The organism is Rhodococcus sp. Q1 (assembly GCF_004153645.1).
GTDB lineage: Bacteria > Actinomycetota > Actinomycetes > Mycobacteriales > Mycobacteriaceae > Rhodococcus > Rhodococcus gordoniae.
Window position 1 is genome coordinate 341,751 of the sequence record NZ_SDMJ01000005.1, and the last position, 56,733, is coordinate 398,483.

The window sequence follows — 56,733 nt, forward strand, 5'->3', positions numbered from 1 at the left end:
GGCGTTTCGCCTGTGCGCCTTCACCGGGATCGTTGACGAGGAACGGATAGATCAGCGGCAGATTGCCGATGGCCGCGTCGGTCGCGCACGCCGCGGACAGGCCCGCGTTCTTCCCGGGCAACCATTCCATCGAACCGTGTTTGCCCAGGTGAACCACGGCATCGGCACCGAAGCCGTGCTCGACCCACTTGTACGCGGCGAGGTAATGATGAGACGGCGCCATGTCGGGATCGTGGTAGATCGCCACCGGGTTCTCGCCGAAACCGCGCGGAGGCTGGATCATCAGCACCACGTTGCCGGCCTGCAGGGTCGCCAGCACGATTGCCGTGTCGTCACCGCTGCCGTCGACGAACAGCGACCCGGGGGCCGGCCCCCACGTCTCGGCCATGGCGTCGGTGAGCTCGGCCGGAAGATCGCCGGTCCACGTGAGATAGTCGGATGTGGTCACACGCACCGGGTTTCCGGCCAGCTGGTCGGCGGTGAGCCATTCCTCGTCCTGCCCACCGGCATCGATCAGGGCGTGGATGAGGGTGTTGCCGGCCTCGGTGTCGTCCTCGAGGTCCATACCGGGAAATCCGTCGCCGAGGTCGTATCCGGCATCGCGTAGAGCGCGCAGCATGTGGATCGCCGACACCGGGGTGTCGAGACCGACGGCGTTGCCGACCCGGGAATGTTTGGTCGGGTAGGCGGACAGCATGATCGCTATCCGGCGCTGCGGCGGCGGTACGTGTCGCAGTCGTGCGTGCGCCACCGCGATACCGGCGACGCGACGGCACCGTTCCGGGTCGGTGACGTAGCGGGGCAATCCGTCGGCGTCGAGTTCCTTGAACGAGAACGGCACCGTGATGATGCGGCCGTCGAACTCGGGGACCGCGATCTGCGTTGCCGAATCCAGCGGCGACACACCGTCGTCCGACTCCGCCCAATCCTCGCGACTCCAGGTCAGGCACAGGGCCTGCAGGATCGGGATGTCGAGCGCGGCGAGAGCCCCGACGTCCCATGCCTCGTCCTCACCGCCGGCACTCACCGTGGCGGGTTTGGTTCCACCGGCTGCCAGCACCGTCACGACGAGCGCGTCGAGGGTACCGAGTTCGGCGAGGAGATCGGTGGGCGCGCCGCGCAGCGACGCGCAGTGGATCACGACGCCGCGGGCCGTGCCGGTGGCGTCGACAGCGTCGGCGAGATCGTGCGCGAACTGGACGTTTCCGCTGGTGTGGTGCGCGCGGTAGAACAACACGCCCACGCGGGGCAACTCTTCGCCGGCCGGCCTCGCAGGCCGGTCGAGTACGCCCCATTCGGGCAGTTCGGCAGGCGGTTCGAAGCCTTCACCGCCGAGCAGCACGGTGTCGGTCAGGAAGGCGTGCAACTGGTCGAGATTGGTGGGCCCGCCGTGTGCGAGATAGCGATGTGCCTCGGCCGCAACGCCGATCGGAACCGTCGAATACTCCATGAGTTCGGCGTCGGGTGTTTGTTCACCGCCCAGGACGACGACCGGGACCCCGGTTGCCAGCACGGTGTCGAGTCCGTCCCGCCAGCTGCGTGCGGAACCCAGGATCCGCACGACGACCAGGCCGGAACCGTCGAGCAGCGCGGGAAGTTCGGTGGGCACGTCGAGGCGCGACGGGTTGCCGAGCACCCAGTCGGCACCGCTCGACCGTGCCGACAGCAGGTCGGTGTCGGACGTCGACAACAAAGTCAGGCGCGTCACGACGCAACCCGAAAACACAGGCGTACAGCCATGTTCAGTCTCCAAAACCCTCGTGGACCTCACGTGCCGTGGCCGGTCTCCTGGCTGACGGGTCGTCGCTGCTGCGCCGACCTTCCCGGACCGAGATCCAGTGGCCTCCGTACCGGCGGACCGGTACGGACGAGGGCGAGCAACTATCCGCTCACAGTGGCGAGGGCCGCGCCGGTTTCTCACCGGCTTCCCGAGCACCACGGCAAACCGAGAGTAGCGCACGTTGCCGGGAAGGTGTGCAAGCATGTGCGTCCGTGGATGCTCTCCCACCCCCTCTTCCTCCCGATCGGTGTCCCGGAATCCTCCGCCCGCACGTCGCTGCGGACGGGGCGCTGGTGCGCCTGCGTGTGCCCGGCGGACAGCTCCCCGACGGTGCGCTTCGGGCATTGTCCGCGGTCTCGGTTGCCTGTGCGGACGGCGACGTGCACCTGACGTCGCGCGGAAACCTGCAGATCAGAGGGATCGAACTCGACGCGTGCGGAGCCGTGCCGTCGGCCCTGTCCGAGGCCGTGACCGCGACGGGTCTGTTGCCCTCGCCGAGTCACGAACGGGTGCGCAACATCGTCGCGTCTCCCCTCACGGGGCTCTGCGGAGGACTCGCCGATGTACGTCCGCTCGTCCGTGAACTCGACGCCGAGTTGTGTGCCGATCCGGCGCTCGCCGACCTGCCGGGACGGTTCCTGTTCGGCATCGACGACGGTCGCGGGGATATCGCCGCGATGCGCTGCGATCTGACCGCGATCCTCCGCGACCCCGCCGTGTCGACGATCGTGATCGGCGACCTCCGAGGACCGACGGTGCCGCTCGCGCAGGTGCCGGCGACACTGATCCGGCTCGCCCGGCACTTCGCCGGGATCCGGGATTCGGTGTGGCATGTGCGCCAACTCCCGGGTGCCGGAGCCGAACTCGGGGGCCGGGATCCAGCGCCCCGTCCGCCGGCCTGCACGATGCCGTACGGCACACTCGGCGGCACGGTATCGGTGCTGGTCCCGCTCGGAATTCTCACCCCGGGCATGGTGGCCGCCCTGCCGGATCGGGGTGTCGTCGTCACCCCCTGGCGAGGACTGGTTCTTCCGGTGGAATCGAATCCTGTTGCGCTACGGGAGGTCGGCTTCGAGACCGCTGCCGAATCCTCGTGGCAGCGGGTGACCGCATGCACGGGAGCGCCCGGGTGTAGCCTCGCCGAGGGTGACACCCGAGCGTCGGCTCGCCGGCTCGTCGCCGGAAACACAATCGATTCCCGAATTCATGTCGTCGGCTGCGAACGCGCCTGCGGCGCGCCGCACTCGCCTCATCGCCTTGCCTTCGCCAGGAGCACACCGTGACTCTTCCACCGCCGCACCCTGCCCACGCGTCCGCGCCGCCTCGCCGGTACGACTACATCACCGACGGTGCCGAGATCTACGTCCGGTCGTTCGCGACGATCCGCGCCGAATCGGATCTGACCGCGATCCCCGCGACGGCGGAGAAGGTCGCGGTCCGGATGATCCACGCGAGCGGACAGACCGATCTGGCACGGGATCTCGTGATCCATCCCGATCTTGTTCCGGCCGCACGCGCCGCGCTGAACGCGGGCGCTCCGATCCTCACCGACGCGAACATGGTGGCGTCGGGAGTCACCCGCACACGACTGCCCGCCGGCAACGACGTGGTGTGTCTGCTCGCCGATCCGCGTGTCCCCGAACTCGCCGAGCGCTGGGGCACGACCCGCTCCGCTGCGGCGGTGTCCCTGTGGGCCGACCGCCTCGAGGGCGCAGTCGTCGCGGTCGGTAATGCCCCGACGGCCTTGTTCCATCTCCTCGAGATGCTCGACGCCGGCGCCCCCCGGCCGGCCGCGATCGTCGGGGTGCCCGTCGGGTTCATCGGCGCCGCCGAATCCAAGGAAGCACTGCTCGACCATCGGCTGCAGATACCCCATCTGGTGGTGCGGGGCCGCCGCGGCGGGTCGGCGATGGCGTCGTCCGCGATCAATGCACTCGCGCAGGAGAAGGAATGAACGACACGGTGTCCGGCAGGTTCTACGGAGTGGGCCTCGGCCCCGGCGATCCCGAACTCATCACGCGTAAGGCCGCGCGGTTGATCGCCGAGGCGGACGTCCTCGCCTACTATTCCGGCACGCACGGCCGGTCCATCGCCCGGTCGATCGCCGCCGACCTCATCCCGGACGGGATGATCGAGGAACTGCTGGTGTACCCGGTGACGACGGGCACCACCGATCACCCGGGCGGGTACGACGGTGCGATCGCCGATTTCTACGACGAGTCCGCCGCCCGGTTGGCCGCCCATCTCGACGCGGGACGCACCGTGGTGGTGCTGTGCGAGGGCGACCCGTTGTTCTACGGCTCGTACATGTACCTGCACGACCGCCTCGCGCCGCGATACCCGACGGAGGTGGTACCGGGTGTGACGTCGGTGTCCGCTGCTGCGGCTGCCGCAGCCGAGCCGATGGTCCGCCGCACCGACGTGCTCACCATCCTGCCGGGCACACTTCCCACCCCGGAGCTGGCACGTCGGCTCGCCGACACGGACGGCGCGGCGATCATGAAGCTGGGCAGGACGTTCCCCGCCGTCCGGGAGGCGCTCGCCCAGTCCGGTCGACTCGACGACGCGGTCTACGTCGAACGCGCATCGATGGATCGGCAACGCATCCTGCGGGTCGCCGACGTCGACGCGGACGCGGTGCCCTACTTCTCGGTGATCCTCACCGCCGGCGACCGTGCGCCGAAGAACCGTGAGATCGGCGACCGGTCCCGGCCGGTCGCCGTGGAGTCGCCGGAAGCGGATGTGACGAACGAGTTGCTCGTCGTCGGGCTGGGACCGGCCGACGAGAAGTGGCTGACACCCGAAGCGGCGGACGCGCTCGCGCAGGTCGATCACGTCGTCGGTTACGGACCGTACGTCGACCGCGTTCCGGTTCGCACCGGGCTGCACCGTCATTCGAGTGGCAACACCGTGGAGGTGGACCGCGCGCGATTCGCGCTCGATCTCGCCCTGTCCGGCGAGAAGGTCGCCGTGGTCTCCGGTGGTGACGCCGGGGTCTTCGGCATGGCGTCGGCGGTCTTCGAGGCCGCGCAGGACGAGAAGTACGCGTCCGTACCGATTCGCGTCCTGCCGGGTGTCTCCGCGGTGCAGGCCGTGGCAGCGCGCGCCGGCGCCCCGATCGGTGGTGACTTCGCGGTGATGAGCCTGTCGGATCGCCTCAAGCCGTGGAACGTGATCGAGAAACGACTGGCGGCGGTCGCCGAGGCCGATCTCGTCCTGGGCATCTACAACCCGGCGTCGCGCTCGCGCACCACGCAGGTCGCCGATGCGAAAGCGGTACTGCTGAAACATCGCCCGGCGGATACCGTCGTCGTGGTCGGGCGCGATGTGGGACGGCCCGGCGAGTCGCTCGAGGTCACGACGCTCGAGAAACTGGATCCGGCGAGCGTCGACATGAAGTGCCTGCTCATCGTCGGCGCGGCGGGTACGTCGGTGACGTCGACCGGTGCCGTGTGGACGAAACGGTCGGTCGACGTTCGGATTCCGGAATCGTCGACCACCGCGTGACGTGCGGTGTCCACCCCGGATCGTCGACAGGTTCGCTCGCCGAAGCGGGGTTCGCCCCTGCTGCAACCGTGGCGAACCCCGCTTCGGTGCGCGAGGATGAAACGCTATCCGAGGCCGTGACGTTCGCGGGCGGGGTCGTAGAGGTGCGAGCAAGCGACGTCGGGTTGCTCCCGTACCCCGAGTGCCCGTCCGACGACGATCACCGCGGTGTGCTTCAGCCCCGCTGCCTCGACACTGTCGGCGATGTCCGCGAGGGTGCCGCGCAGCACGATCTGGTTCGGGCGTGATGCGAACGCGACCACCGCGACGGGGCAGTCGGCACCGTACTCCACCGTGAGTTCCTCGGCGAGGACGCGGATGCGCGTGATCGCCAGGTGCAGGACGAGACTCGCCCGGAGCCCGGCGACCCGCGCGAGCGCTTCGGTGTCGGGCATGGCGGTGGAGCGGGCCTGGGTGCGGGTCAGCACGACCGTCTGTACGAGTTCGGGGACGGTCAGTTCGGTACCGAGCGCCGCGGCCGCCGCGGCGTAGGCCGGAACACCGGGTGTGACGTTCCAGGGCACACCTGCGGCGTCGAGTCGTCGCGTCTGTTCGGTGAGCGCGGAGTACAGCGACGGGTCGCCGGAGCACAGCCGCACCGCGTCGAGCCCACGCCGGTGTGCGTCGACGAGGTGGGCGGTGATCTCGTCGAGGTCCAGATGTTGCGTGTCGATCAGTTCGGCGTCGTCACGGCAGTGCGAGAGGGTCTCGGCATCGAGATAGGTACCGGCGTACAGAACGACCGGGACCTCACGGAGCAGGTTCACCGCTCGCAGCGTGAGCAGGTCGGCCGCTCCCGGTCCGGAGCCTACGAAATGGACGGTCATCGTTCACCTTTCACTGCACTCCATTGCACCACGGGTCGTTGCGCGCGCCAGCCGGTGAATGTTCCGATCGGATCGGCGTGTTCGACGGACAGGCGCACGAGTTCACCGCCGTGCACCTTCCACCACCGCACCAGGACGGCCTCGGTCTCCAGGGTCACCGCGTGCGCGACGAGCCGTCCGCCGGGTGTCAGTGCGTCCCAGCACGCGTCGAGCACGCCGTCGCGGCTTCCTCCCCCGCCGACGAAGATCGCGCCGGGCGCTTCGAGACCGGCGAGCGCAGCGGGGGCGGGCCCGCGGACGACGCGGACGGCGGACGGCACACCCAACGCGGCAGCATTGCGTTCGATCGCGTCGGCGCGACCTGCATTGCTCTCCACCGAGATCGTGCGGCAACGGGGATCGGTGCGTGCCCATTCGATTCCGACGGAACCGGCACCGGCACCGACGTCCCACAACAGCTCCCCCGGACGCGGCGCGAGAGCACACACCGCGGCCAGACGCACGGTCCGCTTGCTGAGCTGGCCGTCGTGTTCGAACAGCTCGTCGGCGAGACCGGGCGCTGCCGACAGTCCTGCGGAACCGTCGGCCTCGATGCACAGCAGACTCAACGACGGAACCGATGCGTTCACGAGATCGTCTGCTGTCGAATCGATCCGGGATTCTGCATCCGCTCCGAGATTCGACAGCACCGAGACACGGGAGTTGCCGAACCCGCTGTCGGACAGCAGCGCCGCGACGTCCGGCACCCGCGCTCCGTCGACGAGAACCACGAGCCGCCGTCCGCGTGTGAGAAACCGTCGCAGTGAGTCGATCTCGCGTCCCACCACGGTGACCGTCTCACATTCCTCCGCAGACCAGCCCATGCGGGCGCGGGCGAGCGCCACCGAGGACACGGCGGGGACCACCCGCACGGCGTCGCGGCCCAGTCGACGGATCAGGGTGGTGCCGATCCCGGAGACCAGCGGATCGCCCGACGCGAGGGCGACGACATCCCTGCCTGCGTGCCGCTCGAGGAGATCGTCGAGGCCCGGCAGCAGCGGCGACGGCCACTGCTCACGCATCGCACGCCCGGCGGGGACCAGGTCGAGGTGCCGCCGGCCGCCGAGCAGAACGTCGGCGGCGAGTATTCGTTCCCGGACGGCCGAGGGCACGCCCGGCCACCCCTCCGCCCCGATACCGACGACGGTGATGCGTGAACCCATGGCGGTGAACCCTAACCCACGGGCTGCGGCTACACTCGGCCGCGGCAAGACAATCGAAGGTGCCCCTCACGGGGATAATCGGGAAGCCGGTGAGAATCCGGCGCAGGCCCGCTGCGGTGACCCGGGAGTCGTCGATCATGCGCGTACGCGCAGCCACTGGACCACACGTCCGGGAAGGCGATCGCACGGCGTCCGACCGGGAAGTCCGAATACCGGCCTTCGAACAGCTTGCCGTGGAGAACATCCCAGCGGGAGCCTGTGGAGGTCGAAGTGCACGTGTATCCGTTCGGTGCGGTGGTCGGTTCCGACGACCTCGCGCTGGCCCTGACCCTGTGTGCGGTGTCGCCGTCGATCGGCGGTGTGCTGGTACGCGGCGAGAAGGGCACCGCGAAATCGACGACGGTGCGTGCGCACGCTGCACTGTTGCCGCCGGTCACCGTCGTCGAGGGATGCCGGTTCTCGTGCGATCCGACCGCACCCGATCCGTCCTGTCCGGACGGCCCTCACCCTGCCGATGCGGCCGCGCATCTCCGGCCGGTGCGGCTCGTGGAACTACCCGTCGGGGCGGCGGAGGATCGCGTCACCGGCTCGCTGCATCTCGGCAAGGCGCTGTCCGAACGCCGGGCCGAGTACGAACCCGGTCTCCTGGCCCTCGCCCATCGGGGTGTGCTGTACGTCGACGAGGTCAACCTCCTGCACGACCACCTGGTGGACCTGCTGCTCGACGCCGCCGCGATGGGCCGCTCCACCGTCGAACGTGACGGTGTGTCCGTCGAACATGCTTCCCGGTTCGTGCTGGTCGGAACGATGAATCCCGAAGAAGGCGAACTGCGTCCGCAACTCCTCGACCGTTTCGGGCTCGCCGTCGACGTGGCCGCGCCCCGCGACCCGCAGGTGCGTGCCGAGATCGTGCGGCGGCGGATGGCCTTCGACGCCGATCCCGCCGGATTCACCGCCCGGTGGGCGGATCGGGACGCCGAATGGTCACGAGGCATCGTCGCCGCGCGCGAACTCGTCCCGCAGGTCGTGCTGAGCGACGACGCGCTGGTCTCCATCGCCGAGGTGTGCGCGGCCTTCGACGTGGACGGCATGCGCGCCGACCTCGTCACCGCTCGCACCGCGATCGCACACGCGGCGTGGCACGGGCGTACCGAAGTGACGCGCGAGGACATCGCGGCAGCGGCGCGGCTGGCATTGCCGCATCGGCGGCGGCGCAATCCCTTCGATGCACCCACGAGCAGCGACGATCTACTCGACGAACTGCTGGGCGAGGACGACACCGACCCGGATCCCGATCCGGGCCCCGACGATCCCGGTGGCGGTGAGAGCGCACCCGGCGAGACTGCGGGCGATGTGTCCTCCGACTCGGCCGGCCGATCGTCCTCCACGCTGTCGTCGGCATCGGATCCGTATCGCACCAGGGTGTTCTCCGTCGACCGGGTCGGACACGGTGCGGCCGGTCGCCGGTCACGGGCGGTCACCACGATCGGCCGCACCGTGGGCAGCCGCCGCGGCGATTCCGGTCCCGTCCACCTGCCTGCGACGATTCGCACCACGGCGTTCGCCGACAAGGACGGTTGGCAGCTTCGCCGGAAGATCGTCGAGGGCCGCGAGGCCAATCTGGTGTTGCTGTGCGTCGATGCCTCCGGCTCGATGGCGGCACGCAATCGCATGGTCCAGGTCAAGACGGCAGTCCTGTCGTTGCTGCTCGATGCCTACCGTCGCCGCGACACCGTCGGTCTCGTGACCTTCCGCGGCACCGGAGCGACGGTCGTGCTGCCGCCGACGAATTCGGTGGACGTGGCGGCCGCGCGCCTGCAGGAACTCCCCGCCGGCGGACGCACGCCCCTGGCCGAGGGCCTGACCGAGGCGGCCGAGACCGTGCGGCGCCATTCGCTGCGCGATCCCGATCGCCGCACGCTTCTCGTCGTGGTCACCGACGGTCGCGCCACCGCCGGCCCCGATGCCGTCCGTCGTTCACTCGAGGCCGCGGACGTGATTGCCGCTCAGGGAATCTCGTCGGTCGTCGTGGACTCCGAGACCGGCCGGTTCCGGATGGGGCTCGCGATGCGTCTGGCCGAGCGTCTCGGTGCCGAGTACGTACCCGTCGGTGAGGTGGACGCCGACGCACTCACCGGAATCGTCAGGGAAAGGGCTGCCTGATGCCCCAGGGACAACCCACCGTCGTGCCCGACGACGGTCTCACCACCCGCCAGCGTCGCAACCGGCCTCTGCTGATGGTCAACACCGGTGACGGAAAAGGAAAGTCGACAGCGGCTTTCGGTCTCGCTCTGCGGGGATGGAACCAGGGATGGTCGGTCGCCGTCTTCCAGTTCGTCAAGTCCGCCAAGTGGCGACTCGGCGAGCAGACTGCCTTCGAGACTCTCGCCGGCCTGCACGACGAGCGGGGTACCGGTGGTCCCATCGAGTGGCACAAGATGGGGTCGGGCTGGTCGTGGTCGCGTAAGGAGGGCACCGAGGAGGATCACGCCTCCGATGCGCTCGCCGGGTGGCGCGAGATCCAGCGACGTCTCGCCGTGGAACAGCACGGGTTGTACGTGCTGGACGAGTTCACGTATCCGATCGACTGGGGCTGGATCGATATCGACGAGGTCGTCGAGACGTTGACCTCACGACCGGGGCGCCAGCACGTGATGATCACGGGTCGCCGGGCCCATCCGAAGCTCGTCGAGGTCGCCGACCTCGTGACGGAGATGACGAAGGTGAAGCATCCGATGGACGCGGGGCAGAAGGGCCAGCGAGGGATCGAGTGGTGAGAGTTCCACGTGTGGTCGTCGCCGCACCCGCATCCGGGCACGGCAAGACGACTGTCGCCACCGGTCTCATGGCCGCTCTGCGACGGGCCGGACACATCGTGTCGGGCCACAAGATCGGTCCCGACTACATCGATCCCGGTTACCACTCGCTCGCCACCGGGCGGCCCGGTCGCAATCTCGACCCGCACCTCGTCGGCGAAGACCTCGTCGCCCCCCTCTTCCTGCACGGCGCCGCCGGCGCGGACATCGCCGTGATCGAAGGCGTCATGGGGGTGTACGACGGGATGATCGGCACCGACGGGTACGCGTCCACCGCCCATACCGCGGCCCTGCTGTCCGCGCCGGTGATCCTCGTCGTCGACGTCTCGCACGCCTCCCGGTCGATCGCGGCGATCGTGCACGGCATGGCGTCCTACGATCGCGGCACCCGGATCGCCGGTGTGATCCTGAACAAGGCCGGATCCCGGCGACACTCGGACGAGGTGATCCGCGCTCTCGAACCGACCGGCATCCCGGTCCTCGGAGTCCTCGGCCGCGACGACGGCATCACCGTCCCTTCACGGCATCTCGGACTCGTGCCGGCCGAGGAACGCGGCGAGGCGACAGCGCAGGTCGATCGGCTCGCGGCGCAGATCGCCGAGCACATCGACCTCGGTGAGATCGTCGGTATCGCCTCGATGGCACCGGACCTTTCCGCCACGGCCTGGGATCCGGGATCCTCCGCGGAGAACGGACCGGTGATCGCCGTCGCCGGTGGCCGGGCCTTCACCTTCCGGTACACCGAGACCGAGGAACTGCTGCGAGCCCACGGATGCCGGCCCGTGGCATTCGACCCGCTCCGTGACGAACGGCTTCCCGCCGGCACCGCAGGCATCTACCTCGGTGGGGGCTTCCCCGAGGTACATGCCGCCGACCTCGCCGCGAACGCGCCTCTACGCGCGCACCTGCGCGACGCGATCGCGGCGGGGGTTCCGACCGTCGCCGAATGTGCCGGTCTGCTCTATCTCGGTCGTGACGTCGACGGGCACGAGATGGTGGGCGCGCTCGACGCCTCGGCGCGGATGACACCGCGCCTGACACTCGGCTACCGCACGGCGATCGCCCCGCAGGACACTCTTCTCGCTCCTGCCGGCAGCCGCGTCACCGGCCACGAATTCCACCGCACCGTGATCGATTCCGGCGCGTCCCCGGCGTGGCTGCTCGACGGCCGGCCGGACGGCGTCGCGACCGCGACCGTGCACGCGTCGTATCTGCACACGCACTGGGCCGGCCATCCCGAGCTCGCACGACGATTCTCGGACGCCGCACGGGCAGCGGAACCCTCGCCCGAACCCGTCTCCGCACCGGCACGTCGTCGAATACACGAACCCGACCTGCACCATCACGGCGACCGCGACGCGACCGAAGGCCTGGTCGACCTGGCCGTCAACGTCTCGCGCCGGCCACGACCGGCCTGGCTCGACGACGCCCTGCGTTCCTCACTGGACCGTCTCGATCGTTATCCCGACCCGAGCGGCGCCCGCGCCGCCCTTTCCGTCCGCCACGGCCGCAGCCTCGACGAGGTTCTCCCGACGGCCGGAGGCGCCGAGGCGTTCACGCTGATCGCCAGGGCGCGAGCATGGCGGAAACCGGTGGTGGTGCACCCGCAGTTCACCGAACCGGAAGCGGCGCTGCGGGTGGCCGGGCATCGCGTCACGCGGGTCGTGCTGCGCCGCGAGGACGGGTTCGTCCTCGATCCGGCTGCGGTTCCGGAGGACGCCGACCTGGTCGTCGTCGGCAATCCCACCAATCCCACCTCGGTGCTGCATCCGTCCGGCACGCTCCTGGCACTGGTGCGACCGGGACGGGTCGTCGTCGTCGACGAGGCGTTCATGGACGCCGTTCCGGACGAGACGGACTCGCTGACGGACCGGCCCGTTCCGGGGCTCGTGGTGTTGCGGTCGCTCACCAAGACCTGGGCGATCCCGGGCCTGCGCGCCGGATACGTCGTCGGCGACCGCGAGGTGGTCGCGGATCTCGCTGTGCAGCAACCACCCTGGTCGGTGTCGACTCCCGCCGCAGCCGCGATGATCGCGTGCGCGTCCGACGAGGCGGCACGCGAGACCGCCGTCATCGCCCGGGAGATCGTGGCCGACAGGGCGGTTCTCGTCGACGCGCTCTCCGGTCTCGGGATCCGCGTGGTCCCGGCCGCTACGGCCCCGTTCGTGTTGGCGGAGGTACCCGAGGGGACTCGGGAGAAGCTGCGGGAGAGGGGCTTCGCGCTGCGTCGCGGCGATACCTTCCCCGGTCTCGGAGACGAGTGGGTGCGCATCGCGGTGCGTGATGCCGCCACCACGGGGGCGCTCGTCGAGGCGTGGAGAACGATCCTGTGAAACACAGGGCCCTCGGGCTGGTGCTCGGTTACGCCGCCGACCAGGTCTTCGGCGATCCGCAGCGGTGGCATCCCGTGAGCGGCTTCGGGACGGTGGCGCGCGCCACCGAGAGCCGGCTCTATGCCGACAACAGTGCCTCCGGGGTGGTCTTCACCTCGGTGCTGGTGGGTTCCGTCGGAGCGGTGGGGTACGTCGCCGACCGCGCGACCCGCCGTCGCCCGGTGCTGTCGATCGCGGTCACCGCGCTCGCGACCTGGATCGTGCTCGGGGGCCGTTCGCTCGGGCACGAAGCCCGGACGATCGATGCCCAGCTGCGCGGGGGTGATCTCGCCGCGGCGCGGCGGCAGGTGACCCACCTGGTGGGTCGCGACCCGTCCCGGCTCGACGAGAACGGGATCGCCCGCGCCACGATCGAGTCGGTTGCCGAGAACACCTCCGACGCCGTCGTCGCGCCGCTGTGGTGGGGCGCGATCCTCGGTCCCGCCGGCCTGCTCGGCTACCGGGCCGCGAACACCCTCGACGCGCGTGTCGGCCACCGCACGCCGCGTCTCGAACGGTTCGGATGGGCCTCGGCGCGGTTCGACGACCTGCTCAACCTTGCCCCGGCGCGGCTGACGGCTCTGCTGGCCGCGGCGCTGGGGGACGACTCTCGGGGTGCGATGGGTGCGTGGCGGCGGGACGCGCACCAGCATCCGAGTCCGAACGCCGGACCGGTCGAGGCGGCGTTCGCCGGCGCTCTCGGCATCAGGCTCGGCGGCGCGAACGTCTATCACGGAGTGGTCGAGGACCGCGGCACGCTCGGCGACGGGCCTGCGCCGTCGCCGAGCGATATCGGACGGACCGCTCGGCTCGCCTCGAAGGTGGGAATCGGCGCCCTGGTGACGGCAGTCGCCGTCGCGCTCGCGTGCCGTCGATAACTCCTTCCCGACCCTTCGCCCCCGGCCTTGTCGGTGGTTTCCCGCCCGAGGACACAGGTGTCACGGCATGTGGCGCAGGTCGTCGATGCGATGGTCGAATTCGCCGTCGGTGTCGTCGACCGCGTCCTCGAGGCGCCCGTTCTCGAGCGGCCGGTACACGAAGACGGTGTTCAGACCGACCTCGCGGGCGGCGCGGAGGTCGTAGGGATGCGAGGCGACCATCGCCGCGCGGGACGGATCGACTCCGAGATAACGGCAGGTGCGTTCGTAGAGGAAGTGCTCGGGTTTGAAGGCGCCGAACAGTTCGGCCGTGAGGATGACGTCGGCCTCGAGTTGCCGGTCGCGGAAGAGGGTCACCATCGTGGCCATATCGGTGTTCGACAGGGTCGCCACGACGGCCTGCGAACAGAGTTCCTTCAGTCCGGGTCGCACGTCCGGCCACGCTTCGAGGCGTTGCCATGCCCGCGCCGTCTCGATGCGCACATCGTCCGGAAGGTCGATCCCGAACTGCTCACACACGTCGCCGAGTCCGTCGACGTAGGAGTCCTGCACGCGATACCAGTTCTCCACCGACTGGTCGAGACGGAGGATGCGCTCGTAGTAGTCCTTCCTCCAGGCCCGGACCAGGTCGCCCACGGTCGCCGGATCGGCGTCCGGTCCGAGGGCATCGGCCACCGCGCGGGTGACCGGGGTGTAGAAGTCCATCAGGGTGCCCTGCACGTCGAAGATGTACGCGTCGTATCGGCTCACGCTCCGGAGCATGCCCGGTCACGTCCTCCCGAAACGAGCCCGCCGAAGACCCCACGCCGGTGTGACCTGCGTCGCATACTGGGACCGAAGCGTCGCGCCTTCGGGGGTACACCATGGACGACCTGGCCGAATTCCGTCACGATCTCGATCGCATCGAACACCGCGTCGCCGGTGAGGTGACCGTCGGCCGCTCACGCGTCCGGATCCTGGCGGGATGTGTCGCGCTGCTGGTGGTAGGTCTGCTGCTTCCGCAGGCCACGTCCGTGACGTCTCTGACGACCCTCGTGCGCTGGGATTCCGACTCCGTCGCCCTGCCGGTGCGGATCTTCGACGCTTTCGTGGTGGTGTTCGGCATCCTCGTACCGCTCGTCGCGTTGCTCCGTCGTCGCTGGGGTGCCGCAGCGATCGCGATGCTCGGTTCGGGCGCGGCGTCGATGGTGGGGCTGTTCGCCGTCTGGTCGCAGGCCGGGATGGTCGCCCACACCCCACACGCACCGCATGTGGGCCTGTACCTGTGCTGGGGCGCCGTGATCGCCTCCACTGCGGTGTGGCTGCCTGTCGTACTCTCCACCGCTCCCCTGCGCAGCGATCCTCCGATCACGGCCGGAGTTCTGACACCCCGGCACGGCCGCTGATCTCGCGTCCAGCAACTTGACAGTGGCGCGCATCACACTTTCGGTGCAACACTGTAATCAGTGCAACACGCACCCCGGTCGCGTCCCCGGGAGGACATCATGCGACATTCACACATCCACGGATTCGGACGAACGGGCGGTTGGCAGCAGGCCGACGTCCCCGACGCGAGCGATGCCGCCGAGTGGTTCGCCGGCAGGCTCCCCGACGACTGGTTCACCGGACAGCCCGACATCGAGATCGACAGGGAGGAAATCTTCGTCGTCGGCCCCCTCGGGGTACCCGACGGCGCGAGCGACACCGAGATCGACGGACGCATCGCTCGGTTCCGCGAGACCACACGCGCCGACCGGATGCGCATCGCCGACGAGGCCGAGGCCCGCTACGGCCGCAAGGTGGCCTGGGGGGTGAAGATCGGCGACCGCACCGCCCTGTTCACCCACCTCGCCGTCCCGGTCATGACACGGCTGCGCCAACCCGAGCGGAAGGTACTCGACACTCTCGTCGACGCGGGGGTCGCACGGTCCCGTTCCGACGCACTGAAGTGGACCGTCAGGCTCGTAGGCCGGCACTCGGAGCAGTGGCTCCAGGAACTGCGGGAAGCGATGAAGAAGGTCGACGATCTGCGTTCCGAAGGTCCGCAGGTCTGACCTCCGAGACTCGGAGAACCCAGTCCCGCGCCGTCGTCACGGAATCCACCGTGGCGACCCCGCGGGGCGCGGCAGGCCGGCGCACGACGATCACGCGCACGCCCAGCTCGTCCGCCGCGTCGAGTTTGCCGCGGGTGAACGAACCACCGGAGTCTTTCGTGACGAGCGTGTCGATCCTGTTGTCGAGCAGAAGCTTCCGTTCGTCGTCCCTGGTGTAGGGACCGCGCCCGAGCAGCACCGACCAACTCGGCGGCACGTCGGTCGTCACGGGGTCGACGACGCGGACGAGCACGTCGTGTGCAGCGAGCGGCCCGACGAAGCGGTCGAGCGTCTGCCGTCCCGTACTGAGGAAGATCCGCCGGCCGGTCGCGGCGTTACGGGCCGCGGCGTGGTGGTCGTCGACCCACGTCCACCGACCGTGCCGGTCGTGCCAGCCGGGCCTCTGCAGACGCAGCAACGGCACGTGTGCCACGGTGCATGCCGCAGCGGCGTTCGCACTGATGCCGGCTGCGAACGGATGGGTGGCGTCGACGACGGCTCGGATACCGCGCTCGCTCAGGTACCGGGCGAGGCCCTCGGCGCCACCGAACCCTCCGATGCGTACCGGGCCGACGGGCAGGCGCGGGTTGCGGACCCGGCCCGCGAGTGAGGACTCGAACTCGATCGCGTCGTCGTCCAGAGCAGCGGCGAGCGCGCGTGCTTCACCGGTTCCACCCAGGATCAGGACCGTCACCGCAGAGTCCCCGTCAGCACCGGCAGGGTCCGCTCGTCGGACAGCATGTCGAGCAGGGCATCCATGTCGAGGTGCTCGTCGACGAGGTCGGCGAGTGCCTCGATGCGGGACTCGCGTGCAGCCGGGAAACTCACCTCGCCGGTACGGATCTCACGACCCACCGCCGCGGCGACCTCGTGCAGCCACGCCCACCGCAGAGCATCCCCTTCGAGGGCACCGTGCCACATGGTGCCGAACACCGAACCCACCCGTACGCCACCGAGGAAGTCCGTGCCGCCGTCGACGGTGATGCGTCCGTGATGGATCTCGTATCCGGAGGCAGCGGCGTCCAAGGCCGAACCCCGGGGTAACCGCAGAACCTTGGCCGGGCCGAACGTGGTGCGCACCGGGAGCAGTCCGAGGCCCGCCGCGTGCGCGCCGGGCACACCTTCGACACCGTGCGGATCGTCGATGTGCGTACCGAGCATCTGGAATCCCCCGCAGATACCGAGGACCGGATAACCCCGGTTCGCGTGTTCCACGATGGCGGTGTCGAGACCCCGCGAACGAAGCCACGCGAGATCCGCCAGGGTCGCGCGGGTTCCGGGCACGATCACCACATCGGTTCCGGCGAGCGCCCGGGGATCGTCGACGAAACGAACCCGCACATCCGGCTCCAGGCACAACGCGTCGACGTCCGTGAAATTGCTGACGCGCGGCAGCATCACGACACCGATGGTCACGGCGCCGTCGCCGTCGTGCGCGGGACGGGAGGTGAGGGCGAGCGAGTCCTCGGAGTCGAGCCACAGGTCGCGCTGCCACGGCAGCACACCCACTACCGGGCGGCCGGTGAGCTGTTCGAGCGAATCCAGCCCGGGCTTCAGGAGCGAGACGTCGCCACGGAACTTGTTGATCACGAAGCCGCGGACCAACTGTTGATCCGCGGCGTCGAGCAGAGCCAGCGTGCCGTACATCGACGCGAAAACGCCACCGCGGTCGATATCGCCGACGACGACGGTGGGCATCGAACCATGCCGTGCCAGTCCCATGTTCACGTAGTCGTGGGCACGCAGGTTGATCTCCGCCGCGCTACCGGCACCTTCGCACACCACCACGTCGAACCGGTCGCGGAGATCGTCGAACGCGCCGAACGCCGCCTCGGCGAGATGCCGTCGACCACCGGCGAATTCGCCCGCTTCCAGCACACCGGCCGGCCGGCCGAGGACGACGACGTGGCTGCGCCGGTCGCTACCGGGTTTGAGCAGTACCGGGTTCATCGCGGCCTCCGGGATCGCGCGTGCGGCCACCGCCTGGATCCACTGAGCGCGACCGATCTCCGCGCCCTCGTTCGTCACCATCGAGTTGTTCGACATGTTCTGCGCCTTGAACGGCGCGACCTTCAGGCCGCGCCGCAACAAGGATCGGCAGATCCCGGTGACGACAACGGATTTCCCTGCATCCGAAGTCGTTCCGGCGACGAGCAGGCCCGAACCCATGCGGTCAGGCCGGAATCGGCACGCGACGGGAGGCGCGTTCGGTGAGGTAGGCGAAGACCACGCCCAGCGTCGTCCACAGAGTGAGCTGCACGGTGAACGACGCCACCCGGAACTCCCACAGCAGCGTTGCGGGGAAGCCTTCCCCGACCTCGTCGACGCTCGGCAACGCGAGATATCCCAGGCCCACTACGACGAGGAATGCGACTGCGGGACCGGCGATGCGGACGGTGTGCAGATCCTGGGTGGCGAGCGCCTTGGCCACCGCCACGGCAACGGCGATCGCGACGAGTCCGAGGACCACCGAGGCGAGCCACAGCAGAGTGCGCTGATCGATCGTGGCGGGATCGCCGACGGCCGGCGGGTTGGCCGGATACTTCAGGAACGGAACCGCTTCGATCGCCAGCCACGCCCCGGCCGCACCGACCAGCCCGAGCTTCCAGCCCGGCATATCGGTGAGACGGCGCGCGAAGTGCAGCACCGACGCGTAGAGGGCACCGAGCGCGAGACCCGCCAGGCCGGTCGCGAGGAACAACCCCACCTTCTGGCCGGTACGGCCGACGAGCGCATCGTCGCCGTGACTGTGACCGTGGGATTCGCCCGCGGCCGTCGCATGATCGTGATCGTGCGAATGCGATTCGCCTGCAGCCTCTTCGAGCGCGATCGCCGATTCGATGTGAGGTTCGCCGACGACGAAGGCGACACCGCCCGCGAGCAGACCCGCGACGAGTCCGGCGAGCAGGCCCCTCAGTAACAACCGGGTGTAGGTTCCGGGCATCGTGATTCCCGTTCTCAATGGCACGGAAGACCGAGCAGGTGCCGGCCGTCGTGCATCAGTTCGTGCATGAACATGCCGGTGCGCGAGATCGCGCCCTGATCGAATCCGACCAGATAGAGAACGAGAAATGCCGCCACGATCACTGCGGCGAGAGCCACTGCGAGTGCGGCAGAGCCGAGCGACTCGCCGGGTGTATGGACAACAGCCATGACAATCCTCCAGGGATTTCGCGTCCCATTCGATTCCGTCATGTGCCGCGGGAGTTTTCTGGCTTCCGAAGATCTCGCGTTCTCCGGTTACAGTGGCGCGACCGCTCCGGTTTCCCACCGGATTGCCTACACCTCGGCACATCGTTACCGACGAACCTTCGCACCGCTCGGTCGGCGATGTCAAGCGGAAAGGACATACCTGCCGTGCCCCGATTGTTTCTCGTCGCACATGCATCCACCTGTGCGACGGAACAGGCCCGATTCCCCTGCGACGAGCCGCTCTCGGACAGAGGCCGACGCGAACTCGAGCGCGCCTCCGCACCGGTCGTCGACCGGTGGGTGTGTGCACCGGAGCGACGCACGGTCGACACCGTCCACGCCTTCGGGTTCCCCGCCGAGATCGACCCTGCCCTACGCGAGCTCGACTACGGCACGTGGGCCGGATCTGCGATGGACGACGTACCCGAGAGCGAGTTGGAGGAGTGGCTGACCGATCCGGCGGCAGCACCGCACGGCGGCGAATCCGTGGAAGACCTGCTCGGCCGGGTCTGCACCTGGCTGGCGGCACAGGGCGACGGCTACGAACGTGTCGCAGCGGTGACCCACCCCGCGGTCGTCCGGGCCGCGACGGTGTGCGCTCTCGACGCTCCGGCGGCCGCGTTCTGGCGGGTCGACGTGCGGCCGCTGGACGTCGTCCGGTTGCACGGCCGACCGGGCCGGTGGACGTTGCGGCCGAACCGATTCCCGCGGTGAGCTACCACGTCACGTCCTTCTCGCACTGCTTCCCGTCGACCGTCGATTCCACCTGGACGGTTGCGTGCTCGAGCCCGTGCGACGACAGCGCGGTGCGCGCCGAGTCGAGGATCCACTGCGGGTCGTGGTCGCTGACGAGATGCACGGTGGCGACGTCCATGCCGGTGGTCAGCGTCCACACGTGCAGGTCGTGCACGCCGCACACGCCGGGCAGCGCGAGCAGGTCGGTGCGCAGGAGGTCGACGTCGAGGTGCGCGGGCGAGGTCTGGGTGAGAATCCGGAGCGACTCGGCAGCCAGTCGCAGTGCGCGCGGCACGACCCACAGGGAGATGAGCACACCGACGACGACGTCGGCGAGGCTCCAGCCGAAGATCATGACGAGTGCGCCTGCGATGAGAACGCCGACCGATCCGACGGCGTCGGCGAGCACCTCCATGTAGGCGCCGCGCACCGCGATGCTGTCCTTCGCGTCGGCCCGGAGCATGAGCATCACGACGATGTTTGCGGCGAGTCCCGCGAGGGCGGTGACGATCATGGGGAAACCGGGGAGTTCGGGGGCGTCCCCGATGCGGTCGATCGCCTCGTAGAAGACCCATCCCGCGACGCCGAGCAGCAGCACTGCGTTGACCATCGCGGTGAGGACCTCGGCGCGGTGCCAGCCGAAAGTACGCGAAGCGGCGGCACTTCCACGCCGGGCCAGAACGAGGGCGACCATGCCCATGGACACCCCGACGACGTCGGTGAGCATGTGCCCCGCGTCGGCGAGGAGTGCGAGGGATCCGATCAGGAGACCGACGAACGCCTCGAGCACGAAGAACGCGCCGAGGATGCCCAGCGCGAAGCCCATGCGCCGGATGACGCCGCGCGTGGGACCGGCCCCGCGACCATTGCCGACGCCGTGTGAGTGCCCGTGACCCGAACCCATCGATCTCCCTCTCCGAAACCTCGGGCCATCGTATGCATGAATGCGCATATGTTTCAACGCCAGGTGCCCGGCGTGGGTGGAGGACCTGTCCGAGGCCCTATTCGTCCGGGTCGTAGGCCGGGTGTTCGACGGTGGGCGGAAGGGTCGCGATCGCGGAGATCCGCTTGAGTCCGGCGGTCTGCAGCAAGTCCACGATCAACGACCTCATCTGCGCGAACACCACCGTCGCCGACACCCCCGCCCCGGCGATGAGGTCGGGATCCATCTTCTTGGCGATGCTGCGCAGCACACGCGCGGCCTCGGCCTGATCGGGCTGCTCCCCCGGCTCCGCCAGAACCATCCCGCGGAGCACGTCCACCGCATCGGCCACCTCGACGAAACGCTGCACGAGCCGCGGATCGAGGATCTCGTCGTCGCGGACGAGGGTCAGCGACCGGCGCGCGAGCACCCGGATGTTGCGCATCGCGTGGTCGATGGGATCGGCTGCGGCGGCGAGCACCGCGAGTCTGCCCCGACTGTTCCAGTAGAGGGGCGAGATCCGGCTGATCTCCCGTCCGCCCGTGAGGTGGGTGCGCATCGTGTCGATCGCGGGCTGGGTGGCCCGCGCCTGCTTGAGTGCGTCCTCGATCGGTTTCGGATTGTTCTCGACGAGCCCGGCCTCGACCTTCCTCAGGACTTCGCTCGCCGTCGCGAGGACCTCGGCGGCGTTGCGCCGGGCACGCCGCACCGGATGGGTGGGGATCATGGCGACGACCGCGATCCCCGTGAGACCCCCGACCAGGGCGTCGACCATGCGATCGGGCCCCCCTGTGCCACCGGGCGGCAACAGCGTCGCCACGAGCACCGCGGAGTTCCCGGCCTGCATCGCGAAGATCGGGCCGCTGTTCAACGCGACCGCCGTACTCATCGCGATCGTCACGACGAGCGCGATCTGCCACGGTCCGCTGCCGATCAGCGAGACGAGCAGGTCGCCCACGCCGATCCCGACGGTCACACCGCAGACCAGTTCGACGGAACGCCGCAACCGGGCGCCGAGACCGAGCCCGAGGGAGACGACTGCCGCGATGGGCGCGAAGAAGGGCTGGGCGTGACCGACCAGATCCTTCGCCACCCACCACGCCAGACCCGCCGCCAGCGCGCACTGGATGATCGGCAGCGCCGACGAACGCAGCCGTTCGAACGAGTCGGTCAGGCGCCTACGGGCTCCTCGGCGGGTGGGACGGCGTCTGGCCGCGACGGACAGTCTGTTGGCCACAGACATGTACGGCGGCGTCTATTCGACGCCCAGAGCTTCCGCTGCCCGCGGGTCGCAGTCCTCGAGCAGGTCCAGGCAGCGGGCGTGTTCGTCCGTCTCGCCGATCGTCTTCGCGGCCCGGGCGAGTACGGCGACGCAACGGAGGAAGCCGCGGTTGGGTTCGTGGCTGTAGGGCACGGGACCGAAGCCCTTCCAGCCGTTGCGACGCAGCTGGTCGAGACCGCGGTGGTATCCGGTGCGTGCGTAGGCGTAGGCGGCGATCGTCTCGCCACCGTCGAGTGCGGCCTCGGCGAGGTACGCCCATGCGATCGAGGCGGTGGGATGGTCGGCTGCGACCTTCGCCGGGTCCTCGTTGTTCAGCAGGGCCGACTCCGCGTCGTCGTCGCCGGGGAGCAGGGTGGGCTGAGGTCCGAGAAGATCACCGAAAGACGTCATGGGGTCATTCTGCCCTCCCGTCGCGAAGGCTCGATAGAGTCCCCGGGTAACCGCAGGCCGTCGAGCGAGGTGCAGCACGTTGTCGGACCCGAAGAACGAAGAGACACCCGAGAAGACTTCGACGACCCCGGATGTGGGAACACCGGACGGGGATACGGAGAACGAGCCTGCCGACAAGGCGATTTCCCCCGGGGAGCGGGAGGTGGCGGCCCTCGGGCAGACCGAGGCCGTCGTGGTGGGCACGGCAGATCGGCGTGCAGCCGCCGACGAGCCGGAAACCCCCGTCTCCGACGAAACCGGGAAGCCGGATGCCGACGCCACGCCTTCGGATGCGGATGCGGATGCGGATGCCCACGAGACAGCAGACACGAACGAGAGCGACACGAACGAGAGCGTCGCCACGGACGAGACCGTGGCGATGCCCGTCGTCGAGCGGGAGGCCGTCGAGTCCCGCCCGGCTCCCGAGCCCGAACCCGCGCCCGACGTCGCCGATACGCCGACGGTGCAGATCCCCGTTCGCAACCATGTGCCCAAAGCGCCACCGCAGCGCATCGCGCCGCGCGGTGAGGAACCGCCGGCGCAGCCCGAGCCTGTCCGGGTGGCGGTCCAGCCCACACCCACGCGCATCCCGCCCGCACGCGACAAGGGACGCCGACGGTGGCTGGGAGCCGCAGGGGCGGTAGCCGCGCTGGTGGTGGTGGTGGCGATCGCCGTGGCCGCGGTGGTGGTGTTCGTGCAGCAACGCGCCGACAACTCCCCCGAGAGCCGCATCCGCTCGAGCATCGACACCTTCGTCGGAGCACTCGAATCGGGCGACCTCGCGACCCTGCAGGAGTCGACCTGCGGAGCGCTCTCCGACTTCTACGCGACGGTCGAACCGCAGAACTTCCGCGACATCCATCGACTCGCCGTCGAGCAGGGTGAGATTCCGGTGGTGACGAGCGTCGATCGCATCCAGATCACCGACAGCACCGCGATCGCCCAGGTCACCGCGCACACCGCGAACAATCCGTCCGATGTCACCGACCGCACCTTCGATCTCGCCCTCGACGGCGAGCAATGGAAGGTCTGCAGCGAATAACGGCAGCCCCGACCGACGGCGGTGCCGAACGCGCAGAAGTCGTCGAGTGCGCTCGGCGTGTCGCGACGGTGCCTGCGCACCGACCGGACGACGCAGGGCGCCGACGAGAACGTCGGCGCCCTGCGTGCAGCGGTGGTTTCCTACTTGGCCGAGACCGAGCGTCCCGCCGACTTGAGGTCGTTGCAGGCTTCGATGACACGCTGCGTCATGGACGCCTCGGCCTTCTTCAGGTAGCTGCGCGGGTCGTAGGTCTTCTTGTTGCCGACCTCGCCGTCGATCTTGAGCACACCGTCGTAGTTGCTGAACATGTGTGCCGCGATCGGGCGGGTGAACGCGTACTGCGTGTCGGTGTCGACGTTCATCTTCACGACGCCGTAGCTGAGCGCCTCGTCGATCTCCGACTTCAGTGAGCCCGAGCCGCCGTGGAAGACGAGGTCGAACGGCTTCGAGCCCGCCGGCAGACCCAGCTTCTTCGACGCGACGGCCTGGCCCTCGGCGAGGACGGACGGCTTGAGCTTGACGTTGCCCGGCTTGTAGACGCCGTGGACGTTGCCGAAGGTCGCGGCGAGCAGGTACTGGCCCTTGTCGCCGGCGCCGAGCGCGTCGACGGTCTTCTCGAAGTCCTCGACCGTGGTGTAGAGCTTGTCGTTGATGGCGTTCTCGACGCCGTCCTCTTCACCGCCGACGACACCGATCTCGATCTCGAGGATGATCTTCGCGGCCTTGGCGGCAGCGAGGAGCTCCTGGGCGATCTCGAGGTTCTCGTCGATCGGAACGGCCGAGCCGTCCCACATGTGCGACTGGAACAGCGGGTTCTGTCCGTTGTTCACGCGCTCCTGGGAGATCGCCATGAGCGGGCGGACGAAGCCGTCGAGCTTGTCCTTCGGACAGTGGTCGGTATGGAGGGCGATGGTCACGTCGTACTTCTCGGCGACGACGTGCGCGAACTCGGCAAGCGCGACGGCACCGGTGACCATGTCCTTCACACCCAGGCCCGAGCCGAACTCGGCGCCACCGGTCGAGAACTGGATGATGCCGTCGCTGCCGGCGTCCGCGAAGCCCTTGATGGCGGCGTTGATCGTTTCGGACGAGGTGCAGTTGATCGCCGGGAACGCGAAGGAGTGTTCCTTGGCGCGGGCCAGCATCTCGGCGTAGACCTCGGGAGTCGCGATAGGCACAGCGGCTGTCCTCCAGATGAGAGTCGATGGGCATCCCACCGGGATAGGGTGGGTGCCCGGGTTGTCCTTGCAGTATGTCAAGTGAGACGCCCGCTCGATACTCGGGCCGTCCCGGGGGGTGTCGGGATTCGGGGAGAGGTGGACGCCGCCGGTACCCTGGACCGCGTGACTGTGCTCGAAGCCTCGGAGTCCGTGACCAATCTGGCCCTGCTACCGGGGTTTCTGGATCCTGTCAATCTGCTCAATTCGTTCGGGACCTGGATGCTCATCGGGCTGCTGCTCGTGGTGTTCATCGAATCCGGCCTGCTGTTCCCGCTGCTGCCCGGCGACTCGCTGCTGTTCACCGCGGGCCTGATCGCAGCGGCCAAGTCGGCGGAGGTCGAACCGTTCGCCCCACTGTGGGTGCTCATGGTGACGATCCCGATCGCGGCGGTCCTCGGCGACCAGGTCGGCTATCTCATCGGCGCGAAGGGCGGAACCAGGCTGTTCAAGCCGGATGCGAAGCTCTTCAAGCAGGACTACATCGACGAGGCGCACCGCTTCTTCCTGCGCCACGGACCCGCGATGATCTTCCTGGCACGTTTCGTGCCGATCGTGCGTACCTATGCCCCGCTCGTCGCGGGCGCCGCGAAGATGCCCTACCGCGTGTTCATCACCTACAACGTCATCGGCGGCATCGTGTGGGGCGCCGGCGTGACGCTGCTCGGCTACCTGCTGGGACAGATCAGCTTCATCGCCGACAACATCGACATCATCTTCCTGGGCATCGTGTTCGTCTCGGTCATCCCGATCATCACCGAGGTCGGCAAGCGCATGCTCAGCTCGCGTCGGGCCAAGAACGGCCGGGCGCCGGTCGCCGAGGTCGACGACGCGACCATGCCGATCAACCGGCTCGAGTCCAAGTAGGACGAGTCCGACCAGGAACGGTCCGGGTAGGAACGGTCCGCACACCTCGGAAGGTGGATTCCCGCCCGTCGAACGAACGGGCCGGAATCCACCTTCTTCCCTATCGGGACCGGGACGCCGCGACGGCGTAGGCGGCTTCCATGAGCATCCACCCACCGAGCTGCACGGACATGTCGCGCTCGGGTACGGCCGACTCCCGGACGGTGCCGCCCGCGAACCGCGCCACCGAGGTGCCGAGGCCGGGCAGCCGCGCCTGCTGCGACCAATCACGTCCGAAGACCGGCAGTTCCTCGACCTGCAGCCGGTTCTCCCAGGCAGCCTCCGCCGACGCCAGCACGATCCGTGCCGCGACAGTGCGGGCACGGACGTCGTCGCCGTCGACGACAGGCAGCGTGGTGGCGACCATCGCCAGGTAGCGGGCCAGGATCCCGTTGAACAATCCCCCGTCACCGCCTCCCCCGCCGGTGACGACGCTGCGTTCGGTGAGGTGGTCGTCGACCGCGGCGACGAGCGCGTGGACCCTCCGCCGATGGCAGGGATCGTCGAGTTGCAGGGCCAGCTCGGTCTCGAGGCCGAGCGTCACGCCCTGGCAGTAGCTGTAGATCGCGCGTTCGTGCACGCCGTCGCGGATGCCGTCCAGGACCAGACCGGTCTCGGGGTCGAGCAGGACGTCGTGGATCCAGTCGGCCATCTCCACCGCGCGGTAGACCCTGCCGGTGCGGGCGAGCAGCAGCGCCGCCGGACCGTTCGCGGGGGCATTGAAGAAGTTGTCACGCCGACGCCACGGGATGCCGCCGCCGCACTCCGGTTGCCAGGCGTCGACGAGCTCGTCGACGAGGGTCGCGATCGCGCCGCGATGGTCGACGTAGAGGTGCCGTTCGGCACGTTCGAGCGACAGGCCGAGCCACGCCATGTCGTCGTAGTAGTTGTTGGTCCAGCCGGTGATGTTGCGGAAGCGGTGGGTGCGCGCGAGCCGCACGACGCGGCGACGCCGGCGCGGGGTGGCGTCGCGCTCGGCAGCGTCGACGGCGGTATCGATCAGGTGCGCCTGCCACCAGTAGTGCCAGGACAAGAACAGTCGCTCGCGACGAACGGCCGGCCATCCGACCACGCCGAGAGCGGTGCCGGGCAACGCCCAGAGCCGACGGACATGCCGCGACACGATCGCTCCCTCGGCGGCATCGGCCCGTTCCGACCAGACTGCTGCTGCGGTGTTCATCACCCTCCACACTGCCCGACCTGCGGCCGTCCCGACGACGGTCCGCGCGACTTTCATCCCGGAATGCGGGCCGGGTGTTACCAGGCGTCCGAGAAATCGGCGTGCTGCCGGATCCACGCGTGCATCGCGATGCCCGCGGCGACACCCGCGTTGATCGACCGTGTGGAGCCGAACTGGGCGATCGAGACGGTCATCGACGCCACGTCGCGGGCCTGCTCGGTGACACCGGGGCCTTCCTGGCCGAACAGCAGCAGGCAGCGGCGCGGCAGGGTCGCGGTCTCCAGCCGCACCGAACCCGGAGTGTTGTCCACGGCCACGATCTCGAGGTTCTGCTCGGCCGCCCACGCGACGAGGGCGTCGACATCGGAGTGGTGGAGCAGATGCTGGTAGCGGTCGGTGACCATCGCTCCGCGCCGGTTCCATCGGCGTCGTCCGACGATGTGCACGGTGCCCACGGCGAATGCGTTGGCGGTGCGGACGACCGTGCCGATGTTCGCGTCGTGAGCGAAGTTCTCGATGGCGACGTGCAGCGGGTGGCGACGACCGTCGATGTCCGCCACGATCGCCTCACGGGTCCAGTAGCGGTAGGCGTCGACGACGTTGCGCCGGTCGCCGTGGGCGAGCAGCTCGGGGTCGTATCGCGGGTCGGTGGGCGGCTCGGTGCCGAACTCCTCGATCCACGGTCCGACGCCGTGCGGGTGCTCACCCCATTCGGTGGGTCCCGCCACGTCCTCGACGGCCGGCCCGGAATGCGTGTCGGTCACCGTCAGAACGTTTCGTTCGAACCCGCTGCGACGCGGAAACCGTGACCGGTGGCGTCGTTGGTGCAGGTCACGTCGGCTGCGGTGGCGGCACACGTGTAGCCGAGCTGCGAGAGCGACGATCCCGGAGGCAAGGTGGGGCTCGCACCGTCGGGCGAGAGGTAGACCGGCCCACCGGAGCACACGAACTCCCCTTCGCCGGAGTCCTGCACGCGGATGCCGAGTCCCCAGTTGACCATGCAGTCCTCCGGGCGCGGCGGGATCGGATCGGTGGGGCCTTCGCAGCCCGCCTCGGTGCGAGTGGGCAGCCGGACGATGCCGCATTCGAAGGTGCCGTCGGGGCTGCTGAAGTAGTACGACTCGTTGCGCTGGTACTCGACCTGCGCGAGCGGAGCCGGTTCCTCCGGGGAGGTCTCCGGCTCGGGAGCCGGTTCGGTCGTCGACGGGGTCGTCTCCTCGGTGGTGCTCGGAGCGACCGTCGTGGACGAGGTCGTCGAGGCAGCCGCCGAGGTCGTCGTCGACGTCGCTCCGGAGTCGGCCTCCGGCCCGTCCGCGGAGCCTCCGCATCCTGCGACGAACAGTGCCGCACCCGTGACGACTGCGACCGGCCACATCCGAATTCTCACGCAACACCCTTCCCGACGACGTGCGGGTGTCACTCTATCGAGCGGCGTCAGTGGCCGGTCAGGCGCCGGTTGACCAGCCGGTTCGCCCATCCGGGCGACACCTGGGCGAGCATTGCCAGCACGGTGGCCTGTCGGCCGACGGGCCGATGCACCCGTGCGGAGCGCCGCGTGGGGCGGGTCGCGTCGAACACCGCGCGGGCGACGTCGTCGGCCCCGAGGTTCACGCCCAGGGAGCGTCGCGAGCCGATGTCCATCCCGTCGACCATGTTGGTGTCGACGAACAGCGGCCACAGTGCCTGCACCTTGATGTCGTGGCGCGCCCACTCGAGTTCGAGGGCTTCGGTCAGGCCCCGCACCGCGAACTTGGTGGCGCTGTAGGTGGCGAGGTCGGGTTGTCCGTAGAGCGCCGACGCCGAGCACATGTTCACGATCTGCGCGCCGGGGGTGTCGCGGAGATACGGGAAGGCGGCGTGGCAGCCGAGGACGACACCGGTGACGTTGACGTCGACGATCTGCCGGTGACGGCTCGCCGGGGTGTCCTCGAACGGGCCGGACGACAGCAGGCCCGCATTGTTGACGAGGATGTCGAGCCGGCCGTCGGTGCAGAACTCTTCGAGTGCGCGGGTCCACGCGGAGGTGTCGGTGACGTCCAGGACACCGGTGACCACCTGCCCCGAGGGGATCGAGGCAGCTTCGTCGGCGAGGCTCGCGAGCCCTGCGGTATCGACGTCGAAAGCACCGACGCGGTGGCCGTGGCGGGCGAAGAGCAGGGCGGTGGAGCGGCCGATTCCGGCGGCGGCTCCGGTGACGACCACGGTGGGAGCGGACATGGCATCACCCTAATCGCGGGCGGGAGCCGACAGGACCGAGCGGGGATAGGCTGGGATCGGAGGAGCTGTGAATCGTCGTATCGTCGCTACTGTCGCATTCGTCACCGCGGGATATGTCGTCGTTCTCGCGTTGTGGCTGAACCTGTTCCTGCCGATCTCCGAACCGGGCACCGAGGGCTTCCAGGTGGTCTTCCTCGTCTGTCTGTACGGCACCGTGCTCGGCCTGTCCTTGGCGCTCGCGGGTCGGAGTCCGAAGGCTCTGCGCAGGATCGAACGCGAGGGTTACGAAGGGTGGGCGATCATCCGTTCGGCAACGCCGCTGGATCTCACCGCGACCGGTCAGTTGACCCGGCTCGATCTCGAACTCACGGTGCCGGGTTCGGAGTCCTATCGCGGCACCGTCGTCTACGAGGTCGACCGCCGTAACCTGCACCGCTACGCACCCGGCGAGGTCGTGAGCATCTGGGTGGATCCGCTCGACCGCGACCGGATCGTGCTCTATCCCTGAAGCTCCCGGCGTGTGAGTGCGAGCAGCCCCTCGACGAGCAGCAGCTGGGCCGCTGCGTAGGTGGCCAGGACGAATCCTTCCGCCGCCGCGCGGGCCTTCTCGTCCTTCAGCAGGGTGCGGCGAACGATGATCGAGCCGTCGGAGAGCGTGAAGATCAGCCCGCCGAGACCGAGCCGGCTCCGCCGATCCGAGCCCGGCACGGGCAGCCCCGCGCGCACTCGCGCACCGGGGGCGAGGGCGGGATCGCCCGCGAGGGTGGCGGTGGTGGCGAGCAGCGCACCGTATCCGGTCAGCGGCGCGGCCACGGATCGGTTGCGGACGGCGAGCAGACCGGCCGCGCCGGCCAGCGCACCGGCGCGCTGCACCGCGACCGGCTTCGACACGCGCGCACCGTGCCGGGCGAGGATCGTCGAGTAGGCCGTCTGCATGGCACCGAAACAGGCTGCACCGCTCAGGATCCTACGGTCCTCGTCGGATCGGATCATGGCGATGTCGCCGAGGGTGGCCGCGGCGAGACCCGCGACCAGCAGGGCGGTGTCGGCGCGGTCGGTGTCGCGGGATCGGCGCAGCACCCGCACCGCGAGCGCGGGTGCGATGAGCGGTTTGGCGATCTTCTGCAGTTTCTCGTTCCCGGACACCCCACCGATGACGGTGGCAACCGACGCCGCGGCGAACACCGCGTGCTCGACGCCCCACTTCTTTCGATCGAACCGACCCATGCGCGCACAGTACCCGGAGATGATCAGCAGCGGCGCGCACCGCCGGACGCTGTGGCGCGCAGGAAGGTCGGTGCCGCGAAGGCGCGACGTGCGGCGGCGTCGGCGACCGCCTGCCGCACCGGGTCGACGTGACCGTTCTCGCACAATGCGATCGCCGACCCGCCGAAGCCGCCCCCGACCATCCGGGCACCCAGAGCACCCGCTGCGACAGCCGCGCCGACGGCGGTGTCGAGTTCGGGGCAGCTGACCTCGAAGTCGTCGCGCAACGAGCGGTGCGACGCGTCGAGCAGCGGGCCGAGATCCCGGATCCGCCCTGCCCGCAACAATTCCGCGGCCTCACGGACCCGGGCGATCTCGTCGATCACGTGCCGGGCGCGGCGACGGAGGACGCGATCGTCGAGCGGGTCTGCGGATGCGGCGTTCCGCAGGGTGCCGACGCCGAGGAGCCGGGTGGCGTCCTCGACCTCACGGCGGCGCTGTCCGTACTGCCCGTCGGCGAGCCGGTGCCCGGTTCCGGTGTCGACGACCAGCACGGTCAGTCCCTGCGCCTCCGCGTCGAACGGGATGTGTTCGCTGCTGCCGTCGGCGAAGTCGAGCAGCAGCGCGTGTCCGGGGCGTGCGTGCAACGCGATCCGCTGGTCGAGTCCGCCGGTGGGTGCACCGGCGTAGTCGTTCTCCGCGCGCACGCACGCCGTGGCGAGCCGATCACGGCCGTCCTCGTCGAGGGGCAGCCCGCACAGGTCGGCGAGTGCCACCGCGATCGACGTCTCGAGCGCGGCGGACGACGAGAGTCCCGCTCCGACGGGCACGTCCGAGGCGACCGCGATGTCGGCACCGGTGAATCCCGGCGGATCGAGCGTCCAGATCACTCCGGCGACGTAGGCGGCCCAGCCGTCGACGTGCCGGTCGCGCAGATCGAGGTCGACGGGGTCGAATCCGGCGCTGCGCACGCGCAGCAGATGATCGGAGCGGCGACGCACCGCCACGGTGGTGACCTGTGGGAGAGCCATCGGCAGGCACAGACCACCGGCGTAGTCGACGTGCTCGCCGATGAGGTTGACGCGCCCGGGGGCACACCAGCAGCCCTCGGGTTCGGTGCCGAACTCCGCCGTGAACGCCGCGCGGACGGTCTCTGCGAGTGTCATGTCGCCACCTCACGTAGCCGGGTGGCGATCCGTTCGGGGGTGGTGTCGCTGATCCACGCCCCCATCGCCGATTCGGATCCCGCGAGATATTTCAGCTTGTCCGGGGCCCGTCGCAACGAGAAGATCTGGCAGAACAGCCGCACCTCCTCGCGACCCGCACCGATCGGTGCCTGATGCCAGGCGGCGATGTAGGGGGTTCGGTCGACGCCGGGGAAGAACCGGTCGACGCGGCCGAGGAGGTCGCGGTAGGCCCGGGCGAGTTCGTCGCGTTCGGGCTCGCCCAGGGCCGCGAGGTCCGGGACGTCGCGGTGCGGGACGAGATGCACCTCGACGGGCCAGCGGGCCGCGGCGGGGACGTAGGCCGACCACGTGTCGCCGGACCACACGAGTCGGGTCCCTGCCCGGCGTTCGGCGTCGAGGATGTCGCTTTGCAGCGACCTGCCGGTCCGCCGGCGATGCTCACGGGCACGGTCCAGCAGAGTCTGCGAGCGCGGCGGGACGAACGGGTAGGCGTAGATCTGACCGTGCGGATGTTGCAGTGTCACACCGATTTCCACACCGCGGTTCTCGAAGCAGAAGACCTGCTGCACGTCCGGCAGACGCGAGAGCGCGGCGGTGCGGGCGGCGAGCACATCGATGACGGTGCGCGCCCGGGGCAGGGTGAGGTCCGCGAACCGGGCGTCGTGGTCGGGGGTGAACGCGACGACCTCGCAGCGGCCGGTCGCCGGTCGCCGCGGCCACAGCCCGTCGCCGTCGACGAGATCCTCACCGGCCGGCGGTGCCCCGAGCGAGGGGAAACGGTTCTCGAACACCACGACGTCGTAGTCGCCGGCCGGGATCTCGCTGCGCACCCCCGCCCTGCTCGGGCACAGCGGGCAGTCGACGGCCGACGGCAGGAAGGTGCGGTCCATGCGATGCGCCGCGAAGGTCACCCACTCCCCCGTCAGCGGGTCGCGGCGCATCTCGGAGGTCGCCGCGACCGGCGGCAGGTCGCGGCCGTCGTGGAGGTCGCGGGTCGCGGCACCGGAGACGAACGGCTCGGTGTCGTCGAAGTAGATCAGTTCCCGGCCGTCCGCGAGACGCGTGACGGTCTGCCGGACCCGCGCCCCCACGCGGCTACTCGTCGTCCAGACCCAGGTCGGCCAGGCCGAGCAGGGAGCGGTACTCGACGCCCTCCGCGGCGATGACCGCATCGGCGCCGGTCGCGCGGTCGACGACGGTCGCGACACCCACGACGATCGCGCCGGCCTCACGCAGCGCCTTGACGGCGGTGAGCGGCGAATTGCCGGTGGTGGTGGTGTCCTCGACGACGAGCACCCGCTTGCCGGTCACGTCCGGTCCCTCGATCTGCCGCTGCATGCCGTGGGCCTTGGCGGCCTTGCGGACGACGAAGGCGTCGATGGGGCGGCCGGCGGCGTGCATGACGGCGAGGGCGACCGGGTCGGCACCCATGGTGAGGCCGCCGACGGCGTCGAAATCCCAGTCGGAGACGAGTTCGCGCAGGAGCGTGCCGATGAGCGGTCCGGCCTTGTGATGGAGGGTCGCGCGGCGCAGGTCGACGTAGTAGTCGGCTTCCTTCCCGGACGACAGGGTCACGCGGCCGTGCACCACCGCCAGCTCGCGTACCAGTGCTGCCAGTTCGTCGCGGTCACTCATTGCGTTCTCACCCGTCGTTCGTGCGCGCGACGCCGGTGCGGTCGCGCTCGTGTCGGGGAACGAGCCTAGTCGCTGCGACCTGCCGGTCAGGCAGCGACGGTGCCGGATACCGGCTCGGGCTGCCGGACCTCGGTCCCGGTCGCCGCGGAGGTGTCGGTGGTGCGGCCCGGTGCGGGGACGGGCGCGGGCGCCTCGAACAGCGCGACGGGGCCGACGGCCGCGAGTTTCGCGAACAGCGAGGTGGGAAAGCGGCCGATCGCGGTGTCGAGCGCACTGCCGAGGTCGTTGTGCACGCGGACGGCTCCGGCGATGCGTTGCTCGCGGGTCTGCAGTTCCCGGGCGACCCGGATGAACGGCCAGTGGTTGACACCCTCGAGTCCACTGATGAGTTCGTGCAGCGTCGCGGACAGTGCGTTCTCGGCGCCGGCGCGTTCGGTCAGGCCCAGACGCCGGTCTCGCACGCCGATGGCCAGCGAGCGGGCGCCGACGATCGGCCGGATACGTTCGCGTTCGACGCCGGCTCCGGCCGACGCCGCGATGAGCGCGGGCACCAGATCGTAGCGGTCGTCGAGTTCGTGGAGGAGCAGACGAAGGCTCTCCCGGTGGCGTTGCTGCAACGTCCGTAGACGGCGCACGCCTGCGCGCAACCACAGCACCACCGCAACCACGACAGCAACACAGAGCACCACAGCCACAGACGTCACGCGCAGAAATGTACCCAGCGCACGAATCGCGCCGAATACCGCACCCGGCGTGTCCGGCGCTGTGTATCCGTACTGTGATCTGGGAACGCTCGCCGTCAGTTCGTCCGAGCCGATCAGGTGCGGCCGCGGCCGTTGCCGACGGTGTTGGTCAGCTTCCGCACGAGGTTCTGCGGCACCAGTCGTCCGGCCGTCGCGAGCACCTTGTACTGCAGCCCCGGGATGCTGCGGACCTTGCCCTTGTCGAGGTCGGCGAGCGAGGTACGCACCACCTGATCGACGTCGAGCCACATCGGCTTCGGGGTGGACGACATGTCGATCCCGGCGCGCTGGTGGAACTCGGTGCGCACGAAGCCGGGACACAGCGCCTGCACGCGCACGCCCGTGCCGGCGAGTCCACCGGCCAGCCCTTCGGTGAACGACACGACGTAGGCCTTGCTGCCCGAGTAGGTCGAGCCGCGGCCGGGGAGCAGACCTGCCACACTGGCGACGTTGACGATGTCGCCCTTGCCCGCCTCGATCATCGACGGCAGCGCGGCGCGGGTGAACGCGACGACCGAGGTGACGTTGACGTCGAGCTGCGCCTGCAGCAGGGCCGGATCGGCGGTCCAGAACTCACCGGTCGTACCGAAGCCGGCGTTGTTGACGAGCATGTCGACGCCGCGGCCGAGCCGCGCGACGACCTGGTCGCGGCCCTCGGCGGTCGCCAGATCGGCGACGATGATCTCCGACGACGCCCCGAACTTGTGCTTCAGTTCGGTGGCGAGTTCGTCGAGAGCGGGACGGGTACGGGCGACGAGTACGAGGTCGTAACCGCGACCGGCGAGGGTGCGGGCGAAACCCGCACCGATTCCCGAAGTAGGTCCGGTCACGAGCGCAACAGGTCGGGCGGAAGTCATGGCCGTCACACTAGTGACGCCGGCCCCTTCCGACCACCTGTCAACGATGCGCGGACGGACGTCCCGGATCCTGCGTGCCGCGATCGAGTTCGTCGGGTTCGACGAGAGGTGGCAGCACGTGGAGGATGCCGGAGAGCCGGGCCACCGTCTCGATGGCCGAGTCCCACTCGCGGCCGGTGCTGCCGACAGGGATCGATCCGAGGGTCCATTCGCCTTCGCTCCACAGCATCTGCACGTGGTCGGGGATGGATTCGGTGAACGCGACCATCCGCTGATCGCACACGCGGCGCGCGATCTCGAGGTCGGTGGCGAAGACGATGCGCGGCCCGATGGAGCCGAGCAGGTTCATGTCCGGGTCCTTCGGCGGCGGCGTCGACTTCAGCCGGAGGTCGATGTCGACGTCGGAGCCGACCTTGCGCCGGACCGCGACGATCGTCGCGGTCTCCTCGATGTCGAACAGGATGAATTCCTCGCCGCGGCGAACCCCGCGGACGATGTCGATCGCACCCAGATACTCCTGCTTGGCGAGCGCCGCGCGGTGCCAGGTGGACGGCAGGTGGTCCTCGGCGGAGGTGTACTTGTAGCCCTGCGCCTTGGCCCAGATCTCCCGGATGCGACCCGACTGCTCCCGCCGTGTCCGGTCGACGTAGAGCAGCGCGACCGCACCCAGCAGTGCGACCGCGGCCAGAGAGAACCACATGACAGTCATCGTCGAGTCAGCCTAGCGGGTCAGCGGCCCGAACCACCGAAGGATGGGAGGGACGCGCTGACGACGGTCTCGGCGGTCATCCGCCCCTGTTCGACGGCGCTGCCGGTCGCCACGGCGGTCGCTCCGACCTCGAGACTCCGGGCCGTGCTGCCGGTCAGGGTGATGATCTCGGTGTCGGGTGTGAGGACGACGGTGACGGTCGAACCGCCGATGACGCCGAGCGTGATGCTGCCGCCGTCGTTCGCGGTGATCGTACCCACGACCGCACCCGCATCACCCATGACCTCGCCGAGTCCGCCCGGGAGCCGGTCCAGGGGCAGTCCCGGTGTGGTCGGTTCGGCCGGCGGCGGAAGGGTCGTCGTGGGCGGGGGTGCGACGGTCGCCGGGGCGCGATCCGACGCGACCCGCGAGGTGGAGTCGTCGGGCCGGCTGAGCAGGAAGCCGATGGTGCCGCCGAGTGCGACGAGGACCACCGCGGCGAGCGCGAGCAGTCCCCGGCGCGGCCCGCGCGGCGGCTTCCCGGGATCCGCGCCGTGTACCGGGCCCGTGGGCGGCCGGTCCTGGGCGGGGAACACCTGGGTGGGCTGATGACCGTGCGGAGGCGGATAACCCTGCAGGGACGGAGAAGGCTGTTGCGACGGATGAGGCTGCGACGAGGGATAGGCCTGCGTGGGCTGGTACTCGCTCCCCGGTGCGCCCCACTGCTCGTAGCGGGTGTACGCCACCGTCGGGTTGGTCACCGGCCGCCCGTACGCCTCGGCCGGATCGTCGGTGTGCAGCACTCGGGTCGCGGCGTCGTCCGTCCCGTTCGACGACTCGTCGAGTGCGTAGGCCCGTTCTTGCGGGGTGCGCGGATCCTGGGGATTCGTCATAACGTCTTCCAGAGTAGGCCGTGCGCGGGCCCGGCAACCGGAGCTGCCGGGACCGCGCACGGATGCCGTCAGGCGCTGATCACGAGGTGATCGCCGTCCTCGCTCACGCCCACGTGAACGGTGTCGCCGTCCTTGATCTCACCGGCCAGCAGCTTCTTGGCGAGCTGGTCGCCGACCGACTGCTGGATGAGGCGGCGCAGCGGACGCGCACCGTACTGCGGGTCGTAACCGCGCACCGCCAGCCAGAACCGCGCGGTGCTCGAGACGTCCAGCGTCAGTCGTCGTGCCGACATGCGTGCGGCGAACTGATCGAGCTGGATGTCGACGATCTTCTCGAGCTGCTCCTCCGAGAGCGGGTCGAAGATCACGACGTCGTCGAGCCGGTTGATGAACTCCGGCTTGAACGCCGCCCGCACCGCCGCCATGATGTGCTCCCGATCGCCACCCGCGCCGAGGTTCGACGTGAGGATCAGGATGGTGTTGCGGAAGTCGACCGTGCGGCCCTGACCGTCGGTGAGGCGGCCGTCGTCGAGCACCTGCAGCAGCGTGTCGAAGACGTCGGGATGCGCCTTCTCGACCTCGTCGAACAGCACCACCGTGTACGGGCGGCGCCGCACGGCTTCGGTGAGCTGCCCGCCGGACTCGTAACCGACGTAGCCCGGAGGGGCACCGACGAGCCGGGCCACCGAGTGCTTCTCGCTGTACTCGGACATGTCGATGCGCACCATGGCGCGTTCGTCGTCGAACAGGAAGTCCGCGAGGGCCTTGGCCAGCTCCGTCTTGCCCACACCGGTCGGTCCGAGGAACAGGAACGAGCCGGTCGGACGGTTCGGGTCGGCGACACCGGCACGCGCACGGCGCACCGCGTCGGAGACTGCCTGCACCGCGACGTCCTGGCCGACGACCCGCCGACGCAGCTCGTCTTCCATCCGCAGCAGCTTCGCCGTCTCACCTTCGAGCATGCGACCGGCGGGGATGCCCGTCCATGCGGCGACGACATCGGCGACGTCGTCGGGCCCGACTTCCTCCTTGAGCATCACGTCGCCGTCGGCCGACGCACCGGTCACCTCGGCGGCAGCATCGAGCCTCTTCTGCAGTTCGGGGATGCGGCCGTAGCGGAGTTCGGCGACCTTGCCGAGATCACCGTCGCGTTCGGCGCGTTCCTCCTCACCGCGCAGAGTTTCGAGTTGTTCCTTGATCTCCCGGACGGAGTCGATCGCGGTCTTCTCGTTCTGCCAGCGCGTGGTGAGCTGGCTGAGCTTCTCGCGTTCGTCGGCGAGTTCGGAACGGAGCTTGTCGAGGCGGTCCTTCGATGCCTCGTCGGTCTCCTTCTCCAGCGCCATCTCCTCGATCTCGAGACGCCGGACGATGCGTTCGACGGTGTCGATCTCCTCGGGACGCGAGTCGATCTCCATGCGCAGACGCGACGCCGCCTCGTCGACGAGGTCGATGGCCTTGTCGGGCAGGAACCTCGACGTGATGTAGCGGTCGGACAGAGTGGCCGCGGCGACCAGCGCGGAGTCGGTGATCCGCACCCCGTGGTGCACCTCGTAGCGCTCCTTGAGTCCGCGCAGGATGCCGACGGTGTCCTCGACGCTCGGCTCCCCGACGAGGACCTGCTGGAAGCGACGCTCGAGGGCAGCGTCCTTCTCGATGTACTTGCGGTACTCGTCGAGAGTCGTGGCACCGACGAGCCGCAGCTCACCGCGAGCGAGCATCGGCTTGATCATGTTGCCGGCGTCCATCGCCGACTCGCCGGTCGCGCCGGCACCGACGATGGTGTGCAGCTCGTCGATGAACGTGATGATCTGCCCGGCGGATTCCTTGATCTCGTCGAGCACGGCCTTGAGCCGTTCCTCGAACTCGCCGCGGTACTTCGCGCCCGCGACCATCGAGCCGAGATCGAGGGAGATGACGGTCTTGCCACGCAGCGACTCGGGGACGTCGCCGGCGACCACGCGCTGCGCAAGGCCCTCGACGATCGCCGTCTTGCCGACGCCCGGTTCACCGATGAGAACCGGGTTGTTCTTGGTACGCCGCGACAGCACCTGCACGACGCGACGGATCTCGTTGTCGCGGCCGATGACCGGATCGAGCTTGCCTTCGCGCGCCCGCGCGGTCAGATCGGTGGAGTACTTTTCGAGCGCCTGGTAGCTGGCCTCGGGATCGGCGCTGGTCACGCGGCGGTTGCCCCGGACGGTGGTGAACGCGTCACGAAGGGCGGTCGGCGTCGCGCCGTGCCCGGCGAGGAGTTTCGCGACGTCCGAGTCGCCGCTCGCGAGACCGACGAGCACGTGCTCGGTGGAGACGAATTCGTCGGTGAGTTCGGTGGCGAGTTTCTGCGCCGTCGTCATGGCCGCGATCGCTTCACGGCCGAGTTGTGGTGTGGTGGTGGCTCCGCTGGTCTGCGGAAGACGGCGGACGAGGTCCTCGGCTTCCCTGCGGACCGCGGCGGGGTCGACGCCCACCGCTTCGAGCAGCGGGCCGGCGATGCCGTCGGCCTGGTCGAGCAGCGCCACGAGCAGGTGGGCCGGACGGATCTCCGGGTTGCCCGCAGCGGACGCCGACTGAAGTGCAGCGGTGAGTGCGGCCTGGGTCTTGGTCGTCGGATTGAACGAATCCACTGCGCGCCCCTTTCTTTCTCGGTGCACCCACGCGCCGCGAGTGCCCCATGTCGATTCTGCAGCCGATCCCCTCTCGTGGACAGGTCTCGGCGGTGTCGAACTGTCCAACCGATCATAAGTTGAGTTTGTTCCACTCAACTTTCCTGAGTTCAGTGACACTCGTCACAACCGGTTCGCGGGATGCGACGAACCTGGTGGTCAGTGGCCCGGTGGCCTCCGAACGACTACAGTGGCGGCGTTCGCGCAGCACCGATACAGGGAGGATGGCGTGGAGGCTTTCGCCATCGCCCGGGTTCAGCTCAGCTTCGCATCGATCATCGCCACCCCCACCGGGGCCGAACGCTTCGCGACGGCGTTCTACACGGCCATGTGGGCCGAGTCCACCGGCATCCGCGAACTGTTCCCCGCCGGGATGGAGAGCATGCGCCGCCGGTTCTCGACCGCGGTCGGCTGGGTCGTCGGACGTCTCCACGAACCCGACACCGTCGACAATTTCCTGGCACAGCTCGCCCGCGACCACCGCAAGTACGGCGTCGAACCCGTGCACTACCGCGTCGCCGGCAGCGCCCTGCTCGTCGCCATCCGCGAATGCACCCCCCTGATCCTGTGGACCGCGGCGCTCGAACGGACGTGGGCCGAGGTGATCGACCGGCTCGTCGAGACCATGGCGACCGCCGCCGCCACCGACGACCTGCCCGCCTCGTGGGGCGCCACCGTCGTCGGCCACGAACGCGTACTCCCCGACCTGGCGATCATCCGCCTCGAGACCGACGGCCCCATTCCCTATCACGCCGGGCAGTACATGAGCGTGCAGATCCCGCAGCGTCCGCACATGTGGCGGTACCTGTCCGCGGCCATTCCACCGAACCCGCACGGGCAGATCGAATTCCATGTGCGACGGGTCTCCACCGGATGGGTGAGCCCCGCGCTCGTCGGCGAGACCGCCGTGGGCGACCGGTGGACGATCGGCCCGCCGCTCGGCGGCCTGCACGTCGACCGCGAGAGCGGCCAGGACGTGCTGATGATCGCCTCCGGCACCGGTCTCGCACCCATGCGCGCGCAGATCATGGAGATGGCGATGCGCGGCGACAACCCGCGCGTCCATCTGTTCTACGGCGGCAAGTACCCGTGCGACCTGTACGACCTCGAGACCCTGTGGCAGATCGCCATGACCAACCCGTGGCTGACCATCGTGCCCGTGCTCGAGGAGAAGGAAAACCCTTGGTGGCACCCGGCTCCCGTGAAGGAACCCCCCACCGGACTCAACCGGCCGGTGTACGGGAAGCTCGGTAGGGTCGCCGGGCAGTTCGGTACGTGGGCCGATCGTCAGATCCAGATCGCCGGGTCGCCGTCGATGATCCGGACCACGCTGTACGCGTTGTCGGCGGCGGGCACCCCGCGTCAGAACATCAGCTTCGACCCGCTCTGATCCGCATGCGCAGTTTCCGTGCTGCGAGGATGTTCCGCACCGGGGACACCGGATTCGGCGGCTACATCCGCTGCGCCGCGACCGCCCGCGCGAATTCCGGATGCGCCTGCGACACGACGAGTTCCGAACCGTCCTCCGCCACCGACATTCCCAGGGTCGCCCGTTTCGGTTCGAGCACCCGCAGAGCGACGTAGATCGGCAGGAACGACAGGCCGAAGACGCTGAGCAGCGCCAGGCCGTAGATCTTCGGGGCGCCCTGCACGAGAGCGAACACCAGTGCGAGGAAGATGACACCGAGAACCGTGCATGTCGCGGCGGCAGCGATCTGCCAGCGCGTGCGGACGGCGACGCACCGGGCGCACACGGGCCAATCGACCGCGGCGACCTGCACGGCGTAGGCGGCTTCGAGTGCCGAGCCGATCCGGCTCGACCCCCCGCGGGGCTCCGACGCATCGGCCGCGACCGTCACCCGGACACGACCGGTCTCGGGTTCGCCGTGCCGCGGGCAGATCGGCGGAATGGGATCGACCGGTCGTATCGAACCGTCTCCGAGCGTGTTCGTCGCCCCGGAACCCGGATACTCGACCGCCAACCGCACCTCGACCCGCTGGGCGTCCCCGTTCACCATGCGAGGGAGTATGTCAGCACGCCCCCGGCAGTGAAAGACCGCCCGCGACGATCAGTACTCATACGGTTGCGCGGAGGCAGGAAGGCCCCCGCACGTCCGTCCTCGACAGCGCGCACGAAGTTCGGATGGGCGTCGGCGACGACCAGCACGGAGACGTCGACCGGGGCTTCGAGTCCCAGCCGGCCCTGACGGATGTACCGGACTCCGAGTCCGAGAGCGGGAGACCACAGGCCCCCGAAGAACGCCATCGTGAACAGCGCCATGTTCTCGCGCGCTGCACCGACCGCGCCGAGGATCACCACGGCGAGCAGGAGCAGCGCCGCGATCGGTGAGGAAGACGTCCACTCCCCCTTCCGGCTCGGCTTCGCTTCGTCGCGGCGCTTCGGTTCCAGACGTACTTGCGCGCGAGCGCCTTTCGTGATCCCCCCCGAATCCCATGGACGAAAAGTGTAACGGGCGGTCGCGACACCCGCGTCGTTGCTCGGCACCCTCGCGGTGCCGGTGCCCGGGAAGATACGCCCCACGACGAGCGCCTGCAGCAGCGGAACAGAGAAGCGTGATGTAACGCGGATCACACTTTGTGCGATGCCCCATCATCAGCCACACACAGAGGAACGGACATGAGCAGGATTCACGTGTGGCTCGCGATGGTCGTCGCCATCGCGGGGATCGGACTGATCGGCCCGACCGCGTCCGCCGCAACGCCCTATTGCGGCATCACCTGGGGTTCGCTCGACACATCGAACCCGACGATGGTCACCTCACCGTTCACCGCCGTGCGATCGGGACGGCACGAGTGTTTCGACCGGATCGTCGTCGACCTCGCCGGACCGGCCGCGGGCTACCGCGTCGGCTACGTCCCCACCGTCTACGAGGACGGTTCCGGATTCGAGGTGCCGCTGCGCGGTGGCGCCTATCTCCAGGTGGTGATCCTCGCTCCCGCCTACTACGTGCCGGCCGACCGACGCGAAGTGGTCGATGTCGCCGGCTACCGAACCCTGCGGCAGGTGGCATGGGCCAACAGTTTCGAAGGACAGACCACTCTCGGAGTCGGCGTGCGCGCCCGGCTGCCGTTCCGGGTGTTCACCCTCGACGGCCCCGGCAGCGGTTCACGGGTGGTGCTGGACGTCGCGCACCAGTGGTGAGACAGAGAACAAGGGTGGCAGCAACTCTCGGCGGCCGCGGGCGGCCGCCGAGACCTGTTGCAGGAAACCGGACTGCACAGCGCAGTGGAGACGGTCAGCGGTAGGACGCCCGCAGCGTCTTCTTGTCGAGCTTGCCCAGTGGTGTCAGCGGCAGCGAGTCGAGGAAGTCGACCGACTTGGGTGCGTGCACCGAACCCTTTGCCGCGCGCACCTTCTCGATCAGTTCCTCGGCCGGTACCGACTGCCCCTCGCGCAACACGACGCACGCTTTGACGGCCTCGCCCCACTTGGCGTCGGGCACACCGACGACGGCCACGGACGCGACCGCCGGGTGCGACGAGATGGCGTCCTCGATCTCGCGGGGGAAGACGTTGAACCCGCCGGTGACGATCATGTCCTTCTTGCGATCGACGATCGTCATGAAGCCGTTCTTGTCGGCGCGCGCGACGTCGCCGGTGTGCAGCCATCCGCCTCGCAGCGCGTCGGCGGTCTCTTCCGGCTTGTTCAGATAGCCCTTCATCACCAGCGGACCGCGCACGCAGATCTCGCCGAGTTCGCCCTGCGGCACCTCGTTCAGGTCGTCGTCGAGCAGACGGACGTCGAGCCACGGCACGGGCCGGCCGCACGACGCGAGGCGCCCCGGATCGTCGGCCAGGTGCTCTTCCTTGCGCAGTACCGAGATCGTCATGCCGCATTCGGACTGGCCGTAGAACTGGAAGAAGACAGGACCGAGCCGCTCGATCCCCTCGCGCAGGCGGGACGGCGACATGGCCGAGGCGCCGTAGAACAGGGTCTCGAGGCTCGACAGGTCGCGGCTGTCGACATCCGGGTGGTCGAGCAGCATGTAGATCATCGTCGGCACGAGCATGGTCGCGTTGATGCGGTGCTTCTCGATCGTTTCGAGCACGAGCGCGGGGTCGAAGTGGGGCAGCACGTAGAGGCATCCACCGCGCAGGAGTGTGGGGACGAAGAACGCCGCACCGGCGTGCGAGAGTGGGGTGCACACGAGGAAGCGGGGCTGCTCGGGCCACTGCCACTCGGACATCTGGATCTGGTTGAGGGCCGCGCCCGAACGGAACGAGCCCATCACGCCCTTCGGCTTCCCGGTGGTGCCGCCGGTGTAGACGATGGACGAGGTGTCCTCGATGTCGACGGGCGCGGACACGAGCCGCTGCTCGGTGAACTGCTCCGACAGGGCGAGAATGTCGGTTCCGACCGAGGACGGGCCGAGAGAGAACAAGTTCTTCAGGGTCGGCACCTGCTCGCGCAGCTCGGCGGCGCGCTCCTCGAAGTGGCCGGGGTCGAAGATCAGGGTCTCGATCCCCGCGTCGGTCGAGATGTACAGGTGGTCGGAGAGCGACCCCATGGGGTTCAGCGCGGTGTTGCGGCAGCCGGCGACCATCGTGGCGCCCATCGAGATGAGCACCTCGGGCCGGTTCTTGGACAGCATCGCCACGGCCGATCCCTGCCCGACCTCCACCGATGCGAGCGCCTGCTGGAACCGGCTGATGGCGGCGCGCATCTCGGCTCCGGTGAGGACGACGTCACCGAGGTGCAGGGCGGGGCGGTCGGCGCTGCGATCGAGCGCGGTGATGAGGAGATCGGGCGTGAATGCGGGACGGTAGAGGTCGGCGTACTCCTCGGGCATGGTCGTCCTTCCGGTGTGCTGTGACGGTCCGTTGTGTGACGTCACCGGTCGGCGTTCCGCGTTGTGGTGACCATCACCTGCCGATGGTCACGATAACCGCTCCGAGCCTAAAACTGAAACACGTTCCACCCTGCCTTTTCGGTGATTTCTCGCCTAGAGTCTTGGGCACATCCGGCGACGACGCCCGATTCGGACGCTCACCTCGGCGACGACGCCGATTCGTTGCCACAGCACACCACCCGGGGGATCGCGCATGCAGTCGGCCACGTCGTCACCGAGCAAGACCGAGACGGCAGTCACCGCAACCGTCGTCGAACATCATCGTCTCCGGCACGACCTCGCCGTCGTCCGCCTCGAATGCGACGACGCCATCGTCGATTTCCGCCCCGGCCAGTACGTCGACGTCGCTGTGCCACAGCGCCCCACGCTGCCGCGTCGCCTCTCCCCCGCTCTGCCGCCCTCGTTGGACGGCAAACTCGAGTTCCACGTGCGCACGGTTCCGGGCGGCTGGGTGAGCGGGGCGATCGTCGCCGACACCCGACCGGGCGACGTATGGCAGATCGGCGCGGGCCGCGGCGGCGACCTCCACATCGACGACACCGGGCGCATCGTCATCATGGTGGCCGGCGGAACGGGCCTCGCGCCGCTGCGGTCGTTGATCCTCGACGCGGCGCGCCGGCCGGAACCGCCCCGCACCTTCCTGTTCACGGGCGCCCGCAACCCGTGCGACCTGTACGCCGCCGACATGCTCACCCTCCTGTCGGAGGCGCTGCCGTGGCTGACGGTGGTGCCGGTCGTGGAGACCCTCGAGATCCCCGACGTCCCCGACCCCTGGTTCGACCGCATCGCGCCGCGCATCGACGAGTTCGGACCCGACCCCGACGAACTGCTCGAGGGCAGTATCGACGAGGTCGTCACGTCCTACGGCGCGTTCGGCGACCACCAGGTGCTCGTGTGCGGGCCGGCAGCCATGGTGCGCACCACCGCTCAGCGACTGATCGAGACGGGCACCCCGGCCGAGAACATCCGCTACGACCCGTACTGAGCGGCGTCGCGGGCAGCGATGTACCCGAACACCAGGCCCTGTCCGATCGTGGCACCCGCGCCGGGATAGCTGTGCCCGAACGCGTTGGCTGCGGTGTTGCCGATCGCGTAGAGACCGGTGATCGGGCTGCCGTCCTCCCGGAGAACCCGCGCCCGCTCGTCGGCGCGCAGGCCACCGCAGGTACCGAGATCGCTCAAGGTCATCTTCACCGCGTAGAGCGGCCCGCGGGTCAGGGGACGCAGGTTCGGATTCGGCTGGACCGTGGGGTCGCCGTAGTAACGGTCGTAGGCGCTGCGTCCACGCCCGAACTCGGAATCCGTTCCGGCTGCGGCGTCGTCGTTGAACTTGCCGAAGGTCGCCGCGAAGGTCTCCACCGGCACCCCCATCGATGCGGCGAGCTCTTCGGCCGTGGATGCGCGGTGGGCGATGCCCGCCTTGTACCAGGCTTCCGGGAGCGGCTGACGCGGGAACACCCCGGCCGCGAAGACATAGCTGTTGCGGTACTTCTGGTCGAACACGATCCACATCGACTCGACCGGATCACCGGTACGTTCGCGTTCGAGCACCAGCTGTCCGAAGGACATGTAGTCCGACGACTCGTTCGCGAACCGTCGTCCGGTCTGATCGACGATGAAGGAACCGGGCAGGGAACGCTCGGCGAGCATGACCATCGGCGGCCTACCCGGGCGGGTCGGTGCAACGGCGGGGAACCACCATGCCTGATCCATGAGGTCGAGATCGGCGCCGACCTCCTGGGCCGCCTTGATCGCGTCGCCCGTGTTGGTCTCCGCGCCGAGGCTCTCGTGATCGAGCAGGTTCTCGGACTGGTACTTGCGCCGCATCGCCATGTCGTGATCGAAACCGCCCGCGGCGAGCACCACACCGCGACGCGCGGTCACGGTGACCTCCCGCCCGTTCTGCGCCACGACCGCACCGGTCACCCGGTCACCCTCGGTGACCAGACGCACCAGCGAGGTCTCGGTCCACACCGGCACCCCCGCCTTCAGCACACCCGCGAACAGGCCCGCAGCGATGGCCTGTCCACCGGCGACGTATTCACGCTTGACGGCGAGTCCGGCGACGCCCTGTGCCAGCCGCTTGAAGATGCGCGGGAAACCCTTGTGCGGCACGCGCAGCATGAGGTTCATCCACTTGTAGTCGGCGCCCGTGGTGGGCATCGGCAGGCTCGCCTCCATGAGTCCCGGACGCAGTCGCGACCGTTCCTCTCCGAGCACCGACAGGTCGAACGGCCGGCACTCACAGCTGCGGCCCACCGCCGAACCACCCGGAAGTTCGGGGTGGTAATCGGAGTAGCCCTCGGCCCAGAACAGCTTCATGGGGGTGGCGCGACGGAGCATCTCGACCGTCTCGGTTCCGTAGTCGACGAACGCTTCGCCCCGCTCGACGGGGGCGGTACCGTCGACGACCGACCGAACGTAGGTGTGACCACGCTCGACGGTGTCTCCCGAGCCCGACTCCTTCAGCACGGGATTGGCCGGCACCCAGAAGGCACCACCGGAGCGGGCGGTGGAACCGCCGACATATTCGGATTTCTCGACGATGAGCGCCGACAGTCCCGCTTCGTGCGCGGCGATCGCGGCGGCCATACCTGTACCCGACCCGATCACGAGCAGGTCGACGGTGGTGTCCTGGGCGGGTACCACGGGCGGTACGGATGTCGGGGCCATCGACAGTCTCCTTCTCGTCGTTGTCTGCGGGACGCTAGGGCAGTTGCTCAGGACACGAGCCCGGTCGTCCCGGTCACCGGGAGATCCGCCCGTCGACCAGGGCACGCATCATCTTCCACACCTCCTGCCGCGCCGGTTCGGTGAGCGAGAGCGCAGGGAAGGTCAGGAATCCGTGGAACAGGCCGTCGAATCTGCGGTGCTGCACGGACACTTCGGCTGCAGCGAGGCGTGCGGCGTAGTCGTCGCCGGACGAGCACGGCGGATCGAGTTCGGCGGTGACGACGACCGCCGAGGGCAGTCCGGCGAGCGTTTCGGCGCGGGTCGGGATCAGGCGGGGATCGTCGGTGCCGTCCGGTGCGTACTGCTCCCAGTACCACCGCATCGCCGCCGCGGAGTTGTAGTAGCCGGTCCCGTACCTCCGGTACGACTCGGTGTCGAAGTCGTCGTCGATCACCGGATAGAACAATGCCTGACCGAGCACTGCCGGTCCGCCCTTGTCGCGCGCGGCGAGGGCGACGGTGGCGGCGAGGTTTCCACCGGCACTGTCGCCGGCGACCACTATGCGCGCCGGGTCTCCTCCGTACGACGCGATGGCTGCGGCCGCCCAGCCGAGCGCGGCGTACATGTCGTCGTGCGCGGCCGGCGCAGGATGTTCCGGGGCCAGCCGGTAGTCGACGGACACGACGACGGCCCCGACGCCGTCCGCCATCGACCGGCAGAACTCGTCGTGACTGTCGAGATCGCAGAAGACGAACCCACCTCCGTGCGCGAACACGACGACCGGGAGGGCGGTCCCGGGGGACTCCGGACGGTAGAGGCGCAACGCGAGGTCGCCTCCGGGCCCGTCGACGACGAGATCGTGCACCTCACGCATGGCGGGGAGGTTCCGGAGCGGACCGCGACGACTGCGGATGATCTCCCGGAGTTCCGTCGGCGGAATCGTCGTGACGTCCGGAAAACCCGTCTCCAGGGTCTTCAGCATGGACTCCACCTCGGGATGCAACGGCATGTCGGTCTCCTCCGCAGTCGATACGTGCGGGCCACGCTAGGTCCGTCCCGGGACGCACCGGAAGGCGATATCCCGTCCATCGGGTCGTGTATCGGCAAGCGGGACCGGACGTGCCCCACGTCCCGTCTCGGCGCACACTCCCTGTCGGACCGATCGACGAAGGAGAGCGTATGACCGACGGATCGAACCGCAGTTCGGCGGTGCGTATCGGAATCACCAGTCCGATCGTCACGCGGGTCCCCGGGGTCTCCGCCCGATGGGAAGCGGGCGCGGGTATCGAGGAACTGTCGCAGATCGCGGTCGCCGCCGATCGCGCGGGATTCCACCACCTCACCTGCAGCGAACATGTCGCCGTACCGGTGCCGGTGGCCGAGACGCGAGGTGGGACCTATTGGGATCCGCTGGCGACCCTCGGCTTCCTGGCGGCCCGCACCGATCGGATCCGGTTGGTCACCCAGGTTCTCGTCCTCGGCTACCACCATCCTCTGGAGATCGCCAAGCGCTACGGCACTCTCGACACGGTCAGCTCGGGACGGCTGACGCTGGGACTCGGCGTCGGTTCGCTCGAGGAGGAGTTCGCGTTGCTCGATGCGCCGTTCACCGATCGTGGCGCCCGTGCGGACGACGCCCTCGCGGCACTGCGCGCTTCCCTCTCGCAGCGCGAACCCTCCTATCGTGGAGAATATTTCGAGTACTCGGAGGTGGTCGTCGACCCCTGTGCCGTGCAACCGCGGGTGCCGATGTGGATCGGCGGCCGCACCCCGCGTTCCCTACGACGCGCGTGCGAGTTCGGGGACGGCTGGGTGCCCTTCGGTCTGGCCTTCGACGACATGAAGGCGATGCTCGCGAAGAGACAGCCGCCGCCCGGGTTCGAGATCGTGCTGTCGGTCGCCCGGCTCGACCCGCTCGGCGATCCCGATGCGACGCGGAGGCGACTCGACCGGGCGATCGCAGCGGGCGCGACGATCGTCGGCGCCGGTGTGGACGCCGGATCCGCCGACCACTACTGCGACCAGCTCTCCGCCCTCGCCGAACTGTTCGGCGAGGAATTCGGTGATCTCGACGAGCGGTGACCCCGACATCTCCCGCTGTCCGGGAGAACGTCGATGCCGTGTGCCGGTAGGTCGCTAGCGTCGGCGCGACACCTTTCGTCCCGCACCATCACAGGAGCGACCGTGACCGTTTCCGACGCCGACGCCCGTACGCAGCGCATCCGTGCCACCGTGCACGCCTATCTCGACGCCGTGGCCGCGGGGGTGGCGGCCGACATCGCCGCCCTGTATGCCGACGACGCCACCCTGGAGGATCCTGCCGGCAGCGAACCCCGCGTCGGCAAGGCAGCGATCGCCGAGTTCTACAAGGCTGTCGAAGCCACGGAGAACACCACAGAGCTGCTCACGCTCCGGATCAGCGGAGCGACCGCCGCCTTCCACTTCCGCGTGGTCACGACGGCGGGTGAACAGACCTACGAAGTGGAGCCCATCGACGTCATGACGTTCGACGACGAGGGACGAATCACCAGCATGCGAGCGGTCTGGGCGCCGAGCGACATGCGTGTTCGCTGACCGGTCGACGGGACACGGTTCGCGCACTGCGCCGTGGGTGACGGACACTGGAACGAACGCCGATCGATTGGAGTTTTTGGATGACAGCGGAACACGCGGTGCTCGATCCTCGACGGATCCGCGACGTGATGAGCAATTTCTGCACGGGCGTCACGGTGATCACCGCGCTCGACGGCGACGAGCCTCTCGGGTTCGCGTGCCAGTCGTTCGTGTCCGTATCACTGGATCCGCCGCTCATCTCGTTCTGCCCCGCCCGCACCTCGAAGACGTGGCCGAAGATCCGGGAGGTGGGCACCCTGGCCGTCAACGTCCTGTCCGAGAGCCAGCGCACCCTGTGCGGTGCGTTCGCGGTGAGCGGCGGCAACAAGTTCCGCGGGGTGCGCTGGGAACGAGGCGACAACGGCGCTCCGGCCATCGAGGGAGCCCTCGCGCGGGTCGAGGCGACGGTGGAGACCGAGTACGAGGCCGGCGACCACACGATCGTGCTGGCACGGGTCACCGGGCTGACGTCACTGCACACCAACGGCCCCCTGCTGTTCTTCCAGGGCACCTACGGCGGTTTCGACCGCGGATGACGGGAATAGACGGTCACCGGTAGAGGTTGCTCCGGGGGTGTGCCCGGCGGCCGATACCGGGCCCCGACGCGAAGGATCACCGGTGACCGTTCCCCTCTCCATCCTCGACCTCGCCCACATCGGCAAGGGTGAGACCGCCCGCGAGAGCTTCGACGCCAGCGTGAAGATGGCCCGGCTCGCCGAGCAGTGGGGCTACCGGCGCATCTGGTACGCCGAGCATCACAACATGCCGACGATCGCCTCGTCGGCGACGAGCGTGCTCATCGCGCACGTCGCCGCGCACACCTCGTCGATCCGTCTCGGCTCGGGCGGCATCATGCTGCCCAACCATTCGCCGCTGACCATCGCCGAACAGTTCGGCACCCTCGCCACGCTGCATCCGGGCCGCATCGATCTCGGTCTCGGGCGCGCGCCGGGCAGCGACCAGAAGACCATGCGGGCACTGCGACGCGACCCGACCTCGGCCGACAGCTTCCCGCAGGACGTCCTCGAACTGCAGGCGTATCTGAAGGGCGAGTCGCGGATACCGGGGGTCGACGCGATTCCCGGTAAGGGCACCGACGTTCCGCTGTACATCCTCGGATCGTCGCTGTTCGGGGCGAAACTCGCTGCGTTGCTGGGGCTTCCGTACGCATTCGCATCGCACTTCGCTCCGCAGGCGCTCGAGGACGCGGTGAAGCTGTACCGCCGCGAGTTCCAGCCCTCCCCCGAGCATCCGGAGCCCTACGTCATCGCCGGCGTCGGCGTCATCGCCGCCGACAGCACCGAGGAAGCGCTGTCGTTGTTCGAGGCGACCAAGCGCGCACGGGTCGTGCAGATGGTCGGACGCGGACGCACTTTCACCGACGAGGAGATCGACATGCTGCTCGACTCCCCCGCCGGGATGCAGGTGCTCGAGATGCTGCGGTACACGGCCGTGGGCACTCCCGGCCAGGTGCGCGACTACCTCGACCGCTTCACCGAACACGCGCAGGCCGACGAACTGATCGTCGTCTCCTCGGCCCCCGGGCGCGACGCCTGGCTGCGCTCGCTGGAGCTCGTCGCCGAGGTCAGCGACCTGGTCCCGGCCTGATCGACGAGGGCTTACGCGTCAGGCTACCGGCGGGTACACTTCGGCGACCGGTCAGAACCCGAGTCGTCAATCGCAGGAGCAGAATGAAGTACCGCACCCGCGCTGTCGCCGCCGCGGCTCTCACCGTCGCGGCAGCACTCACCGCGCCGGCCACCGCCGCAGCCGATTCGCCATCCCCCGACGGACCCACCATCTCGGTGACGATCCGCAACGACACCGACGCACCGATGGTGCTCACGTCGAAGGACAATCCCTACGGGAGGTGGGTGGACGAGCCGGCCACCGTGGTTCCGGCCCGGTCGACGGAGACGGTGTCGGCGAGCAGCACCGATCGCCGCGGATTCGGAATCCGGATCGGCTACACGATGCCCGGCGACGCGACGGTAGCGCTCATGGCCAACAACTACGGCACGGGCGTCGCGAACGGCGACGGTACCCACATCGAAGGAGTCAACCGGCACGGATTCGCGGTCGCGACGACCGTGGAGGACGGATATCCGTTCATGACAGCGAACTTCGCCGTCACCCGCCCCTGACACGGCACCGGGCCCGGAAGGATACCTGCGTATCCTTCCGGGCCCGGCGTATGTGCGTCAGCGCGCCGCCGCGTCCATCACGGACAGGTGCGCGAACAACGCGCTCGTGCCGATCGGATTGCCGCCGCCGGGGTAGACGGTGCCGCTGGGTGCGGCCATCGTGTTGCCCGCCGCGTACAGCCCGGGGATCGGTTCGCCGTTGCCGTCGAGCACGCGACCGACGGTGTCGGTCCGCAACCCGCCCTTGGTACCGAGGTCCGAGATGCCGAACTGCGCCGCGTGGAAGGGTCCCTGTTCGATCGGAACCAGCGCGGAACCGCCGCCGGTGAAGGCCAGATCGTACGGCTCGCCACCGCGATCGAAGTCCTCGTCGACGCCCTTCGCAGCCAGCTCGTTCCACCGCGCGACCGTGGCCTTCAGGGACTCGGCAGGCACACCGATCTGCTCGGCGAGCTCCTCGAGGGTGCCGGCGGTCTTCCACAGCCCCGCGTCGACGTACTTCTCGGTTTCGACGAGAGGCACATTCGTCGCCCCGACCGGCGGAACCGCCCCGCGCCGGTCGTCGTAGATCATCCAGAACGGCAGGGTCATCTCACCACGCTCCATGCGGGCGATGACGTCCCGGCCCAGTCGGTCGTAGGGGGCGTACTCGTTGGTGAACCGCTTGCCCTCCTGGTCGACGAAGATGCCGCCGGTGAAGCACAGCGCGAACGCCGAGCGTCCGTCCGGATGGGTCAGACCCGGCGACCACCAGGCCTCGCCCATCAGATCCACATCGGCGCCCACGGCGATACCCGCCTGGTGCGCCTTGCCGAGATTCGACCACGGACCCATGGAGTCCCGTGCAGCGCCCGGCACACCGTACTTGCTGCGCATCTCGTCGTTCTGATCGAAACCGCCGGCGGCGAGGACGACGCCCTTGCGCGCGCGGATCGTCCGCCGCTCACCGTTGTTCTCGACGACCGCGCCGACCACCACACCGTCCTCGACGATGAGTTCCTCGAGCGGGGTGTTCCGGTGCAGCTCCACATTCGGGTACTTGCGCATGGCGACGAGGAATCGGCCGACGAGAGCGCGACCACCGATGAGCACATCGGGCAGGGCCTCACCGTTGCGTTCGCGGCCGAGGGGGCCGCGGACCGACTCGTTGAGCTCGGGGTCGTCGGCGACCGGCAGGGGCGACGGGATGATGTGACGGCCCTGCGCGCGGGCCTTCGGGGCCTTGCCGAAATAGTCGGGCCACGGGTAGACCATGAATTCGAGGTCGTCGTCGGATTCCAGGTAGTCGACGAGGGGGGCGCCGCCGCGGACGTAGGCCTCCTGCAGCTCGCGCGGGGTGCGGTCGCCGACGACCGCGTGGTAGTAGGTCAGCGCGTCCTCGATGGTGTCGTCGTCACCGGCACGCTGCAAGACCGCGTTGGTGGGAAACCAGACACCCCCACCACCGGAATACGCCGTGGTACCGCCGAAGTACTCGGACGCCTCGACGAGGATCACCGAAAGTCCTTCACGTGCAGCGGTGTACGCACCGCAACACCCTCCGGCTCCCGACCCCACCACGAGGACGTCGCATTCTTCCGCCCACTCCGTCATGACTGCTGCCTTCCGTCGACCGTTCGTGTGGAACACGCCACACTAGGCAGACAGCGAAGAGTCGCGACACGATCATCTCGCTGTGCGGGAGAAAAACGTGCGGTCGGTCCCGCTCGACCGCGGTGCGGTCGGTCCCGCTCGACCGCGGTGCGGTCAGTCCCGCCGATTGCGCGGCTTCCAGACCACGAGGGCATTGCTGCGCGCCACCGGCACCAGATCGCCGCGCGTCGAACGCAACTGCACGACCTCTGCGTTGAGTTCCGCGACGCGATGCTGCAGCGCCTCGACCTGGTTGGTCAATTCGATGATCCGCTTGATCCCGGCGAGGTTGACGCCTTCGTCCTGGGAGAGTCGCTGCACCTCGCGCAGCAGTTCGACGTCGCGCGGCGAATACCGGCGGCCGCCACCGCTGGTGCGGTGCGGGGTGACGAGTCCGAGTCGGTCGTAATTACGCAGCGTCTGCGCATGCATCCCGGCGAGTTCTGCTGCCACCGAGATGACGTAGACGCGCGCATCGGGGTCCGGTGACAGATCCCGCGGCATTCTCGTCTCGCTCATCACGCACCTGCCCATCCCTCTCGAGGATCGAAACCGCCTGCCTCTTCTGCACGAAGATAGTTGTGAAGTGCTTCCGTCGCCTTCTCGTCGAGATTCTGCGGGATCGCGACCTTCACGGTCACGAGCAGATCTCCGGCGCCGCCACCGCGCTTGGGAACACCGCGGCCACGCACTCGCAGCACCCGGCCGTCGGCCGTTCCCGCGGGAATCTTCAGTCCGACCCGGCCGTCGAGCGTCGGCACCGACACGGTCGCGCCCAGGACGAGTTCGCCGTAGCTGACGGGGAGCACGAGGGTGAGATCGTCGCCCTCACGGCCGAACACGCGGTCGGGTCGCACGTGCACCGTCACGAACAGGTCGCCCGACGGGGCACCGCGCAGACCGGCCTCGCCCTGGCCGGCGAGACGGATACGGGAGCCGTCCTTGATACCGGCGGGCACACGCACGGTGATGGTGCGGGTGCGGTTCTGGACACCGGTGCCGCGGCAGTCGGTGCAGGGATTGTCGATGATCGATCCGCTGCCCCGGCAGTCGTCACAGGGCTCGGAGAAACCGAACGCACCCTGGTTGCGGGAGACCACACCGCTTCCGTTGCAGTTCGGGCACACCCGCGGACTCGTTCCCGGCTGGGCACCGCTGCCGTGGCAGGTGGTGCACGGCGCCGGGCTGGTCATCCGCAGGGGAATCGTGACGCCCTGAACGGCGTCGCGGAAGTCGAGCGTCGTCTCGGTCTCGACATCGGACCCGCGGCGCGGACGCGAACGGCCGGCGGTGGGCGTGGTGCCGCCACCGGCGCGGTTGAACAGCCCGCCGAACAGGTCGCCGAGCCCGCCGTCGCCGCCGCTACCACCACCGCCGAACAGGTCGCCGATGTCGAAGGTCGCCCCGGTGCCACCGGAGAATCCGCCGGTGCCGGCACGGAAGCCACCGCCGCCGGGGAAACCGCCGGAGGCGAACATGCGCCGGGTCTCGTCGTATTCCTTGCGCTTGGCGGGATCCGACAGGACGGCGTTGGCCTCGCTGACGGCCTTGAAGCGCTCTTCGGCCTGCGCGTCACCGTGGTTGGCGTCGGGATGCAGATCCCGTGCCAGTTTCCGGTAGGCCTTCTTGATCTCGTCCTGCGTCGCGTCGGGGGAGACGCCCAGGTCCTTGTAGAAGTCCTTCTCGATCCACTCCCGCTGGCTCACCGGGCGTCTCCTCCTCTCGCGTTTTCTTGTTCTTACTCTGTGCCGGACTCACCCGACGGCGTATCCACCGGATCGCCGTCGGTCACCGTCACCATCGCGTGCCGCAGAATGCGGTCGCCGAAGCGGTAGCCCTTGCGGAGCACCGCCCCGAGCACCGGATGGTTGCCGTCGCCTTCCATCTGGACGGCCTCGTGCAGTTCGGGATCGAAGGCATCGCCCTCGACACCGAATGCGGCCAGTCCGAGGGAGTCGAACACGCCGGTGAGCTTGTCCGACAATGCTTTCAACGGACCCGACTCGAGGTCGCCGTGCGCGCGGGCACGGTCGAGGTCGTCGAGGACGTCGAGGAACTTCGCCGCGACGGATGCCTTGGCCTCCTCCGCGGACGCCGCGCGCTGCGCTTCGGCGCGGCGACGGTAGTTCGCGAACTCCGCGCTCACCCGCTGCAGGTCGGCGGTGCGTTCGGCGAGTTCCTTCGCCTCCTGCGACTGCCCCTCGGTCTGCCCGGCCTTCTCGGCCTCACCCTCCGCAGGAACCGATTCGATCACCTCCCCCTCCTCGGCGCGCGGCTCGTCGGCCGGGTCGCGCACCTCGAAGGTCTCGGGGTCGATCCGTCGCTTGTCGGTGACGGTCACCGGTTCCTGCTCGGGCTTGTCGGCACTCACTTCTTCTCCGAATCGTTGGGCTCGTCGACGACCTCGGCGTCGACGACGTCGTCGGCACCTGCGGCCGCGCCGTCACCGGCAGCGGCACCGTCGGCGCCCTGCGCCTCGTAGATGGCCTGGCCGAGTGCCTGCGACTCGGTCGCGAGCTTCTCGACGGCGGCCTTGACCGCGTTGATGTCCGAGCCGGAGAGAGCGTCGTTGGCCTCCTTGACGGCAGCCTCGACCTTCTCCTTGACGTCGGCCGGCACCTTGTCCTCGTTCTCCTTGATGAACTTCTCGGTCTGGTGCACGAGCGACTCGGCCTGGTTGCGGACCTCGGCCTCCTCGCGACGCTTGCGGTCCTCCTCGGCGTGGGCCTCGGCATCCTTGACCATCCGGTCGATCTCCTCCTGGGACAGGCCGGAGCCTTCCTGGATCTTGATCGTGTTCTCCTTGCCGGTGCCCTTGTCGCGGGCGGTGACGTGGACGATGCCGTTGGCGTCGATGTCGAAGGTCACCTCGATCTGCGGGACACCGCGCGGAGCCGGTGCGATGCCGCCGAGCTCGAAGGAGCCGAGCAGCTTGTTGTGCGCCGCGATCTCACGCTCACCCTGGAAGACCTGAATCTGCACGGACGGCTGGTTGTCGTCGGCCGTGGTGAAGGTCTCCGACCGCTTGGTGGGGATCGTGGTGTTGCGCTCGATGAGCTTGGTCATCACGCCGCCCTTGGTCTCGATACCGAGCGACAGCGGGGTGACGTCGAGCAGGAGCACGTCCTTGACCTCGCCCTTGAGGACGCCGGCCTGCAGGGCAGCACCCACGGCGACGACCTCGTCGGGGTTCACACCCTTGTTGGGCTCGCGGCCACCGGTGAGCTCGCGCACCAGGTCGGTGACAGCGGGCATACGGGTCGAGCCGCCCACGAGGACGACGTGGTCGATATCGCCGACGGAGATGCCGGCATCCTTGACGACCTGCTGGAACGGAGCGCGGGTGCGCTCGAGGAGGTCGCCGGTGATCTTCTGGAACTCCGAGCGGGACAGCTGCTCGTCGAGGAAGAGCGGGTTCTTGTCGGCGTCCACGGTGATGTACGGCAGGTTGATCGAGGTCGACTGCGAGGACGACAGCTCGATCTTCGCCTTCTCCGCAGCCTCACGCAGACGCTGCAGGGCCATCTTGTCCTTGGTCAGGTCGACGCCGTGCTGCGCCTTGAACTTGTCGACGAGCCAGTTGACGATGCGCTCGTCCCAGTCGTCGCCGCCGAGATGGTTGTCGCCGGAGGTCGCGCGGACCTCGACGACGCCGTCGCCGATCTCGAGGAGGGACACGTCGAAGGTGCCGCCACCGAGGTCGAAGACCAGGATGGTCTGTTCCTTCTCACCCTTGTCGAGGCCGTAGGCGAGCGCGGCCGCGGTGGGCTCGTTGACGATGCGCAGGACGTTGAGGCCGGCGATGGTGCCGGCTTCCTTCGTCGCCTGACGCTGTGCGTCGTTGAAGTACGCCGGGACGGTGATGACCGCGTCGGTGATGTCTTCACCGAGGTACGCCTCGGCGTCGCGCTTGAGCTTCATCAGCGTGCGGGCGCTGATCTCCTGCGGCGTGTACTTCTTGTCGTCGATGGCCACGGTCCAGTCGGAGCCGATGTGGCGCTTGACCGAACGGATGGTGCGGTCGACGTTGGTGACCGCCTGGTTCTTGGCGGGCTGCCCCACCAGAACCTCACCGTTCTTCGCGAATGCGACGACGGACGGGGTGGTACGGGACCCCTCTGCGTTGGCGACCACCACGGGCTCGCCGCCTTCCAGAACGGAAACGACCGAGTTGGTGGTTCCGAGGTCGATGCCGACCGCACGAGCCATAATTTTCCTCCAATGTTCCTGCCGCGGCGCGTGTGCACCGCGAAAACGTTCCATGCCGACCTGAGCCTGTTCGACTCAGGTGAGCGCGGTCGACTCAAGCCTGC

At 68.9% G+C, this 56,733-nt stretch carries 56 protein-coding genes and 3 riboswitches (1 of these 59 cut by a window edge); of the genes, 21 read left to right on the forward strand and 35 right to left on the reverse strand.

Annotated elements, in window-relative coordinates; all coding sequences use genetic code 11:
- Positions 1-1,708: the 5' end (the start) of a cobaltochelatase subunit CobN gene (gene cobN, locus EQ874_RS17320; protein ID WP_129977546.1), read on the reverse strand. Its footprint begins 1,904 nt before the window's first position; the window shows 1,708 of its 3,612 coding nt (coding positions 1-1,708); its start codon is at positions 1,706-1,708; the stop codon falls past the left edge of the window.
- 52 nt (positions 1,709-1,760) lie between these two features.
- Positions 1,761-1,955, reverse strand: a riboswitch (cobalamin riboswitch).
- Between the two features lie 118 nt (positions 1,956-2,073).
- Between cobN and EQ874_RS17325 the strand changes: the two genes are divergently transcribed.
- From EQ874_RS17325 to EQ874_RS17335, 3 genes are read left to right on the forward strand one after another with little or no spacing between them, the layout of a single operon-like run.
- Positions 2,074-3,063 carry a cobalamin biosynthesis protein CobG gene (locus EQ874_RS17325; protein ID WP_129977547.1) on the forward strand — a complete coding sequence of 330 codons (990 nt, stop codon included), beginning with the start codon at positions 2,074-2,076 and terminating at the stop codon, positions 3,061-3,063.
- Positions 3,060-3,734, forward strand: coding sequence for a precorrin-8X methylmutase (locus EQ874_RS17330; protein ID WP_129977548.1), 675 nt, complete (start codon positions 3,060-3,062; stop codon positions 3,732-3,734). Before EQ874_RS17325 ends, EQ874_RS17330 begins: the two co-directional genes overlap by 4 nt.
- Positions 3,731-5,287: a precorrin-2 C(20)-methyltransferase gene (locus EQ874_RS17335; RefSeq protein ID WP_129977549.1), complete on the forward strand. Its 1,557-nt coding sequence runs from the start codon at positions 3,731-3,733 to the stop codon at positions 5,285-5,287. Before EQ874_RS17330 ends, EQ874_RS17335 begins: the two co-directional genes overlap by 4 nt.
- Before the next feature lie 104 nt (positions 5,288-5,391).
- Here the strand turns inward: EQ874_RS17335 and EQ874_RS17340 are convergent, their stop codons facing one another.
- Both EQ874_RS17340 and cbiE read right to left on the reverse strand, forming a co-directional pair.
- Entirely contained in the window at positions 5,392-6,153 is a 762-nt protein-coding gene (locus tag EQ874_RS17340; protein WP_026003397.1) for an SAM-dependent methyltransferase, read from the reverse strand.
- The gene (gene cbiE / locus EQ874_RS17345) at positions 6,150-7,355 is read right to left on the reverse strand and encodes a precorrin-6y C5,15-methyltransferase (decarboxylating) subunit CbiE (protein WP_129977550.1); all 1,206 of its coding nucleotides are present in this window, start codon (positions 7,353-7,355) and stop codon (positions 6,150-6,152) included. Before cbiE ends, EQ874_RS17340 begins: the two co-directional genes overlap by 4 nt.
- 40 nt (positions 7,356-7,395) lie before the next feature.
- Positions 7,396-7,591, forward strand: a riboswitch (cobalamin riboswitch).
- Between the two features lie 22 nt (positions 7,592-7,613).
- On the opposite strand from cbiE, the gene EQ874_RS17350 reads away from it, so the two are divergent.
- The 4 genes from EQ874_RS17350 to EQ874_RS17365 are packed head-to-tail and all read left to right on the forward strand — an operon-like array spanning position 7,614 to position 13,421.
- On the forward strand, positions 7,614-9,518 hold the full coding sequence (locus tag EQ874_RS17350; RefSeq protein ID WP_129977551.1) for a VWA domain-containing protein: 1,905 nt from the start codon (positions 7,614-7,616) through the stop codon (positions 9,516-9,518).
- Entirely contained in the window at positions 9,518-10,132 is a 615-nt protein-coding gene (gene cobO, locus EQ874_RS17355) for a cob(I)yrinic acid a,c-diamide adenosyltransferase (protein WP_129977552.1), read from the forward strand. The genes EQ874_RS17350 and cobO overlap by 1 nt, the downstream gene beginning before the upstream one ends.
- Positions 10,129-12,504: a cobyrinate a,c-diamide synthase gene (locus EQ874_RS17360; RefSeq protein WP_129977553.1), complete on the forward strand. Its 2,376-nt coding sequence runs from the start codon at positions 10,129-10,131 to the stop codon at positions 12,502-12,504. The genes cobO and EQ874_RS17360 overlap by 4 nt, the downstream gene beginning before the upstream one ends.
- Complete coding sequence (locus EQ874_RS17365; protein ID WP_129977554.1) at positions 12,501-13,421, forward strand: cobalamin biosynthesis protein; 921 nt, start codon at positions 12,501-12,503, stop codon at positions 13,419-13,421. Before EQ874_RS17360 ends, EQ874_RS17365 begins: the two co-directional genes overlap by 4 nt.
- A 60-nt stretch (positions 13,422-13,481) precedes the next feature.
- On the opposite strand, the gene EQ874_RS17370 is transcribed toward EQ874_RS17365, so the two are convergent.
- Positions 13,482-14,171, reverse strand: coding sequence for a haloacid dehalogenase type II (locus EQ874_RS17370; protein WP_129977555.1), 690 nt, complete (start codon positions 14,169-14,171; stop codon positions 13,482-13,484).
- 113 nt (positions 14,172-14,284) lie between these two features.
- Between EQ874_RS17370 and EQ874_RS17375 the strand changes: the two genes are divergently transcribed.
- Both EQ874_RS17375 and EQ874_RS17380 read left to right on the forward strand, forming a co-directional pair.
- The gene (locus EQ874_RS17375) at positions 14,285-14,806 is read left to right on the forward strand and encodes a hypothetical protein (RefSeq protein ID WP_129977556.1); all 522 of its coding nucleotides are present in this window, start codon (positions 14,285-14,287) and stop codon (positions 14,804-14,806) included.
- A 99-nt stretch (positions 14,807-14,905) separates the two neighbouring features.
- Positions 14,906-15,454 (forward strand): hypothetical protein, encoded by a 549-nt coding sequence (locus tag EQ874_RS17380; protein ID WP_016932306.1) that lies wholly within the window; start codon positions 14,906-14,908, stop codon positions 15,452-15,454.
- On the opposite strand, the gene EQ874_RS17385 is transcribed toward EQ874_RS17380, so the two are convergent.
- From EQ874_RS17385 to EQ874_RS17400, 4 genes are read right to left on the reverse strand one after another with little or no spacing between them, the layout of a single operon-like run.
- Positions 15,357-16,187 (reverse strand): cobalt-precorrin-6A reductase, encoded by an 831-nt coding sequence (locus tag EQ874_RS17385; RefSeq protein WP_129977557.1) that lies wholly within the window; start codon positions 16,185-16,187, stop codon positions 15,357-15,359. The two genes, EQ874_RS17380 and EQ874_RS17385, sit on opposite strands and share 98 nt — an antisense overlap.
- On the reverse strand, positions 16,184-17,662 hold the full coding sequence (locus EQ874_RS17390; protein WP_129977558.1) for a cobyric acid synthase: 1,479 nt from the start codon (positions 17,660-17,662) through the stop codon (positions 16,184-16,186). The genes EQ874_RS17385 and EQ874_RS17390 overlap by 4 nt, the downstream gene beginning before the upstream one ends.
- Positions 17,663-17,666: 4 nt before the next feature.
- Complete coding sequence (locus EQ874_RS17395; protein ID WP_115311498.1) at positions 17,667-18,437, reverse strand: CbtA family protein; 771 nt, start codon at positions 18,435-18,437, stop codon at positions 17,667-17,669.
- Between the two features lie 14 nt (positions 18,438-18,451).
- On the reverse strand, positions 18,452-18,646 hold the full coding sequence (locus EQ874_RS17400; RefSeq protein WP_016932310.1) for a CbtB domain-containing protein: 195 nt from the start codon (positions 18,644-18,646) through the stop codon (positions 18,452-18,454).
- 32 nt (positions 18,647-18,678) lie between these two features.
- Positions 18,679-18,813, reverse strand: a riboswitch (cobalamin riboswitch).
- A 37-nt stretch (positions 18,814-18,850) separates the two neighbouring features.
- On the opposite strand from EQ874_RS17400, the gene EQ874_RS17405 reads away from it, so the two are divergent.
- Entirely contained in the window at positions 18,851-19,399 is a 549-nt protein-coding gene (locus tag EQ874_RS17405; protein WP_129977559.1) for a histidine phosphatase family protein, read from the forward strand.
- Position 19,400: 1 nt separating this feature from the next.
- On the opposite strand, the gene EQ874_RS17410 is transcribed toward EQ874_RS17405, so the two are convergent.
- The 3 genes from EQ874_RS17410 to EQ874_RS17420 all read right to left on the reverse strand — a co-directional run bounded on the left by EQ874_RS17410 (position 19,401) and on the right by EQ874_RS17420 (position 22,014).
- A complete protein-coding gene (locus tag EQ874_RS17410) occupies positions 19,401-20,324 on the reverse strand; it encodes a cation diffusion facilitator family transporter (RefSeq protein ID WP_129977560.1) in 924 nt (307 codons plus the stop codon).
- Between the two features lie 97 nt (positions 20,325-20,421).
- Complete coding sequence (locus EQ874_RS17415; RefSeq protein WP_172506060.1) at positions 20,422-21,585, reverse strand: FUSC family protein; 1,164 nt, start codon at positions 21,583-21,585, stop codon at positions 20,422-20,424.
- A 12-nt stretch (positions 21,586-21,597) separates the two neighbouring features.
- Entirely contained in the window at positions 21,598-22,014 is a 417-nt protein-coding gene (locus EQ874_RS17420; RefSeq protein ID WP_064062727.1) for a DUF3151 domain-containing protein, read from the reverse strand.
- 79 nt (positions 22,015-22,093) lie between these two features.
- Here EQ874_RS17420 and EQ874_RS17425 point away from each other — a divergent pair, with 79 nt between their 5' ends.
- Positions 22,094-23,095, forward strand: a complete 1,002-nt coding sequence (locus EQ874_RS17425) for a hypothetical protein (RefSeq protein WP_242496791.1) — start codon at positions 22,094-22,096, stop codon at positions 23,093-23,095.
- Positions 23,096-23,235: 140 nt separating this feature from the next.
- Here the strand turns inward: EQ874_RS17425 and fbaA are convergent, their stop codons facing one another.
- A complete protein-coding gene (gene fbaA, locus EQ874_RS17430; RefSeq protein ID WP_064062729.1) occupies positions 23,236-24,273 on the reverse strand; it encodes a class II fructose-bisphosphate aldolase in 1,038 nt (345 codons plus the stop codon).
- A gap of 171 nt (positions 24,274-24,444) precedes the next feature.
- Here fbaA and EQ874_RS17435 point away from each other — a divergent pair, with 171 nt between their 5' ends.
- Entirely contained in the window at positions 24,445-25,179 is a 735-nt protein-coding gene (locus EQ874_RS17435; protein WP_232284675.1) for a VTT domain-containing protein, read from the forward strand.
- Between the two features lie 100 nt (positions 25,180-25,279).
- On the opposite strand, the gene EQ874_RS17440 is transcribed toward EQ874_RS17435, so the two are convergent.
- The 4 genes from EQ874_RS17440 to EQ874_RS17455 all read right to left on the reverse strand — a co-directional run bounded on the left by EQ874_RS17440 (position 25,280) and on the right by EQ874_RS17455 (position 28,615).
- On the reverse strand, positions 25,280-26,398 hold the full coding sequence (locus EQ874_RS17440; protein WP_129977561.1) for a glycoside hydrolase family 76 protein: 1,119 nt from the start codon (positions 26,396-26,398) through the stop codon (positions 25,280-25,282).
- A 77-nt stretch (positions 26,399-26,475) separates the two neighbouring features.
- Positions 26,476-27,162 (reverse strand): RNA methyltransferase, encoded by a 687-nt coding sequence (locus tag EQ874_RS17445; RefSeq protein WP_016932319.1) that lies wholly within the window; start codon positions 27,160-27,162, stop codon positions 26,476-26,478.
- Between the two features lie 2 nt (positions 27,163-27,164).
- The gene (locus EQ874_RS17450) at positions 27,165-27,773 is read right to left on the reverse strand and encodes a hypothetical protein (protein ID WP_064062730.1); all 609 of its coding nucleotides are present in this window, start codon (positions 27,771-27,773) and stop codon (positions 27,165-27,167) included.
- Positions 27,774-27,832: 59 nt separating this feature from the next.
- Positions 27,833-28,615 (reverse strand): SDR family oxidoreductase, encoded by a 783-nt coding sequence (locus tag EQ874_RS17455; RefSeq protein WP_129977562.1) that lies wholly within the window; start codon positions 28,613-28,615, stop codon positions 27,833-27,835.
- A gap of 67 nt (positions 28,616-28,682) precedes the next feature.
- On the opposite strand from EQ874_RS17455, the gene EQ874_RS17460 reads away from it, so the two are divergent.
- Positions 28,683-29,123, forward strand: coding sequence for a hypothetical protein (locus tag EQ874_RS17460; protein ID WP_064062732.1), 441 nt, complete (start codon positions 28,683-28,685; stop codon positions 29,121-29,123).
- Here the strand turns inward: EQ874_RS17460 and EQ874_RS17465 are convergent.
- The 9 genes from EQ874_RS17465 to clpB form a co-directional block, all read right to left on the reverse strand.
- Positions 29,114-29,842, reverse strand: coding sequence for a lysoplasmalogenase family protein (locus tag EQ874_RS17465; RefSeq protein ID WP_129977563.1), 729 nt, complete (start codon positions 29,840-29,842; stop codon positions 29,114-29,116). The two genes, EQ874_RS17460 and EQ874_RS17465, sit on opposite strands and share 10 nt — an antisense overlap.
- Positions 29,843-29,865: 23 nt before the next feature.
- The gene (gene galK / locus EQ874_RS17470; protein ID WP_129977564.1) at positions 29,866-30,987 is read right to left on the reverse strand and encodes a galactokinase; all 1,122 of its coding nucleotides are present in this window, start codon (positions 30,985-30,987) and stop codon (positions 29,866-29,868) included.
- Positions 30,984-32,099, reverse strand: a complete 1,116-nt coding sequence (gene galT / locus EQ874_RS17475; RefSeq protein ID WP_129977565.1) for a galactose-1-phosphate uridylyltransferase — start codon at positions 32,097-32,099, stop codon at positions 30,984-30,986. Before galT ends, galK begins: the two co-directional genes overlap by 4 nt.
- Before the next feature lie 4 nt (positions 32,100-32,103).
- Positions 32,104-32,643, reverse strand: a complete 540-nt coding sequence (pyrE, locus tag EQ874_RS17480) for an orotate phosphoribosyltransferase (protein ID WP_016935249.1) — start codon at positions 32,641-32,643, stop codon at positions 32,104-32,106.
- Between the two features lie 86 nt (positions 32,644-32,729).
- The gene (locus tag EQ874_RS17485) at positions 32,730-33,302 is read right to left on the reverse strand and encodes a LemA family protein (protein ID WP_064062736.1); all 573 of its coding nucleotides are present in this window, start codon (positions 33,300-33,302) and stop codon (positions 32,730-32,732) included.
- Between the two features lie 158 nt (positions 33,303-33,460).
- Entirely contained in the window at positions 33,461-34,243 is a 783-nt protein-coding gene (locus EQ874_RS17490; RefSeq protein ID WP_064062795.1) for an SDR family oxidoreductase, read from the reverse strand.
- Between the two features lie 40 nt (positions 34,244-34,283).
- Positions 34,284-34,943 (reverse strand): hypothetical protein, encoded by a 660-nt coding sequence (locus EQ874_RS17495; protein ID WP_026003530.1) that lies wholly within the window; start codon positions 34,941-34,943, stop codon positions 34,284-34,286.
- Positions 34,944-34,972: 29 nt separating this feature from the next.
- Entirely contained in the window at positions 34,973-35,824 is an 852-nt protein-coding gene (locus EQ874_RS17500; RefSeq protein WP_129977566.1) for a hypothetical protein, read from the reverse strand.
- A gap of 68 nt (positions 35,825-35,892) precedes the next feature.
- On the reverse strand, positions 35,893-38,448 hold the full coding sequence (gene clpB, locus EQ874_RS17505) for an ATP-dependent chaperone ClpB (RefSeq protein WP_129977567.1): 2,556 nt from the start codon (positions 38,446-38,448) through the stop codon (positions 35,893-35,895).
- 268 nt (positions 38,449-38,716) lie between these two features.
- Here clpB and EQ874_RS17510 point away from each other — a divergent pair, with 268 nt between their 5' ends.
- Complete coding sequence (locus tag EQ874_RS17510) at positions 38,717-39,877, forward strand: FAD-binding oxidoreductase (protein ID WP_016933128.1); 1,161 nt, start codon at positions 38,717-38,719, stop codon at positions 39,875-39,877.
- A gap of 61 nt (positions 39,878-39,938) precedes the next feature.
- Here the strand turns inward: EQ874_RS17510 and EQ874_RS17515 are convergent, their stop codons facing one another.
- Together EQ874_RS17515 and EQ874_RS17520 are read right to left on the reverse strand one after the other, a co-directional pair.
- Positions 39,939-40,505 carry a hypothetical protein gene (locus EQ874_RS17515; protein ID WP_016933127.1) on the reverse strand — a complete coding sequence of 189 codons (567 nt, stop codon included), beginning with the start codon at positions 40,503-40,505 and terminating at the stop codon, positions 39,939-39,941.
- Positions 40,499-41,080, reverse strand: a complete 582-nt coding sequence (locus tag EQ874_RS17520) for a hypothetical protein (protein ID WP_129977568.1) — start codon at positions 41,078-41,080, stop codon at positions 40,499-40,501. Before EQ874_RS17520 ends, EQ874_RS17515 begins: the two co-directional genes overlap by 7 nt.
- A gap of 45 nt (positions 41,081-41,125) precedes the next feature.
- Between EQ874_RS17520 and EQ874_RS17525 the strand changes: the two genes are divergently transcribed.
- The gene (locus EQ874_RS17525) at positions 41,126-41,650 is read left to right on the forward strand and encodes a hypothetical protein (protein ID WP_242496793.1); all 525 of its coding nucleotides are present in this window, start codon (positions 41,126-41,128) and stop codon (positions 41,648-41,650) included.
- Positions 41,651-41,744: 94 nt separating this feature from the next.
- Here the strand turns inward: EQ874_RS17525 and EQ874_RS17530 are convergent, their stop codons facing one another.
- Complete coding sequence (locus tag EQ874_RS17530) at positions 41,745-43,298, reverse strand: AMP-binding protein (RefSeq protein WP_064062741.1); 1,554 nt, start codon at positions 43,296-43,298, stop codon at positions 41,745-41,747.
- A 253-nt stretch (positions 43,299-43,551) separates the two neighbouring features.
- On the opposite strand from EQ874_RS17530, the gene EQ874_RS17535 reads away from it, so the two are divergent.
- Entirely contained in the window at positions 43,552-44,343 is a 792-nt protein-coding gene (locus tag EQ874_RS17535) for an FAD-binding oxidoreductase (RefSeq protein WP_064062742.1), read from the forward strand.
- Here the strand turns inward: EQ874_RS17535 and EQ874_RS17540 are convergent.
- Both EQ874_RS17540 and EQ874_RS17545 read right to left on the reverse strand, forming a co-directional pair.
- Complete coding sequence (locus tag EQ874_RS17540; protein WP_165369270.1) at positions 44,328-46,031, reverse strand: 3-ketosteroid-delta-1-dehydrogenase; 1,704 nt, start codon at positions 46,029-46,031, stop codon at positions 44,328-44,330. The genes EQ874_RS17535 and EQ874_RS17540 overlap by 16 nt on opposite strands.
- A gap of 73 nt (positions 46,032-46,104) precedes the next feature.
- Positions 46,105-47,040, reverse strand: coding sequence for an alpha/beta hydrolase (locus EQ874_RS17545; protein ID WP_129977569.1), 936 nt, complete (start codon positions 47,038-47,040; stop codon positions 46,105-46,107).
- A gap of 200 nt (positions 47,041-47,240) precedes the next feature.
- Here EQ874_RS17545 and EQ874_RS17550 point away from each other — a divergent pair, with 200 nt between their 5' ends.
- From EQ874_RS17550 to EQ874_RS17570, 5 genes are all read left to right on the forward strand, one after another.
- Positions 47,241-48,113 (forward strand): LLM class F420-dependent oxidoreductase, encoded by an 873-nt coding sequence (locus EQ874_RS17550; RefSeq protein ID WP_207213573.1) that lies wholly within the window; start codon positions 47,241-47,243, stop codon positions 48,111-48,113.
- 102 nt (positions 48,114-48,215) lie between these two features.
- The gene (locus EQ874_RS17555; protein WP_016935722.1) at positions 48,216-48,605 is read left to right on the forward strand and encodes a nuclear transport factor 2 family protein; all 390 of its coding nucleotides are present in this window, start codon (positions 48,216-48,218) and stop codon (positions 48,603-48,605) included.
- Positions 48,606-48,685: 80 nt separating this feature from the next.
- On the forward strand, positions 48,686-49,180 hold the full coding sequence (locus tag EQ874_RS17560) for a flavin reductase family protein (RefSeq protein WP_064062746.1): 495 nt from the start codon (positions 48,686-48,688) through the stop codon (positions 49,178-49,180).
- A gap of 82 nt (positions 49,181-49,262) precedes the next feature.
- Complete coding sequence (locus EQ874_RS17565; RefSeq protein WP_064062747.1) at positions 49,263-50,252, forward strand: LLM class flavin-dependent oxidoreductase; 990 nt, start codon at positions 49,263-49,265, stop codon at positions 50,250-50,252.
- An 83-nt stretch (positions 50,253-50,335) separates the two neighbouring features.
- Positions 50,336-50,788, forward strand: coding sequence for a hypothetical protein (locus EQ874_RS17570; protein WP_064062748.1), 453 nt, complete (start codon positions 50,336-50,338; stop codon positions 50,786-50,788).
- 57 nt (positions 50,789-50,845) lie between these two features.
- On the opposite strand, the gene EQ874_RS17575 is transcribed toward EQ874_RS17570, so the two are convergent.
- The 5 genes from EQ874_RS17575 to dnaK form a co-directional block, all read right to left on the reverse strand.
- Complete coding sequence (locus EQ874_RS17575) at positions 50,846-52,381, reverse strand: FAD-binding protein (RefSeq protein WP_129977570.1); 1,536 nt, start codon at positions 52,379-52,381, stop codon at positions 50,846-50,848.
- Positions 52,382-52,534: 153 nt separating this feature from the next.
- On the reverse strand, positions 52,535-52,939 hold the full coding sequence (locus EQ874_RS17580) for a helix-turn-helix transcriptional regulator (protein ID WP_016933859.1): 405 nt from the start codon (positions 52,937-52,939) through the stop codon (positions 52,535-52,537).
- Positions 52,939-54,126 carry a molecular chaperone DnaJ gene (dnaJ, locus tag EQ874_RS17585; RefSeq protein ID WP_129977571.1) on the reverse strand — a complete coding sequence of 396 codons (1,188 nt, stop codon included), beginning with the start codon at positions 54,124-54,126 and terminating at the stop codon, positions 52,939-52,941. Before dnaJ ends, EQ874_RS17580 begins: the two co-directional genes overlap by 1 nt.
- A gap of 32 nt (positions 54,127-54,158) precedes the next feature.
- Positions 54,159-54,791 carry a nucleotide exchange factor GrpE gene (grpE, locus tag EQ874_RS17590; RefSeq protein WP_016933861.1) on the reverse strand — a complete coding sequence of 211 codons (633 nt, stop codon included), beginning with the start codon at positions 54,789-54,791 and terminating at the stop codon, positions 54,159-54,161.
- Complete coding sequence (gene dnaK, locus EQ874_RS17595; RefSeq protein ID WP_016933862.1) at positions 54,788-56,629, reverse strand: molecular chaperone DnaK; 1,842 nt, start codon at positions 56,627-56,629, stop codon at positions 54,788-54,790. Before dnaK ends, grpE begins: the two co-directional genes overlap by 4 nt.
- Positions 56,630-56,733: the final 104 nt, after the last annotated feature.

Coding starts and splice junctions, on each gene's coding strand:
- EQ874_RS17525 (WP_242496793.1), top strand. CDS start 41,126: ATGAGCAGGATTCACGTGTGGCTCGCGATGGTCGTCGCCATCGCGGGG.
- EQ874_RS17465 (WP_129977563.1), bottom strand. CDS start 29,842: ATGGGTCGGTTCGATCGAAAGAAGTGGGGCGTCGAGCACGCGGTGTTC.
- EQ874_RS17575 (WP_129977570.1), bottom strand. CDS start 52,381: ATGACGGAGTGGGCGGAAGAATGCGACGTCCTCGTGGTGGGGTCGGGA.
- EQ874_RS17545 (WP_129977569.1), bottom strand. CDS start 47,040: ATGCCGTTGCATCCCGAGGTGGAGTCCATGCTGAAGACCCTGGAGACG.
- cobO (WP_129977552.1), top strand. CDS start 9,518: ATGCCCCAGGGACAACCCACCGTCGTGCCCGACGACGGTCTCACCACC.
- EQ874_RS17420 (WP_064062727.1), bottom strand. CDS start 22,014: ATGACGTCTTTCGGTGATCTTCTCGGACCTCAGCCCACCCTGCTCCCC.
- EQ874_RS17400 (WP_016932310.1), bottom strand. CDS start 18,646: ATGGCTGTTGTCCATACACCCGGCGAGTCGCTCGGCTCTGCCGCACTC.
- EQ874_RS17335 (WP_129977549.1), top strand. CDS start 3,731: ATGAACGACACGGTGTCCGGCAGGTTCTACGGAGTGGGCCTCGGCCCC.
- EQ874_RS17375 (WP_129977556.1), top strand. CDS start 14,285: ATGGACGACCTGGCCGAATTCCGTCACGATCTCGATCGCATCGAACAC.
- EQ874_RS17450 (WP_064062730.1), bottom strand. CDS start 27,773: ATGTGGCCGGTCGCAGTCGTCACGGGTGCGGCACTGTTCGTCGCAGGA.
- pyrE (WP_016935249.1), bottom strand. CDS start 32,643: ATGAGTGACCGCGACGAACTGGCAGCACTGGTACGCGAGCTGGCGGTG.
- EQ874_RS17515 (WP_016933127.1), bottom strand. CDS start 40,505: ATGGTGAACGGGGACGCCCAGCGGGTCGAGGTGCGGTTGGCGGTCGAG.
- EQ874_RS17340 (WP_026003397.1), bottom strand. CDS start 6,153: ATGACCGTCCATTTCGTAGGCTCCGGACCGGGAGCGGCCGACCTGCTC.
- EQ874_RS17455 (WP_129977562.1), bottom strand. CDS start 28,615: ATGTCCGCTCCCACCGTGGTCGTCACCGGAGCCGCCGCCGGAATCGGC.
- galK (WP_129977564.1), bottom strand. CDS start 30,987: ATGACACTCGCAGAGACCGTCCGCGCGGCGTTCACGGCGGAGTTCGGC.
- EQ874_RS17390 (WP_129977558.1), bottom strand. CDS start 17,662: ATGGGTTCGGGCCTGCTCGTCGCCGGAACGACTTCGGATGCAGGGAAA.
- EQ874_RS17380 (WP_016932306.1), top strand. CDS start 14,906: ATGCGACATTCACACATCCACGGATTCGGACGAACGGGCGGTTGGCAG.
- EQ874_RS17395 (WP_115311498.1), bottom strand. CDS start 18,437: ATGCCCGGAACCTACACCCGGTTGTTACTGAGGGGCCTGCTCGCCGGA.
- EQ874_RS17500 (WP_129977566.1), bottom strand. CDS start 35,824: ATGACGAATCCCCAGGATCCGCGCACCCCGCAAGAACGGGCCTACGCA.
- EQ874_RS17415 (WP_172506060.1), bottom strand. CDS start 21,585: ATGTCTGTGGCCAACAGACTGTCCGTCGCGGCCAGACGCCGTCCCACC.
- EQ874_RS17530 (WP_064062741.1), bottom strand. CDS start 43,298: ATGCCCGAGGAGTACGCCGACCTCTACCGTCCCGCATTCACGCCCGAT.
- EQ874_RS17580 (WP_016933859.1), bottom strand. CDS start 52,939: ATGAGCGAGACGAGAATGCCGCGGGATCTGTCACCGGACCCCGATGCG.
- EQ874_RS17410 (WP_129977560.1), bottom strand. CDS start 20,324: ATGGGTTCGGGTCACGGGCACTCACACGGCGTCGGCAATGGTCGCGGG.
- EQ874_RS17560 (WP_064062746.1), top strand. CDS start 48,686: ATGACAGCGGAACACGCGGTGCTCGATCCTCGACGGATCCGCGACGTG.
- EQ874_RS17490 (WP_064062795.1), bottom strand. CDS start 34,243: ATGACTTCCGCCCGACCTGTTGCGCTCGTGACCGGACCTACTTCGGGA.
- EQ874_RS17540 (WP_165369270.1), bottom strand. CDS start 46,031: ATGGCCCCGACATCCGTACCGCCCGTGGTACCCGCCCAGGACACCACC.
- cbiE (WP_129977550.1), bottom strand. CDS start 7,355: ATGGGTTCACGCATCACCGTCGTCGGTATCGGGGCGGAGGGGTGGCCG.
- EQ874_RS17535 (WP_064062742.1), top strand. CDS start 43,552: ATGCAGTCGGCCACGTCGTCACCGAGCAAGACCGAGACGGCAGTCACC.
- EQ874_RS17495 (WP_026003530.1), bottom strand. CDS start 34,943: ATGTGGTTCTCTCTGGCCGCGGTCGCACTGCTGGGTGCGGTCGCGCTG.
- dnaK (WP_016933862.1), bottom strand. CDS start 56,629: ATGGCTCGTGCGGTCGGCATCGACCTCGGAACCACCAACTCGGTCGTT.
- EQ874_RS17570 (WP_064062748.1), top strand. CDS start 50,336: ATGAAGTACCGCACCCGCGCTGTCGCCGCCGCGGCTCTCACCGTCGCG.
- EQ874_RS17440 (WP_129977561.1), bottom strand. CDS start 26,398: ATGAACACCGCAGCAGCAGTCTGGTCGGAACGGGCCGATGCCGCCGAG.